Consider the following 57671-nt stretch of genomic DNA (forward strand, 5'->3'; position numbering starts at 1 on the left):
TCGAAAAGCTGGATCCTGCACTTGAAGGCACCGTTGTGGTCACCTACGGCGATGTTCCGCTGCTGACCACCGAGCTGTTGTCCGAACTCGTTGCAACGCACGATTCCGAAGGCAACGCCGTCACCGTGCTGACAGCCCTGCTTGAGGACGCCACCGGATACGGCCGCATCCTGCGCGCCGAGGACGGCACGGTCACCGGCATCCGCGAGCACAAGGATGCCAGCGACGAAGAACGCGCAATCCGCGAAGTGAACTCCGGCATCTACGCATTTGATGCAGAGGTCCTGCGTTCGGCACTGGCCGAGGTCACCACCGAGAACGCGCAGGGCGAGATGTACCTCACCGATGTGCTGGGCATTGCCCGGTCCAACGGTGGCCGCGTCGCGGCCGTCGTCACCGAGGACGCCTGGCAGGTCGAGGGCGCCAACGACCGCGTCCAACTTGCCGCGCTCGGCAAGGAAATGAACCGCCGCACCCTGGAAAAGTGGATGCGCGCCGGGGTCAGCATCATCGATCCGGACACGACCTGGATCGACGTGGAAGTAGCACTCTCCAACGACGTGACCATCAAGCCGGGAACCCAGCTGCATGGCAGCACCGCCATCGGCACCGATGCGGTCGTCGGCCCGGACACCACCCTGACCAACACCCAGGTCGGACGCGGTGCCAAGATCGTCCGCTCGGACGTCACCGATTCGATCATCGCCGAGGGCTCGTCGGTCGGCCCCTTCGCCTACCTGCGCCCGAAGACCAACCTTGGCCCCGACGCCAAGATCGGCGCCTTCTACGAAACCAAGAACATCGTGGTTGGCCGCGGCTCCAAGCTCTCGCACCTGGGCTACGCCGGGGATGCCGAAATCGGCGAATACACCAACATTGGCTGTGGCAACATCACCGCCAACTACGACGGCGTCAACAAGCACCGCACCGTCATTGGGTCGCACGTTCGCACCGCCTCGAACACCGTGTTCGTCGCCCCCGTGAGCATCGGGGACGGCGCCTACACGGGTGCCGGTGCCATCGTGCGCAAAAACGTTCCGGCGGGGGCCCTTGCTCTTTCCGTGGCTCCGCAAAAAAATACCGAGGGCTGGACGATTTCCAAGCGTCCCGGTTCCCCGGCTGCGGAGGCCGCATTCAAGTCCGCACTGGATTCCGGCGTGACCGCGGAATCCGCGGACCAGGTCAAGTAACCCTCCACATCATTCCCGATCCCCGTCTGAGCGAGAAAGCGATCCCATGAGCGAACTGAGCCATAACGTCGATAAGAAGCTGGTGCTGGCTTCCGGGCGTGCCCACCCCGAGCTGGCCGAAGAGGTGGCAGCGGCCCTTGGGACCGAGCTGCTTCCGATGAGCGCCTACGACTTCGCCAACGGCGAGATCTACGTCCGCTCGGGCGAGTCCGTGCGAGGCAAGGATGTCTTTGTCATCCAGGCGCACCCGGCACCGCTGAACAACTGGCTCATGGAGCAGCTGATCATGGTTGATTCCATGAAGCGTGCCTCGTCCAGGCGCGTCACCGTGGTGGCCCCGTTCTACCCGTACGCGCGCCAAGACAAGAAGGGACGGGGCCGCGAGCCGATCTCGGCCCGACTGGTTGCCGACATGTTCAAGGTCGCAGGCGCCGACCGCATCATGAGCGTTGACCTGCACACCGCGCAGATCCAGGGCTTCTTCGACGGCCCGGTCGACCACCTCTTCGCCATCCCGTTGCTGGCCGACTACATCCGCAAGGTCGTCGGCGACGATCCGGTCACCGTGGTTTCCCCCGACACCGGCCGCGTCCGCGTGGCCGAGCAGTGGGCAGAACGCCTCGGCGGCGCGCCGCTGGCCTTCGTGCACAAGTCCCGCGACCTGACCGTCCCGAACCAGGCCGTATCCAAGACCGTTGTCGGCCAGGTAGAGGGACGCACCTGCGTCTTGATCGACGACATGATCGACACCGGCGGAACCATCGCCGGCGCCGTGAAGGTGCTCAAGGACGCCGGTGCCAAGGACGTCATCATCGCCGCCACGCACGCGGTGTTCTCCGACCCCGCAGCGCAGCGCCTTTCCGAGTCCGGCGCCCGCGAGGTCGTGGTGACCAACACCCTCCCGATTCCGGAGTCCAAGCGCTTCGACACCTTGACCGTGCTTTCGATTGCCCCGCTGCTGGCCCGTGCCATCAAGGAAGTATTCGAGGACGGCTCGGTCACCAGCCTCTTCGACGGCGACGCGTAGGAACCCGTTCCCCGGGACACCAGCCTGATGCCGGGCCCTGCTAAAATATCTACTTGTGCCCAGGCGAGGGAACTCCATGAAAATGGGGGTCCGTTATCGACGAGGCTAGAAACGCACTACGCGTCCTTCTCCTTAGTAGGAATCGGATGATGATGCTTCTAGGCCCGAGCGGGGCAGGAACCAATTAATCATCTTCCTCAAGGAGAACACCATGAGCAACATCATCACGCTTGACGGCGAACTGCGCACCGACTTCGGCAAGGGCGCCGCACGCCAGGCCCGCCGCGCCGGCAAGATCCCTGCAGTGATCTACGGCCACGGCACCGACCCGGTCCGCGTCCTGCTGCCGGCCGCCGCCACCACCCTTGCAGTCCGTGGCTCCAACGCCCTGCTGAACATCTCGGTTGACGGCGACGACACCATCACCCTGGTGAAGGACATCCAGCGCCACGCACTGCGCCAGACCGTCGACCACCTTGACCTCCTGATCGTCAAGAAGGGCGAAAAGGTCATCGTTGAGGTTTCCGTCCAGGTTCAGGGCGAACTCACCGCCGGCTCCACCCTTTCCCTGGACCACGCCGTCATCGCCGTTGAGGCCGAGGCAGTTGCCCTTCCTGAGCACGTTGTCGCCAACGTCTCCGGCCTGGCCGCAGGTACCCAGATCCTGGCCTCGGACCTGGTTCTCCCGGAGGGCACCGCACTTGCCATCGACGGCAGCGTCGTCGTTGCAACGATCGATGCCGCTGTTTCGGAGACCGAAGAGGAATCGGCAGCTTCCGCCGAGTAATTTCTTGAATTTGGTTGTCGCATGACTAGCGAAACCTGGCTCGTAGCCGGGCTCGGAAACCCCGGGCCCGGCTACGCGCATAACAGGCACAATGTTGGCCAGATGGTCGTGGACGAACTTGCTTCCCGCATCGGGGGAAAGTTCAAGACCCACGCCTCCCGGGCGCAGATCCTCGAGGGACGCATGGGCATCGGGGGGCCCAGACTCGTTCTGGCAAAGCCGATGACCTACATGAATCTATCGGGCGGTCCCGTCGCCAATCTGGCAAAGTTCTTTGGCATCGATCCCCTGCACGTCATTGCCGTGCACGACGAAATCGACATCCCCTTCGACACCGTCAAGCTCAAGCTCGGCGGCGGCGAAGGCGGCCACAACGGGCTGCGCGACATTTCCAAGGCCCTGGGCACCAAGGACTACCTGCGCGTGCGGGTGGGCGTCGGACGGCCCCCCGGCCGCATGGAAACCGCGGATTACGTGCTGAAGGACTTCTCGAAGGACGAAAAGAAGTCGTTGCCCTTCCTGACCGACGCGGCGGCCGACGCCGTGGAGGCACTGGTGCATCACGGGCTGGAGACGGCGCAGCGCAAGTTCCATCTCGCGTAGGGGCGCTTGAGGTTTCCCGCCGAAACTGGCCGCCGATGCGTTGCGTCGGCGGGTGGTTCCGCACGGGTTGCGTGATTTGTTCAACAATCGTGCGCCTCGTAGAATGGTCAAGTGCCAGTTTGGCCCCAAAGCCAGGGGCCGGTAGCGGGCGGCTGCCGAGACCTGGCCACCCCCATTCCGCTACCGGCCCCTTTTTTGTGCCAATTTACGGGCCGAATCCACATTGGTAAGGGTCGACTTATGTGCCGCGGCGGCCGGAACGTGGGAGAATTAGCGAAGTAAATGATGCCGTAATCACGATTCGTCCAAAGGGATATGCCGCATGCTCTGCGGCTCAGGCCCTTTGCGGCGTGGATGGCATGAAACGAACTTCGGAGGTTCACAAAGTGTCCAGTGCATTGCCCACGACGCAAGATACCCTTCCCAAGCGCCTGGATGACGTCGAGGTCGCACTGTTGCGGGCAGACTTCCCCATCTTGGGTCGCAACGTCAACGGAGCGCCGCTGACCTATTTGGATTCCGGGGCCACATCGCAAAAGCCCAGCTGCGTCTACGAGGCCGAGCAGCACTTCTACGAGAACTTCAATTCGGCCGTCCACCGCGGCGCGCACTCCCTGGCCGTCGAGGCCACCGACATCTTCGAACAGGCCCGTACCGACGTCGCCGCGTTCATCGGCGCCAAGGACAACGAGGTTGTGTGGACCTCGAACGCCACCGAGGCGCTGAACCTCATCGCGTACTCCTTCGGCAATGCCAGCGTCGGCCTCGGGGGAGAGGCGGCACGACGTTTCGCGCTCGGGGCGGGGGACGAAATCGTCGTCACCGAACTCGAGCACCACGCCAACCTGATTCCCTGGCAGGAATTGGCGCTGCGCACCGGAGCGACCCTCAAGTACATTCCCGTCGACGAATCCGGCGCCCTGCGCATGGACATCGCCAGCTCGACCATCACCCCGGCCACCAGGATCGTGGCCTTCACGCACGTGTCCAACGTGCTCGGCACGGTCACGGACGTGGCAGCGCTGGTGGCACTGGCCCGCAACGTCGGCGCGCTGACGGTCCTTGACGGCTGCCAGTCGGTCCCGCACCTGCCCGTGGACGTCAAGGCGCTCGACGTCGACTTCATGGCGTTCTCCGGGCACAAGATGCTCGGCCCCACCGGCATCGGCGGACTTTACGGCCGCGCCGAGCTGCTCGACGCCATGCCGCCCTTCCTGACGGGCGGATCCATGATCACCTCCGTGACCATGGAGAAGGCCGAATACCTGCCCGCCCCGATGCGCTTCGAGGCCGGCACCCAACGGATCTCGCAGGCCCACGCCCTGGCCACCGCCGTCTCCTACCTGCGCGAAGTGGGCATGGACCGCATCGCGGCCTGGGAAGAACACCTGGGGGAGCGCATGCTCACCGGGCTGGCGGGGATGCCCGGAGTGCGCGTGCTGGGCCCGGCCCAGGGTGCCGCGCGCATCGGCACCGCACCCTTTGTGGTCGAGGGCGTGCACCCGCACGACGTGGGCCAGTTCCTGGACTCGCGCGGCATTGCGGTGCGCGTGGGCCACCATTGCGCCCAACCGCTGCACCGGGCACTGGGCGTTGTCTCCAGCACCCGGGCAAGCACCTACCTGTACAACACCACCAGCGACGTCGACAACCTGCTCAATGCGGTGTCGGACGTGCGCGGATACTTCGGAGTCGGCAAGTGAACGATCTGGACCAGCTGTACCAACAAATCATCCTGGACCACGCCAAGGCCCGGCACGGCGCCGGGCTGCTGGAGGCGCCGGAAGGCGTGGTGCACGGCGAATCGATGCAACACAACCCGGTGTGCGGGGACCACATCCAGCTGCGCGTCCAGCTTGAGGGAAGCATCGTGAAGAACGTTTCCTGGGAGGGCGACGGCTGCTCGATCTCCATGGCCTCCGCCTCGGTGCTCAGCGAACTGGCCACCGGGATCGAACGCGAGGAATTCATGGCAATCCTGGACGAATTCCGCGAGCTGATGCGCTCGCGCGGCGCCCGCGCCGGCGACGAAGAGATCCTGGGCGACGGGGCGGCCTTTGCCGGCGTCTCCAAGTTCCCCGCCCGGGTCAAGTGCGCCATGCTCTCCTGGGTGGCCGCCGAGGCCGCCCTGCTGGCCGCCAACGCCTAGGTCGCACACCCTTAGGCAGAAAGAGCCGGTTTGGCTTGCGCCGGGAATCCCGGGGGCAAGCCAAACCGGCTTTTCTTGTATGCGGTGAACCCGCTAGCCGTTGTTTTCCGGCTTCTGGAAGATGTCCGGGATCCCGTCCTTGTTCTCGTCCAGGGCGGCGCGTTCGTTGACCAGGCGGTAGCGGCGGTCGCGCGGACGCAGCCAGATCGTGCCGAGGACCGCGGCGAGCAGGGAACCGGTCAGGATCGCGACCTTCGCATGGTCGTAGTGCGGCGAGGCCAGCCCGAAGGAGAGCTCGGAGACCAGCAGGGACACGGTGAACCCGATGCCGCCCAGCAACGTCACGCCCAGCAGGTCGCCCCACTTGGTGTCCGGATCAAGGTTCGCCTTCGAGGTGCGGGTGACCAGCCAGGTGGCTCCCATGATGCCGATGGGCTTGCCGAAGACCAGGCCGAAGACGATGCCCCAGAGCACCGGGTCGCCCAGGGCCGAGGCGAAGCCCTCGGCGCCGCCGACGGCCACGCCGGCGGAGAAGAACGCGAAGACCGGAACGCAGAAGCCGCTGGAAAGCGGGCGGAAACGGTGCTCGAGCTGCTCGGCCAGGCCGGGCCTGTCGATTTCGTCCTTGTTCTTGCGCAGCACCGGGACGCAGAAGCCCAGCACCACGCCGGCGATGGTCGAGTGGATGCCCGAGCCGAAGACCAGCGCCCAGGCGGCGATGCCCAACGGCAGCAGGATGACCCAGGGGGCCCAAAGGTTCGCGGCAAAGAACTTCGGCCACTTGTGGGTCACGTACGCGTAGAGGCCGATGGGGGCCAGCGCCATCAGCAGGTAGGGCGGGTTCAGGTCTTCGGTGAAGACGAAGGCAATGATCACGATGGCAATCAGGTCATCGACCACCGCAAGGGTCAGCAGGAAAATACGCAGCGGGGAGGGCAGGTTCGAGCCGATGACGGCCAGCACAGCAACGGCAAAGGCGATGTCGGTGGCCGTGGGGATGGCCCAGCCGCGCAGGGTCTCCCCGCCGGTGGAGGCGTTTAGGGCGACGAAGATCAGCGCCGGGACCACCACGCCGCCAAAGGCCGCGGTCACCGGGACGATGGCGCGTTTCATGTCGCGCAGGTCCCCGGCCACGAATTCCTTCTTCAGCTCCAGGCCGACCAGGAAGAAGAACACCGCCAGCAGCCCGTCGGCGGCCCAGTGGCCCAGGGACAGGTTCAGGTCGATGCCGAAGACCGCGAAACCGAGGTGAAAGTCGCGAAGGGCGAAGTAGCTGTCGGCGGCAGGGGAGTTGGCCCAGATCAGCGCGATGACGGCGCCAACGATCAGGACGAGTCCGCCAACGGTCTCCTTGCGCAGGATCTCCCCGATGCGCAGGTACTCGGTGTAGCTACCGGGGCCGAACACCGTCTTGGGTTTCGGCGTGGGTGTGGGGGCTTGGCTCATGGTCATCTTCAATTCTTTTCGGGGACGCTGAAGTTATCGCCGACCAGACTTCCCGGCACACCAGAGACAACCCTAACGCCTCAACGTGTCCCGATGCACATCCCGCGGGCATGTGACGCAGTCGGCAACCGTTCGGCCGCCCCGCCCAAAAGACCAAGGACCGGCACGTGGCACGCCGTTGCGGGCATGCACGTGCCGGTCCTTTCACGAGGCCGGGTGCCCGCCGCAACCACGGCGGGCCAAGCATCGGTATTTAGCCGCGTTCGATCCAGGAGGACACCTTGGCGCCCTGCAGCGAGAGCGCCTTGGAGATGAACGGCTCGGCGGCCGAGGCGATCTTTCCGCCCACGAACGGGATGGACGAGGAAACCGTGGCCTCCACGCCCAGTGCGGAGCCCGCGTCGGTGGCCTTCAACGACTCGGTGCCGGCGACCGAAACCGGAAGCGAACCGACGGTGACCTTCAAGGTGGCCTCGCGCGAGCCGTCGGCGGCCGGGGCGGACCAGGACTCGACCTGGGTGACCTCCACGGACTGGCCCACGAACTTGCGGGCGATTTCCGGGGCGCGGTCGGTGGGCAGTGAGCGGACGGTGGTCAGGGTGAAGGCCGCGGCGGTGTCGCCGGAAACCTCGAAGCTCTTCAGCTCCCCGCCGACCAAGCCGGTCAGGTGCTCGGCGAAGTCGCGGTCGGCAAGCGTCGCGATGACGGCGTCGGGGGCGTGTGTCAGGTCGGTGGTGGCGTTAAGGGCCATGGGGGCGAAACTCCGTAAATTAGATTGGCCGAACCAATAGTCGATACAACACCACCAGCGTACCGGGCATGGGCCCGCGCGGCGGTACGCTTGAATGGCGCACCCCGGGACCCGCCATGGATCTCGGGTACTTGTGTTGTGCGCGTACCAGTCTTCGGAAAGGACCCCAGCCGATGGCGCTTCACGGCCTGCGCACCGCACTGCGAACCGACACCTCCTTTTCCCGCGTAAGATCCAATGCCGCGACCGCATACGCGGCCCGCGCCAACGAGCTGGAGATCGCCGCGCCGGCCGGGATGCGCGCCGTCATCACCGCCGAAACCGTCGAGGCGCTGCGCTCCAAGGTCGCCGACGGGCTGGTGCTGGCGGTGACGGCCACCGGACGCGAAACCGAGGAACTGGTCGCCGCACTGCTCAGCTACCTCCCGGAGGATGCCGTGGCGGAGTTCCCCTCCTGGGAAACGCTGCCCCACGAGCGCCTTTCCCCGCGTTCGGACACCGTGGGCCGGCGCCTGGACGTGCTACGCCGGCTGGAGACCGGGGACCGGGGCCTGCAGGTCATCGTGGCTCCGGTCCGCGCGGTCATCCAGCCCCTGGTGGCCGGGCTGGGCAAGCTGGAGCCGGTGGACCTGTCGGTGGGGGACGAGTACGAGTTCTCCGCCGTGGTCAGGGCGCTGGCCGATGCCGCCTACGCGCGGGTGGACATGGTCACCCACCGTGGCGAGTTCGCCGTGCGCGGCGGCATCCTCGATGTCTTCCCGCCCACCCTGAACCACCCGGTGCGCATCGACTTCTTCGGCGACGAGATCGATGCCATGCGCTACTTCTCCATCGCCGACCAGCGCTCCCTGGAGCACGAACCGCCCACCCGCATCCAGGCCCCGCCCTGCCGCGAGCTGCTGATCACTCCCTCGGTGATGTCGCGGGCCGCGAAGCTGCAGTCGCAGATGCCCGCCGCGCGCGACATGCTCGCCAAGATCGCCGGCGGCATGGCCGTGGAGGGCATGGAATCCCTCGCCCCGCTGCTGGTCGATTCCATGGTGCCGCTGCTCTCGGCGCTGCCGGCCGAATCCATCGCCCTGGTCATGGAGCCGGAGCGGGTCCGTGCCCGCGCCCACGACCTGGAGGCCACCAACGCCGAGTTCCTGGCCGCGGCCTGGGCCACCGCCTCCGACGGCGGGGCCGCGCCCCTTGACCTGTCCCAGGCCCAGGCGCAGGCCGCCGCGGCCGAGCTGGAGGCCGGGAACTTCACCTCCCTGGCCACCACCCGCACCGACGCGCAGAATGCCAACGTGTCCTGGTGGTCGGTGACCTCGCTGGGCGCCGACGCCGAGCTGCTGCCCGAAGCCGACTCGATCCGCATCAACGCCCGCGAGCCGCGCGGCTACCAGGGCGACGTCGCCGAGATGCTTGGGTTCATTTCCGAGCGCATCAAGGATGACTGGTCCATCGTGGTCGCCACCGACGGCCCCGGCCCCGCCCAGCGCCTGGCCGAGCTCTTCCACGACGCAGACATCCCCACCCACCGCATCGCTTCGCTCGACGACGCGCCCACGCCCGGGCTCATCGAGATCACCACGGCGCAGGCCGGGCGCGGCTTTGCGCTCGATTCCCTGAAGCTCGGATTCCTCACCGAGGCGGACCTGCTGGGCCGCTCCAGCGCCTACGCCCCGACCGGGGCCAAGAGGCTGGCGGCCAAGCGGCGCAACGCCGTGGACCCGCTCACGCTCACCGAGGGCGACTTCGTGGTCCACGAGCAGCACGGCATCGCCAAATTCGTGGAGCTGATCGCCCGCAAGGTCGCCGGCGGGGCCGACGCCAAGCGCGAATACCTGGTCCTGGAGTACGCGCCGGCCAAGCGCGGGGCGCCGGGGGACAAGCTCTTCGTGCCCACCGACCAGCTGGACCAGGTCACCCGCTACGTGGGAGGCGAGGCCCCAAGCCTGTCCAAGATGGGCGGCTCGGACTGGTCAAGCACCAAGTCCAAGGCGCGCAAGGCCGTCAAGGAGATCGCCGGGGACCTGATCCGGCTCTACTCCGCCCGGATGGCCAGCCGCGGCCACGCCTTCGCCACCGACACCCCCTGGCAGTCGGAGCTGGAGGAGGCCTTCGCCTACGTGGAGACCCCCGACCAGCTGACCACCATCAACGAGGTCAAGGCCGACATGGAGCGCGAGATCCCGATGGACCGGCTGGTCTCCGGCGACGTGGGCTTCGGCAAGACGGAGATCGCGGTGCGCGCCGCGTTCAAGGCCGTGCAGGACTCCAAGCAGGTCGCCGTGCTGGTGCCCACCACGCTGCTGGCCTCCCAGCACCAGCAGACCTTCACCGAACGCTACTCCGGATTCCCGGTGCGCGTGAAGACGCTCTCGCGCTTCCAGAGCGCCAAGGAGTCCAAGGACATCATCGAGGGGCTGAAGAACGGCACCGTCGACGTGGTCATCGGCACCCACCGGCTGCTCTCGGACACCGTCCAGTTCCGCGACCTGGGGTTGGTGATCGTCGACGAGGAGCAGCGCTTCGGCGTCGAGCACAAGGAACAGCTCAAGAAGATGCGCACCAACGTGGACGTGCTCTCCATGTCCGCGACCCCGATCCCGCGCACCCTGGAGATGTCGCTGACCGGCATCCGCGAGACCTCCACGCTGGCCACCCCGCCGGAGGAGCGCCACCCGGTGCTCACCTACGTGGGACCGCGCACCGACAAGCAGATCTCCGCGGCCATCCGCCGCGAGCTGATGCGCGACGGGCAGGTCTTCTTTGTGCACAACCGCGTCTCCTCCATCGACAAGGTCGCCTCCGAGCTGCGCGAACTGGTCCCCGAGGCCCGCGTCGAGGTGGCCCACGGAAAGATGAGCGAGTCCCGGCTGGAGAAGATCATCCAGGACTTCTGGGAGAAGAAGTTCGATGTTTTGGTCTCCACCACCATCATCGAGACCGGCCTGGACATCTCCAACGCCAACACGCTGATCGTGGACCGGGCCGACAACTACGGCCTGTCCCAGCTGCACCAGCTGCGCGGGCGCGTGGGGCGCGGCCGCGAGCGCGCCTACGCCTACTTCCTGTGGAACGCTGAAAAGCCGCTGGGCGAGGTCGCCCTGGAGCGGCTCAAGGCCGTCGCCGCGCACAACGAACTGGGCTCGGGCTACCAGCTGGCCATGAAGGACCTGGAGATCCGCGGCGCCGGCAACCTGCTCGGCGGCGAGCAGTCCGGGCACATCGCCGGGGTCGGCTTCGACTTGTACCTGCGCCTGGTGGGCGAGGCCGTGGCGGACTTCAAGGGCGAGGCGGACGAGAAGACCGCGGAGATGAAGATCGAGCTGCCGGTCAACGCGCACCTGCCGCACGACTACGTGCCCGGCGAGCGGCTGCGACTGGAGGCCTACCGGAAGATCGCCGCGGCCACCGATTTCGCGGCGCTCGAAGAGGTCCATGCGGAGCTGGTGGACCGCTACGGGCAGCCGCCGGCGCCGGTGGTGAACCTGCTGGAGGTCGCGCGAATCCGCATCCGGGCCCGGGCGCTGGGACTGACCGACGTGGCGATGATGGGCAACATGATCAAGTTCGCCCCTGCGGCCATCGCCGATTTGCCGGACTCGCGGCAGCTGCGCCTGGCCCGGATGTACAAGGGCGCGGCGGACAAGCCGGCGCTGAACGCCATTGCCATCCCCAAGCCGCAGACCTCGGCGATCGGCGGACGCGACCTGGTGGACGAGCAGATCCTGGAGTGGGTCTCCGGGGTGCTGGGCAACATCTTCGAGGTCGAGGCGCCGCGCGCCAGGGTGTAGCCGGGAACTACGCGGCGGGGTGGTTCTCGCCGTGGTGGATCAGCACCGGGCACTTGGCGTGGGCGGCCAGCGAACTGGACACCGAACCCAGCAGCAGTCCCTTGAAACCGCCGCGTCCGCGCGTGCCCAACACCAGCAGGGCGGCGTCCTTGGAGACCTCGATCAGGTTGGGTGCCGCCGGCCCCATGACCACCTTGCGCTCCAGGCCGGCGGGAACGTCCTCGCCGAAGGCCTCGGCGATGGATTTTTCCAGCGCGTCGCGGGCGTCCTGCTCGGGTGCCCAGTCGGGGGTGTAGTCCTCCAGCGCGATGCGCGGCAGCCACGAGGAGAAGGCCACCAGGCCGTGGCCCAGGGAGGCCGCCAGGGTGGCGGCGTAGCGAAGGGCGCTGATGGATTGGGGGGAACCGTCGATGCCGACGACGACGGTGCTGCGCTGGGTGTTTTCCATGGTGAAGCGCTCATTTCTTCAGACAGGACGGCTGGTCCAACGACAGTCTTGCGGTTGCGTTGGACTTCATCCTACACGCGGTGCCCCGCCGTTTTCTACGGATCGTAGAAGTATCGGCAGGCGCCGGGCACGCGCCGGGCGTTTCCCGGCCCGGAACCGGCCCGCGCCCGGCATGCAAAAGGGAGGCGGGCACCGCCGGCAACCAGGTCCGCACGGGGGTGCGGATTGCGGATGCTGCGCGGTGCCCGCCTCCCCATTGGTGGGAGACGCCGGAAACTAGTCCTGCTTCGAGGCCGTCTTCGCCGGGTTGCGGTCCGACATGCCCAGGATGTGCTGCGGGATGCCGAAGGCCAGAATGGCCAGCACGAAGCAGGCAATGCCCGGGATCCAGGCGTTGTCCAGCGACCAGTACGAGAGCGAGTAGATGGCTCCGACGAAGAGGACGAAGAACACCACGAAAGCGATGACGTTCCCGGCCAGTCGGCCCTGGCCCGAGTGGGCTACATTCTTGCCGTTCGAGTACACAGCGAATCTCCTAAAAATGATCTGGTTTCAATGCGCGTGCGGGATACGAGATCAGTAGCCCTCGGCGCCTTGTTCACCCTCCACAATAGCAACTCCGGAGCTGGATCCGAGACGCGTGGCCCCGGCGGCGACCATCGCGAGCGCGGTTTGAAGCGAACGCACCCCGCCGGAGGCCTTCACGCCCATCTCCGGGCCCACGGTGGCACGCATCAGCGCGACGTCCTCGAGCGTCGCCCCGCCGCCGGCAAAACCGGTGGAGGTCTTCACGAAGTCGGCCCCGGCACGCACCGAGGCGCGGCAGGCCAGCACCTTCTCGTCGTCGGTGAGCAGCGCGGTTTCGATGATGACCTTCAGGATCGCTCCGCCGGCGTGCACCGCCTGCGCGACCGCGGAGATGTCGGCCACCAGGGCCTCCTCGTCCCCGGCCTTGGCGGCGGCGATGTTGATGACCATGTCGACCTCGTTGGCGCCGTCGGCCACCACGGTGTTCGCCTCGAAGACCTTCGATGCCGTCGGGGTGGCGCCGAACGGGAAGCCGATGACCGAGCAGGTGAGCACGCCGGAGTCCGCCAGCGCGGCGCTCACGGTGGCCACCCAGATCGGGTTCACGCAGACGGAGAAGAACTTGTACTTCACGGCCTCGGCGCAAATGCGGGCCACGTCGGAGGCCGCGGCGTCGGGGTTCAGGATGGTGTGGTCGATGTACGAGGCGATGTTCTTGGTGCTCATGGCGTGTTCTGTGGCTCCTGGTCGTGATGCGGTTGAAAAGGCGGTGGGGGGTCGATGCGCGCAGCCGGCGGCTGGGCCGCCGGCGGTGCCTAGCGGTCCAGCAGGCCGGCGAGTTCCTGCTTGATGGCCTCGAGCCGCGCGGTGCCGGCGGCGCGGGCCGCGGGCAGCCCGCCGGGTCCGGCGACCGGCGCGATGACCTCGAGGTAGCACTTGAGCTTGGGTTCGGTGCCCGAGGGACGCACGATCACCCGGGTGTCGGCCGCCGTGGCGAAGAGCAGCCCGTCGGTGGGCGGCAGGTTCGCCCCCAGGGACAGGTCCTCGAACCCGGTGACGGCCTCCCCGCCCAGGGTCGCTGGCGGGGCGACACGCAGCGATTCCATCATGGTGTCCAGCAATCCCAGGTCCGCCACCCGCACCGAGAGCTGGTCGGTCTGGTGCAGCCCGTGCGCCAGCGCCAGGGAATCGAGCACCTCCGGCAGCGAGGAGCCGGCGGCCTTCAGCTCCGCGGCGTAGTCGGCCAGCACCAGGGCGGCGGAGAGCCCATCCTTGTCGCGCACCAGGGAAGGTGCCACGCAATAGCCCAGCGCCTCCTCGTAGCCGAAGGCCAGGAAGGGCACCCGGGAGATCCACTTGAAGCCGGTCAGCGTGTTCTCATGGGCCAAATGGTGCGCCGCGGCGATGCGTGCGAGCATCCGCGAGGACACGATGGAGTTGGCCAGCACCGCGCCGTCGGCGGCGTTTGCGGCCGCGCGGTCGCCCAGCAGCCAGCCGAGCTCGTCCCCGCGCAGCATCCGCCAGCCGGTGTCCGGGAACTTCACCGCCGCGGCACAGCGGTCGGCGTCCGGGTCGTTGGCGATGACCAGGTCGGCGTCGGTCTCGGTGGCCAGCGCGAGCGCCAGGTCCAGGGCTCCGGGCTCCTCCGGGTTGGGGAAGGAGACGGTGGGGAAATCCGGGTCCGGTTCGGCCTGCTCGGCAACCAGGCGCACCCGCGAGAACCCGGCGCGGCCCAGCGCCTGGGCCATGGTGTGCCCGCCGACCCCGTGCATCGGGGTGAGCACGATCCGCAGGTTCTCCCGCGCCGCGGTGATCCGGTCCCCGCCGGTCCCGCCGGCTTCCGGGACGAGTCCGGCGATGGCGTCCAGGTACCCGGCCTCCACGTCCCCGGGCAGCACGGTCCAGCCCCCCGCGGCCAGGGCGATGTCCGCCATGGGTTCGTCGTGATCGATCTGCGCTGCGATCTGCGCATCGACGGGGCTGGTGATCTGGGCGCCCTGCCCCCAGCCGTCCTGCGCGCGCCCGCCCAGGTAGACCTTGTAGCCGTTGTCGGCCGGAGGGTTGTGGCTCGCGGTGACCATGATCCCGGCCTCGGCGGCGCGCTCGCGCACGGCCCAGGCCAGCACCGGGGTGGGCAGGGCCGAGGGCAGCAGCTGCACCTCGATCCCGGCGGCGGTGAGCACCGCGGCGGACTCGCGCGCGAAGACGTCGGAGTTGTGGCGGGCGTCAAAGCCGATGACAGCCCGCGGGGTGTAGGCGCCGTCGGCCGCGGCGAGGAGGAAGCGTCCGATGCCGGCGGCGGTGCGCCGCACCACCATGGAGTTCATGCGGTTCGGGCCCGGGCCCAGCTCGGCGCGCAGCCCCGCGGTGCCGAACGCCAGGTTCGCGGCGAAGCGGTCGGCCAGCTCGGCGGCGGCGGGCCCGTCCCCGGCACCGGCGGCGTCGCACAGTACGCGCAGCGCCGCCGCGGTCACCGGGTCCGGGTCCTGGGCGGCCCAGGCCGCGGCGGTCTCAAGCAGGGCGGCGTCGATCTGGTGGGTGCTCATCTGCTGTGGTGGGTCCTTTGGCTGGGCCGGGCTGCCGGTAGGTGGCAAGGTTGCCGGGATCGGGTGCGGGTGCGGGTGCGGTGCCCGGGGGCACACCGGGCGGGGGCGGGAAGCTAGAGCTTGGCGACGATGTCGGCCAGCAGCGCGGAAATCCGCGGGCCGGCGGCCTGGCCCGCCTCGATGACCTCGGCGTGGCTGAGCGGGGTTTCGGAGATGCCTGCGGCCAGGTTGGTCACCAGCGAGATCCCGAAGACCTCCATGCCCGCGTGGCGTGCGGCGATGGCCTCCAGCGCGGTGGACATGCCCACCAGGTCCGCGCCGATCACCTTGGCGTAGCGCACCTCGGCGGGCGTCTCGTAGTGCGGGCCGGTGAACTGCGCGTACACGCCCTCGTCCAGCGACGGGTCCACCTCGCGGGCCAGGGTGCGGATGCGCGAGGAGTACAGGTCGGTGAGGTCCACGAACGTCGCCCCCTCCAGCGGTGAGGTGCCGGTGAGGTTGAGGTGGTCGGAGATCAGCACCGGGGTGCCCGGGGCCCAGTCGGGGTTCAGCCCGCCGCAGCCGTTGGTCAGCACCAGGGTCTTGGCCCCGGCTGCGGCGGCGGTGCGCACCCCGTGGACCACGGCGCGCACGCCCTTGCCCTCGTAGAAGTGGGAGCGGGCGCCGAGCACCAGCACGCGCTTGCCGCCCTTGGTGAGCACCGAGGAAATCGTGCCGACGTGCCCCGGCACCGCGGCGGCGTGGAAGCCGGGCAATTCGGTGGCGTCGATGCGGTGGGTGGTTTCGCCGATGAGGTTCGCCGCCTCGCCCCAGCCGGAGCCCAGGACCAGCGCGATGTCGTGGTGGGGGACGCCGGTGAGTTCGGCGATCTTGGCGGCGGCGGCGGTGGCCAGGTCAAAGGGAGCAGAGTTGTTGTCGATCACGGGGTTAAACCTACCGGCGGAACCCCGCCTTGTCAGGTGGCGTGCCGCCGGCCGCCCGGGTCCAGTGCACCGGTCGGCCGTCCGGATCTCGATTGCCCGCAAGTCCGCGGCCCTGCTGCGGCACGCCTCCGCCGCCACGGCGCGGTGCCCGGTCCGCGTGTGCGGTGTGCACTTGGCTGTCAGGTAGGGAAGAATGGGTGATCGTGAGTGCACAACGCGATATCAATTCCCCCAGGCTTGTAATTCTCGGCGGTGGCCCCGGTGGCTACGAGGCCGCGATGGTAGGTGCCCAGCTCGGCGCGCAGGTGACCATCGTCGAACGCGCGGGCATGGGCGGCTCGGCGGTGTTGACCGACGTCGTCCCGTCCAAGACGCTGGTGGCCACGGCCGACGCCATGCGCCGGGTCTTCGGCGCCCGCGAGTTCGGCGTCGAGGTCGGGGACGCCGGCACCGAGGCGGTGGCCGACCTCTCGGTCATGAACGCGCGCCTGCTGGAGCTGGCCCGGGACCAGTCCTCGGACATCCACATGGGCCTCGAGCGCGTGGGCGTGCGCGTGGTCATCGGCGAGGGCCGGCTGCTTGACGCCTCCACCGTGGAGGTCGCCCGCGCCGACGGCAGCACCGAGACCATCCCGGCCGACGCCCTGCTGATTTCCGTCGGGGCGCACCCGCGCGAACTGCCCACCGCGGTTCCCGACGGCGAACGCATCTTCAACTGGACGCAGGTCTACAACCTGAAGGAAGTCCCCGAGCACCTGATCGTCATCGGTTCCGGTGTCACCGGTGCCGAGTTTGCCTCCGCCTACAACCTGCTGGGCACCAAGGTCACCCTGGTCTCCTCGCGCGACCGCGTGCTGCCGGGCGAGGACGCCGACGCCGCCGAGGTCCTCGAGGAGGCCTTCAAGAAGAACGGCGTCAACGTGGTGGCCAAGTCCCGCGCCGAGGCCGTCGAGCGCGTGGGCGACACGGTCAAGGTGACCCTGGGCGACGGGCAGGTCATCGAGGGCAGCCACTGCCTGGTGGCCGTCGGCTCGATCCCCAACACCGCCGGCATCGGCCTGGAGGAGGCGGGCATCAAGCTCAGCGAATCCGGCCACATCCAGGTCGACGGCGTCTCGCGCACCACCGCCACCAACGTGTACGCCGCCGGCGACTGCACCGGCGTCTTTGCGCTGGCCTCGGTCTCGGCCATGCAGGGGCGCATTGCCATGGCGCACCTGTTGGGCGACTCGGTGAAGCCGCTGAAGCTCACCGAGGTCTCCTCCAACATCTTCACCTCGCCGGAGATCGCCACGGTCGGCGTCACCGAGCGCATGGTCGAGGAAGGCAAGTACCAGGCCGACATCATCAAGCTGGATTTGGCCACCAATGCGCGCGCCAAGATGATGAACGTGAACCAGGGCTTCGTGAAGATCATTTCGCGCCGCGGCTCCGGAACCATCATCGGCGGCGTCGTGGTTGCGCCGCGCGCCTCCGAGCTGATCTTCCCCATCGCCCTGGCGGTGCACAACAAGCTGCACGTCGATGACATGGCCGAAACGTTCTCGGTCTACCCCTCGCTCTCGGGGTCCATTTCCGAGGCGGCGCGCCGCCTGCACGTCCACCTCTAGGCCCGGTGCGCGCACACTTCGGCGCCCGGTAAACCGCATGGCAAGCGGCCGCCATCCCCGCCCGGGGGTGGCGGCCGCTTGCATTGCTGGCGCCGGAATGTCGGAGGGCCCGGCGGACTACCTGTGTGGCACCCCGTTTTCGAGTGAGAACTACCTGAATTGCGGCGTCCCGGGGGGAGTACCCTGTTTGCACATGCGTTATTTGGGGGCGGGGAACCATGGCAGGGGAGCGCGCAAGATTCGGGTCGCTTGACGGGTTGCGTGGAGTGGCTGCGGCCGTGGTGGTCGTCTTCCACCTCGCGGTGTCGGATGACCGCGCAGGTGCGATATACAAGCTGACCCAGACGGGTCCGCTGTCCACTTTTGAGACCGTCATGAACTACTCGCCGCTGCGGATCCTGTGGGCGGGCTCCGAAGCGGTGGTGGTCTTCTACGTGCTCAGTGGCTTCGTCCTGGCCCTTCCCTTTGCCCGGGGTGCCGCGGTGCCGTGGAAGTACTTCTACCCCCGCCGCCTGATCCGGCTCTATGTCCCGTCGATCGCGAGCCTGGTTTTTGCCTACCTGACGACGCTGACAATCCGCCGGGCGGAGATCCCGAACGGGAGCCCATGGCTCAACGGGCACGCTACGGCCCCCAACGGGCCGCTGCAGGTGCTCCTGGGCTCATCTCTGATGACCGGCTGGGGAGGGCTGAACACCTCGCTCTGGTCGCTGCGCTACGAGGTCCTTTTTTCGCTGCTGCTCCCGCTCTTCCTCTGGGTGGCCTTCACCTGGAAAAGGCTGTTGTGGCTGAAGGTCGCGGCGGTCCCGCTGTTTTGCATGTTGTGGCCTCTGGCCGGGTTCTTCTACCCGGACCTGGTGTACCTGAGCGTCTTCCTGCTCGGCGTGCTCATGGCCTACAACATCGAGGCCCTGCGCGCCCGCGCGGCAAGGATACGGGGCTGGGGGTGGACGCTGATCTGCGTCGCCTCGATGCTGCTGTTGTGCTATTCCTGGTTGGTGGCCGGCATCGACCCGGAATCCCGGTGGCGGCTGTCCTGGATCGGCTTCGCGGCCATCGGTGCGACGCTGCTGGTTTTTGCCGTCGCCTTTTGGCAGCCCTGCGTCAAGGTGTTCGGCTCACGCCCGATACGCTGGCTCGGCAGGATCTCCTTCAGCCTCTACCTGACCCAGGAGCCGGTGGTCGTGGCACTGGCCTTCGCGACACATGGAATCGTTCCGCTGTGGGTGCAGATCCCCGTGGGATTTGCGCTCTCAATAGTCGTCGCGTGGCTGTTCTTCCTGGTCATCGAGCGGCCGTCGCATCGCCTTTCCAGGAACTTCGCCCGTGCACGCCAGCTGCGCGAGGCCGGTACGCCTACCGTGCCCGAGTCCGTTGAGCGCGCTGCCCTGAGGCCCACGAACAATTAGCCCGCCCGCACCGGGTCGACCACAACGAAAAAACCGGGGGATCGCGCCGGCAAGGCGCCGGGGATCGCTGTGCCGTGTATTACAGTTGTCCAAATACTGGAAGGACTGTCCAATACGTGGACGTCCATCATAAACTTGTCGCTTAGTAACCTTAGGCACCCACCAAGAGAATCACGAGCCATGTCCAACAAGACCACGGTCGTTGCACCGAAAGAGAACACACGCGGACGCGTGCTGTTTGCCAGCCTCATCGGCACCACCATTGAATTCTTTGACTTCTACGCCTATGCCACGGCATCGGTGCTGGTTTTCCCGACGCTCTTCTTCCCGAACGCGTCCAACGTCAACGCGATCCTGTCCTCGTTCGCGATCTTCGGCGTCGCCTTCGTGGCCCGCCCGGTGGGCTCGGTGCTCTTCGGGCACTTCGGCGACAAGATCGGCCGCAAGGGCACCCTGGTGGCCTCGCTGCTGATGATGGGCATCGCGACCTTCCTGATCGGGTTCCTGCCCCCGGCGCAGGGCAACTTCGTGGTCCTGGCACCGCTGATGCTGGTGCTGCTGCGCTTCGCCCAGGGCCTGGCCCTGGGTGGCGAGTGGTCGGGTGCCGCGTTGCTGGCCACCGAGAACGCCCCGGCCAACAAGCGCGCCATCTACGGCACGTTCCCGCAGCTGGGTGCGCCCATCGGCTTCATCATCGCCAACCTGATGTTCGTGGGCCTGCAGCTGGGCCTGACCCCGGAACAGTTCATGTCCTGGGGCTGGCGCGTGCCGTTCGTCCTCTCGGCCGTGATGGTCGCCGTGGGCCTCTGGGTCCGCCTGAAGCTGGTCGAGTCCGTGGCCTTCACGAAGGTCGTGGAGCAGGACAAGGTCGCCAAGTCCCCGTTCAAGACCACCATGAAGTACCACTGGCGCCCGGTGCTTGCCGGCACGTTCATCATGTTGGCCACCTACGTGCTCTTCTACCTGATGACCGCCTTCACGCTGACCTACGGCACCGCCCCGGCCACCGTGGAAGCGGCCCGCGCGGCCGCCGAGGCCAAGGGCAAGACCTTCGACGCCGCGGCGGAAGCCGCGTTCGCCCCGGGCCTGGGCATCGCACGCCCCGAGTTCCTCACGATGCTCATCATCGGCGTGGTCTTCTTCGGCATCTTCACCATGGTCTCCGGGCCGCTGGCCGAGAAGTTCGGCCGCCGCAAGTTCCTGATCTACGTGACCAGCGGAATCCTTCTCTTCGGCCTGTCCTGGACGCTGATGTTCGGCCCCGGCAAGGGCGCCGCCATGGTCGGCCTGGTCGTCGGCTTCACGCTGATGGGCGCAACGTTCGGCCCGATGGCCGCCTACCTGCCCGAGCTCTTCCCGTCCAACGTGCGCTACACCGGCTCGGCCGTGGCCTACAACCTGTCCTCGGTCATCGGTGCGGCCCCCGCATCGTTCGTGGCCATCGCCCTGTGGCAGTTCGGCGGAGGAAACACCGTCTGGGTCGGCGCCTACCTGGCGCTCGGCGCGGTGCTCACGCTCATCGCCCTGTACCTGACAAAGGACACCAAGGACGTCGACTACGAGAACAACGTCGCCTAACTGAAATGCCGCCCCGGGACCGCCTTTGGCCGGTCCCGGGTCCGGACACCAGGCGCTCGCTACCCTCCGGGGGTTGCGGGCGCCTGGTGCGTTAACGCCCTTTCGCGCCGAGTGTCGAGTGCCGCGTGCCGCGTCCCGAATGTCCTGGGCGCTATTCGCCGACCTGGCCGTCGATGCGTTCGCGCAGCAGGTCCGCATGCCCGTTGTGCCGGGAGTACTCCTCGATCAGGTGCGTCAGGATCCAGCGCACCGAGACCGTCCCGTGGTGTCCGGCCGCCACCGCTCGCTCGAGCGAAGCGTAGCCCAGGGCGGCATCGGAAAAGGCGATCTCATCCCTCCACGCGGCCATGGATTCCGCCACGAGCGCGGCGTCGGGCTCCGGGAAGTCGAAGTCGGTGTCGTCCCCGTCCCCGCGCCAGTAGAGCGGCGGGGCAGGGTCTCCGGCCAGGGCCGAGCGGACCCAGAACCGTTCCACGTCGCTGAGGTGGCGCACCAGCCCCAGCAGGGAGAGCCCGGAAGGCGGCACGGCACGGGTGCCCAGCGCCGCTGCGCCAAGCCCTGCGCACTTCAGTGCGAGGGTGCGGCGCTGGTAGTCCAGGAAGCCCATGAGGGTCTCCCGCTCGCTGCCGCACGGCGGCGGATCGGTGCGCGGGTCCGCCGTGGCCTGCGCAAAGGTTTCAGGTGCCATGGCCACCAGCCTAGACGACCCCGCGGCAGGTCCCGGGGGAGGGGGGATCCGCGACTGCCCGGCAACGCGAAGGGCGGCGCCGTCCTTCGCAAGGAAGTCCGGCGCCGCCCAGGCGGTGCGGTGGTGGTGCGGCGCTACTCTCCGATGGAGGCCAGCACGGTCCCGGCCGACACGGTGTCGCCTGGCACGGCGCTGAGCCCGGAAACCACGCCGTCGCAGTGCGCGGTCAGCGGCTGTTCCATCTTCATGGCCTCCAGGACCAGGATCAGGTCGCCCTCGGAGACGGCGTCCCCGTCGGCCACGGCGACCTTGACGATGGTTCCCTGCATGGGGGAGACCAGGTCGGCACCCGAGTTGCCGGCGGTCGCCGCGCCCCGGGAGCCCGAAGCGCGCTTCTTCTTGCGCGCCTTGCCGTTGCCGGCGGTGGACATGGTGCCCAGGGACGCGGGCAGCACGACCTCCAGGCGCTTGCCGCCGACCTCGACGGTGATGGCGTTGCGTCCGCCGTCCTCGGACGGGGTGCCGGCGGTGGCCGGGTCCCAGGCCGGGATCTCGTTGGCGAACTCGGTCTCGATCCAGCGGGTGTGGATGGAGAACGGGCCGGAAGCCGGGACGAACGCCTCATCGGCCATGACGGCACGGTGGAACGGCAGCACCGTGGGCATGCCCTCGATCTGGAATTCCGCCAGCGCGCGGCGGGCCCGGGCGGCGGCCTGGGCGCGGGTGGAACCGGTGACGATGAGCTTGGCGATCATCGAATCGAAGTTCCCCGAGACGGTTTCCCCGGCCTCGACGCCCGAGTCGATGCGCACGCCCGGCCCGGTGGGCAGGGTCATGGAGGTGATGGTGCCCGGGGCGGGCATGAAGCCGCGCCCGGCGTCCTCGCCGTTGATGCGGAACTCGAAGGAGTGGCCGCGGGGCTCGGGGTCGGTGTAGCCCAGCGCCTCGCCGCGGGCCAGCCGGAACTGCTCGGCCACCAGGTCGATGCCCGTGACCTCCTCGGAGATCGTGTGCTCGACCTGCAGGCGGGTGTTGACCTCCAGGAAGGAGATGACCCCGTCCTGGCCCACGAGGAACTCGCAGGTGCCGGCGCCCACGTAGCCGGCCTCGCGCATGATGGCCTTGGACGCCTCGTAGAGGCGGGTGTTCTGCTCATCGGTCAGGAACGGCGCGGGGGCCTCCTCGACGAGCTTCTGGTTGCGGCGCTGCAGCGAGCAGTCGCGGGTGGAAACCACCACGACGTTGCCGTGCACGTCGGCCAGGCACTGGGTCTCCACGTGGCGCGGGGCGTCCAGGAAGCGTTCGACGAAGCATTCGCCGCGGCCGAAGGCGGCAACGGCCTCGCGGACCGCGGATTCGTAGAGCTCGGGGATTTCCTCGCGGCTGCGCACGACCTTGATGCCGCGCCCGCCGCCGCCGTAGGCGGCCTTGACGGCCAGCGGCAGCCCGTGCGCATCGGCGAAGGCCAGGACCTCGTCGGTGGACTGCACCGGGTCCTTGGTGCCGGGCACCAGCGGGGCGCCGACCTTCTCGGCCAGGTGGCGGGCCTGGACCTTGTCGCCCAGCTGCTCGATGGCGGCCGGGGGAGGGCCGATCCAGGTCAGTCCGGCATCGATCACGGCCTGGGCGAACCCGGCGTTCTCGGCCAGGAACCCGTAGCCGGGGTGCACGGCGTCGGCGCCGGAGCGCTTGGCTACCTCGAGGATCTTCCCGATGTCCAGGTACGACTCCGCTGCGGTGGAACCGCCCAGCGAGTAGGCCTCGTCGGCCAGCCTCGAATGCAGTGCATCGCGGTCGGGTTCGGCGTAGACGGCAACCGATCCAATGCCCTCATCGCGGGCTGCGCGGATGATGCGTACGGCGATTTCTCCGCGATTGGCGATGAGAACCTTCGTCAACTGACTCATGGCAGGGGGTATCTCCTTAAATATGCTCTTTCGGAGCCTACCTGCGTTTGTGGGATGTGCACCCACAAAACCCCCGGTGTCGGGATCAAGTCGCGATTTCTTTGTGGGGTTCCTACAAAGTGCGGGCGGCTAGGCCCATACGTCCGAGATGGACAGGCCGGTCTCGGCCAGCAGCTCGCGCAGCGTGGAGACGTTCAGCCCGATGACGTTCTGCGGGTTGCCCTCGATGCCGCGGATGAACGCGGCCCCCCGTCCGTCGATGGTGAACCCGCCGGCGCACGGCAGCGGCTCCCCGGTGGCCACGTACGCGGCGATCTCCGCGGCGGAGAGCTTCTCGAACTCCACGGTCGTGGAGGAGACCGCGCCGATGGTCGCCCCGGACCCGCCGTCCCCGTCTTCCTCGGAGCGGTTGTCGATGAGCCAGTGCCCGGTGTGCAGGATCCCGGACTTCCCGCTCATGGCCTCCCAGCGCTCCGTGGCGACCTCGGCGGTGTACGGCTTGCCGTAGGCCACTGACTCGAATTCGAAGACCGAGTCGCAGCCCAGCACCACTGCGCCGTCGGCCTCGTCCGACGCCGCGACGTCCTCGGCCTTGGACTTGGCCAGCAGCAGGGCGGTGTCGGCCGGGCCCAGCTCGCCGAAGCGCTCCACGGCCCGGGCCAGGACCTCGTCCTCGTCCACGGTGGAGACCTGGACGGCGAAGTCGATGCCGGCGTCGGTGAGCACCTTGGCCCGGCCCGGGGAAGCGGAGGCCAGCACCAGCAAGGGCAGGTCCTCGGGGTGCTCGACCTCCCCGCGCGGATCGGCGGCGGCGGAGGAGGTGGTGTCGAAAGTGTTCGCGTTCTGGCTCATGCATCAACCGTATCCCGCGCGGGCGGCGCCTGGGTGCCGGGTTCCGCGTCGGCGCCCTCCGCCGTCGCGGGGGTGCGCGCGGCGATCTTCGAGCCCTCCACGTCCACGTCGGGCAGGATCCGCTCCAGCCAGCGCGGGATGTACCAGGCCCGGTGCCCCAGCAGGTGCATGAGCGCCGGGGTCAGCGTCATGCGCACGATGAACGCATCGAAGAGCACGCCGATGGCCAGCGCGAACCCGATGGCCCGGATCATGGTCAGGTGCGAGAACACGAACCCGGCGAACACCGCGGTCATGATCAGCGCCGCGGCGGTGACCACCGGGGCGGCGTGGGCGAAGCCCGAGCGCACCGCGGCGCGCGCCGGCTGCCCGTGGGCGAAGGACTCGCGCATGCCGGCGACCAGGAACACCTGGTAGTCCATGGCCAGCCCGAAGAGGATTCCGGTGAGCAGGATCGGCAGGAAGCTCATGATGGGCCCCGGCACGTTCACGTCGAAGAAGCCGCCCAGCCAGCCGAACTGGTACACCGCGACCGTCGCGCCGAACGCGGCGGCCAGCGAGAGCAGGAAGCCGGCGGTGGCCAGCAGCGGCACGACGACGGAGCGGAAGACCAGCAGCAGCAGGATCAGCGAGAGCCCGACGACGATAAAGATGTACGGCGGCAGCGCCTCGGCGAGCTTCTCGGAGACATCCACCTGCGCGGCCACCTGCCCGGTGACCGCGATGTGCGCCCCGGTGGCTTCCTCGATGCCCGGCGCGGCGTCGCGCAGCGTGTGCACCAGCGCCTCGGTCTCGGCGCTGGCAGGCCCCTCGGCCGGGATCACCTGGATCGCCCCGAGGTTGCGTGCCTCGTTCACCGCCACCGGGATCGCCGCGACCACTCCGGGGATCCCGCGCACGGCGTCGGCCACGTCCAGGTTCGCGGCGTCCGCGCCCCGGGCATCCAGCCCGGCGGGCAGGTCCGCGAGCACCAGCAGCGGGCCGTTGTACCCGGCCCCGAACGCGTCAGACATCTGCTCGTACGCCTTGTAGGCGCCCGAGTCCGCCGGTTCGGCGCTGCCGTCGGGCAGCGCGGTGCGCAATTGCAGCGCGGGCAGCGCGACGACGGCCAGCAGGACGATGGACGCGATCGCGGCGATCCACGGGCGGCGGGTCACCACCGCGCCCCAGCCGCGGTTTCCCGCGTCGTTGGCCGGTGCCACGCTGCCCGCGTCGGCGTCGGCGTCGGCGTCGGCTTCTGCGGCCCCGGCACGTGCCCAGGCCCGCCTGGAGACCAGCTTCGTTCCGATGATCCCCAGCAGCGCCGGGGTCAGGGTGATCGCGATCAGCACCGCGACCAGTACCGTGAACGCGGCCGAGGCGCCCAGCACGGTGAGGAACGGCAGCCCCGGGACCGCCAGCGCGGACAGGGCGATGACCACGGTCAGCCCGGCGAACACCACCGCGTTGCCGCTGGTGCCCGTGGCCCGGGCGATGGATTCGCCCAGCGGCACTCCTTCGAGCAGCTGGCGGCGGTGCCGGTGCACGATGAACAGCGAGTAGTCGATGCCCACCGCCAGGCCCAGCATCAGCGCCAGGGCAGGGGTGATGGAGGCCATCTCGATCACGGAGGACAGCGCGAGCGTCCCGCCCACCCCGGCGCCCACGCCGAGCACCGCCATCAGCAGCGGCAGCCCGGCGGCCACCAGGGTGCCGAGCATGATCAGCAGCACCGCCGCGGCCACGGCCAGGCCGATGATCTCCGCGGCCCCGAAGATGGAGGAGAGGTCCTGGATGATCTCCTTGGAGAAGAGCACCTCGACGCCCGCGGCCTCGGGCCCGGCGGCAATGGACTGGATGTCGGAGCGCTGCGCGGTGCTCAGCGAGTCGGTCGCACCCTGGAAGGTCACGTGGGCCACGGCGGTGGAGCCGTCCGCGGAGACAAAGCGCATCCCCTCCGAGGCCCCGGCCCGGCGCTCGGCGAAGGCCAGCTCGGCACGGCCGGCGGCCAGGTCCCTGGCGCCCTGCTCCAGCTTCTCCTCGGCCGCGGGCAGGGCCGCCGTCTTCTCGTCGACGGTCTTTTGCCCGGCGACAAGCTTGGCCTGGTTCTCCTCGATCTCCGCCTGGCCCGCGGCCAGCTTCGCGGCGTTGGCATCGAGCTCGGCCTGCCCGGCGCGCAATTGCGCCCGGCCCTCGGAGACCTTCGCCTCGGCGGCCTGGATCTTGGCTCGGTTGGCGGCCAGTTCCCTGGCCCCGGCGTCCAGCTTCGCCTTGGCGGCGGGCAGCTTCGCGGCCCCGGCCTCCAGCTCGGCTTCCTTGGCCGCCAGGGTCTTTTCCCCGGCGGCAGCCTCCTTCGCTCCGGCATCGAGCCGTGCCTTGGCCGCGTCCAGTGCCTTGAGTCCCTCGAGGCCTTGGATGACCTGGGCCAGCGTGGCTTCGAGGGAGTCCTTCTGCGTGAGAAGCCCGGCCTTCTGATCTTTCAGGACCTTGAGCGCTCCGTCCAATGTGGCGATCCGCTGCTCGGCGGCTTGCTTGTCCTCGTCGGTGTCGGCATTCTTCAGCGCCGTCCTTGCGGCTTCGAGCTGCTGCTGCGTTGCGGAGATTCCGGCGTCGAGCTTCTTGATTCCGGCCTCCAGCTCCGCCAGCCCCGCGGTGGCCTGCTGTTTGCCCGCGGCAAGCTGCTGGTCCACCGCGGCGCGGGACTGGCCGCCCAGGATCTTCTTCAGGCCTGCGTCGTACTGCGCCCGCCCGGCGGCTAGTTCCGTGGCTGCGGCCTCGAGCTTCGCCCGCCCGGCGTCCAGCGCCTTGCGGCCCTCGGTGATCTTCGCGGCCCCGGCCCGGTATTCGCGGTTGCCCGCGTCCCACGTGGCCTGGCCCGCGGCGAGTTTCGCCTGTCCGTCCTCCAGCGCGGCGGCACCGGTGGCAAGTTCCCCGGCCGCTGCATCCAGCTTCGCCTGCCCGGCGGACAACTGCTCGCGGCCTTCGGCGATCTGCTTCTTGGCATCGCCCAGTTGCACGCGCCCGGAGTCGAGCTCCGCCTGCGCGTCGGTGAGCGCGGCCCTGCCCTCGGCCAGCTGCTTCTTCCCGTCGGCCAGTTGCCGTGCGGCATCCTCGAGCTTGGCCTGCCCCTCGGAGAGCTGTGGCCTGGCCTTATCGAGCTGGGCCTGGAGCTCGAAGGGCTTGGCCACCTCGGTGATCGGGGACTGGGACGCGAGCTCTTCCAGCGAGGACTCGATGGCCGCGTGCTGCGCCGCCGAAAGCGCGGTCCCGTCCGCGGAGCGGAAGACGATGGAGCCGGTGCCACCGGCCAGCTCCGGCATTTCGACCTTCATCCGGTCCAGCGTGCGCTGGGTCTCGGTGCCGGGGATGGTGAAGGTGTTCGACAGCTTGCCCATGAAGGCGCCGGCGCACAGCCCGATGGCCAGCAGCAGCACCGCCCAGATGGCGACGACGGCCCAGCGTCGGCGGTAGGCCAGTGCGCCGAGGCGGTAAAGGAAGGAAGCCATGGTGTCCTAGGCCTTTCGGGGGTGCGGTGCGCGCTGCTGGAGGGAGGGGAAGCCGTCGCGCAATTGGGCGACGGCCTCGGCGAGGGTGGCGCGCAGCAACTGCGTGCGCCGCGGATCACTCGCGTCGGGACTCTCGCCCAGTTCGCGGGACCAGGCGGCGAAGGCGGCCTTGCCGGCGCCGATGACGCTGTGGGCAAAGACGGAGGCGGCCAGTGCGGTGCCGTGCGGGGCGCGTGCGGTGACGATCTCGGTGAGCGCCTCGGCGCAGTCGTTCCAGGCCTCGAGCTGCATGCGGGCCATTTGCGGGTGCGCGGAGGCATGCAGGTACAGGTTGGCAATGGGCTCCAGCAGGGCCGGGTCGACGAGGGATTCCACCGTTGTCACCGCGGCGGAGAGCAGGTCGATCGCCGGATCCAACTCATCGAGCACCGCCACCGCGTTCTCCAGCAGCAGCCTGGTCGGCTCGTTCAGGGCGGCCTCGATCGAGGGGAAGTAGTTGAAGAAGGTGCGCCGGGAGATGCCTGCGGCCTCGGCCACGGATTCCGCGGTCAGCGCCGCGTAGCCTGCCGTTTCCAGTTGGGCGAGGGCGGCATGCACGATGGCGGTCCGGGTGGCGGCCTTGTTTTTTTCGCGCCGCGAGGGCGGCTGCTCGGGGGAGTCGATCACTCTTTCTACACTACGTGCAAACTTGCATGCCGTGCAATTTGTTGACGACGGGAACCAACGCCAAAGGGCGGGCCGCTTCCTGCCGAGGGATGCACTGCATCCCCGGCGGAAACGACCCGCCCCGTGTTGGTGTGACTACCGCAACGCGGCCTGGCTAGCCGACGGGCGTCGGCGTCGACTCCCGCGCCTCGGCCTCGGGGGAGTCCGCTGCAGACTTGAACTCGTCGTTGAACGGGTCGCCGTGGCGCGGTGCGTTGTACAGCGCCTCGTCCAGGATGCCCTCGCGCTTGGCGACGATGGCCGGAATCAGTGCCTGTCCGGCGACGTTGACCGCGGTGCGGCCCATGTCCAGGATCGGGTCGACGGCCAGGATCAGTCCGACGCCTTCCAGCGGCAGGCCCATGGTGGACAGCGTCAAGGTCAGCATCACCACGGCGCCGGTGGTTCCGGCGGTGGCGGCCGAGCCCAGCACCGAGACCATGGCGATCAGCAGGTAGTCGGTCAGTCCCAGGTCGATGCCGTAGAACTGGGCGACGAAGATGGCGGAGATCGCCGGGTAGATGGCGGCGCAGCCGTCCATCTTGGTGGTGGCGCCCAGCGGCACGGCGAAGGAGGCGTAGCCCGAGGGCACGCCGAGGTTGCGCTCGGTAACGCGCTGGGTCAGCGGAAGGGTGCCGATGGAGGAGCGGGAGACGAAGGCCAGCTGCACTGCCGGCCAGACGCCGGAGAAGTACTGCTTGATGCTCAGGCCGTGGGCGCGCACCAGCGCCGGGTAAAGGCCGAAGATCACCAGCGCCAGGCCGATGTAGATCGCGAGGGTGAATTTGCCCAGTGCGCCGATGGTGTCCCAGCCGTAGGTGGCCACGGCGTTGCCGATCAAGCCCACGGTGCCAAGCGGTGCCAGACGGATGATCCACCAGAGGACCTTTTGGATCACGGCCAGGGTGGCGGCGGAGAAGTCCAGGAAGGGGCGGGCGGCGTCGCCCACCTTGAGTGCCGCGATGCCCACGGTGATCGCGATGACCAGCACCTGGAGGACGTTGAAGCTCAGTGCGGTGCTGATGTCCCCGCTTTCGGAGACCTTGTTTGTGGCACCCAGGCCCAGGAAGTTCGAGGGGATGATCCCGATCAGGAACGCCCACCAGTCACCGGTGCGTCCGTCGTATTCGGGAGGGGCGCTTTGTCCGGTTCCGGCTCCCGGGCGCAGCACGGTGCCCAGCACCATGCCGATGACCACGGAGATCGCCGAGGTGATGGCAAACCACAGGATCGTCTGCCAGGCCAGGCGCGCCGCGTTGGTGACCTTGGCCAGGTTGGCGATCGAGGCAACGACGGCGAAGAAGATCAACGGGATGACCGCCGCCTTGAGCAGCGAGATGTAGCTGTTGCCGAGGGTTTCCAGTGTGACGCCCAGACCGGTCTTGGTGTCTGCGGTGTGGCCTGTGTACTTGGCCAGCAGGCCAAGGCCAAGGCCCAGGGCCAGGGCGACGATGATTTGGGGGCCGAAGGCGGTGGCCCAGGCCGGGATGCGCCTCTTGGGCGTGGTGTTGGAGGTAGTCACGCTACGAAGCTAGGCGGTGCTCCATAGCAAAGGATAGCCAGCATTGAGGAATGTTACGCAAAATCCGCCCGGAATGCTTTATTGGGCAATTTTTGTGACGCGTTACATATGCGCCCGCCCCGGTGTTAAGATGAGCTTTCAACCAATGGTTATTTATGTTATTGGTTTGCATCCGAAGCGCTGAACTCCGGGCGCCCAGGTCGGCACAAATGGGGAAGGGGTCTGGGTGCATTGAAGTGGGGAAAGTTCGATGACACGCTGCCACGCCCACGCATTGACCTATTGCTCGACCACGCTGTCGCTTCCTCCGTCGTCATCGCCAGGGCGCCGCGCGGCTCGGGCAAGCGCACTGCAATTCGCGGCTGGCTGTCCCGGCGCGATCCCCGCGCCAGCAGCTGGACCTGGATCGAGTGCTCGGACTCGACCGAGCCCTTGGGCGAGGTGCTGGCCCGGACCTATGTGGGGGCCCAGGACCCTGATTCCCACCTCGTCGTGCTTGTTGGCTACTCGCGAAGGAACGACGAGGAGCTCCTTCAGGTGGTGCAGCGAACTGCGCGCCGGCATCCACAACGTCGGATGCTCATCGTGACGCGCGACTACCTGGAGTTGGAACGCCGGCGCACGCTGCTGCCCATCGATGTCTCGGTGCTACCGCCCCACGAATTCCGTTTCACCGCCGAGGAAGCCGCCGCATACCTCCAGGGGACCGTGCTCGCGGAATTTTCCGGGCAACTGGCCAACGACCTGTGCGGCACACCGCAAATGCTGCGCATGGCCAAGCTCCGTGCCGAAACCATGCAGGGCCCCCGCATGCCGGACATCGCGGCGAGACCCGGGAAACCGGTGTCGCCCGTGGGTGCGTCGTCGCCCACGACGCTGGAACTTGACCCGGAGGCCATGGCTTTTTTGGCTTCGGTCCGCGCAGCCGTCGACCGCGACGTGAAATTGATGCTGGAAGGCGAAGACCTGGAGCCCGGACAGCTGGACTTCCTGGCAGTGGTCTCCGTGCCCACCACGGTGCCCGCGCCCTTGCTGCCGCTGCTGGCCGCCGGGAACGCGGAACCGTGGCTTTCTGATCTGGAAGGCCGCGGCCTGGTGTATCGCTCGTCGCGGAATCCCGACGAGGAATACTGCCTGCACCCGGTGCTGCGCCGGGTGCTCAAGCGCGTCTACCTGGAACCGGATCCAGAGCGGTTGGGCGGCCTGCACCGGATCTGCGCCCGCTATGAGACGACCCGGGGGTCCGCGTTCCGCGCCCTGCGCCACGCGCTGGAGGCGCGCGACTACCAATTGGCCTCCGATGTCCTGCGGATGCATGCCGACGAGTACCTTGACGGCGAACTGGGAACACGCGGTTCGGTCCTGCTCGATGACCTGCCCCTGACGGTCCTGGCCCGCTTCCCGCTGCTGGCCATCTGCCTGGCGATCGCCTACAGTTCCACCGGAAAATTCAAGCTCAAGACCCTGGAATTGCTGGCCCTTGCCGCCGCCGGAGCACGCACCGTGGGTCGAAAGGCCGCTCCCTCGGACCGGCTGATCATGGTCACGGTCGAATCCGTGGCGCTGAGGTTGAGTGGCATCAGCGAGGCATCGGTGCGCTCGGCCCGCGGCGCCATGGCGTTGTACCGGGAGATGTCCCCCGCGCAGCGTGACGGGATTGGTCCCTTCGAGGGGCCACTGCTCATCCAGCTTGCCCTTTGCCTGCACGCCGGCGGGGTCGACGATGAGGCCCTCATTGTGGCGGAGCAGGGCGTATCGGCCGACCAACGCCACAATCGTGTCGAGAACGACCACTACGCGGACACGGTTCAGGCCTACCTGTATGCCCTCAACGGAGACGTCCACAAGGCCGCCGGGATCCTTGCGGAATCGTTGCCGGAGCACTGGTCAAACCCCGCCGCCAACCACTATTTCGCCACCCCCTACAGGGCGGCCGCCTTTCTGTGTGCGATGGAAGGACAGCGTTTCGACGACGCCGCACGCTGGGTGGAGTTGTTGCGGATCGACCAGCACAACAACGAGTTCTGGCCGTACATCCGGTTGGCCGAGGCGCGCCTCGCCGTGGTCCTGGGGGAGACGACCGCCTCGCCGGTCCGGATGCAGGGCTACCTGGTGCGAGAGCGCGAACAGCCGGTGGTGCAGAAGGCCGGCAGGCAAATGCTGGTCACGGCGTCGAGCCTGCTGAACCTTGCTGCGGGGGATGCCTCCCAGGCTTTCAAGGCCGCGACGAAGTCGGCGGACGAGACCTCCCGCTTGATCTTGCAGGCGGGGGTGAGGCTGGCCCAGGGCGATGCCGCCGAGGTATTGAGGCTGTGCACGGCGTTGGGCGTGCCCGTGCAGCCGCGAGCGCGCTTCGAGCAGGCGGTGCTGGTATTGGCGGCAACGCTGCAGCAAGGCAACCTGCCGGCGGTTGGCGGTGCGCTTCGCATGGTGGCCGCGCTTGGCGAGGAATACGGCCTTGGCCTGGCCCTGAACCTGCTGCCCGCCCCGGACCTGGAACGGATCCTGACCGTGGCCAGGGAGTTGCGGATCAAGCTCAAGGTCGACCCCAACACCGTCTCGAATATTCCCGGCGGACTGGGGCGCGCGGTGCTTAGCTCGAGGGAGCTGGCGGTGTTGGGTGAATTGGTGTCCACCGGAAGCGCGGCGCTGATTGCCGACCGGCAGTTTGTCTCGGTCAACACCGTCAAGAGTCAGTTGCGCAGCATCTACCGGAAGCTTGGCGTATCCGACCGGGCGTCTGCGCTGGACGTCGCGCGCGTGCAGGGACTGGTTCCGAGCAGGGACATCGAGACCATCGAATAGGTGGTGTTCGACCCGCACATGCCCCGAGGAGCCGGCTTCGCGCGCATCGCGCCGCCTTACGGGGATTGGGCTTCCACCAAACTAGACTCGGAAAAATCCCGTTGGCACTGATGCAGCCCCCAAGCAATGCATCCATGCCGCGCTGCGAACCCCCGGCGATAATCGCTTTTGTGCGTGAAGTGGAGTTTCTCGGTTTCCCAAGTTGTGGTCGCTTCGACGCAATTCGCAGTAACAAGACCTACTATGGCAGGTGATCCGTTGCCATATCAGGGATGTAGCCCGGATTCACCCTTGCGTTCACCCTCATTCAAACACAGATGGATAAAAGCGTACGGGACGCCGCTGGCAGCCTGGCAAGCAAGCCCATTCAAAAGCCGAATTCCGCTGGCATGCCTGGTGCGGGTGCCTCGCCGGCCCCGGGGGTCGGGTGCCCCCAGGCAGCCCGGCACCCGGTCCCAACAAGGCCCCGCAGATTGGCGTTGAACTAGCCCAGCAGTGCCCGGCGCAGGGTATCGAGACCCACCGATCCAACGCCCAGGGCCTGGGTGTGGAACTCCTTCAGGTCGAATTCGGTCCCGGCGCGGGTTTCCCGCTCGGCGCGGATCTGCTCCCACAGTCGTTGCCCGACCTTGTACGCCGGCGCCTGGCCGGGCCAGCCGAGGTAGCGGGTGAACTCGAACTCCAGCTGGCCGGCGGAAATGTCCAGGTTCTTTTTCAGGAACGCGAAGCCGCTCTCGCTGTCCCAGGTCCCCGAACCCCATGCCTCGGGAATCTCCAGCTCCAGGTGCACGCCAATGTCGAAGACGACGCGGGCGGCGCGCATGCGCTGGGCATCGAGCATGCCCAGGTAGTCGCCCGGATCGGCCAGGAATCCCAGGTCGAGCATCAGCCGTTCGGCGTACAGCGCCCAGCCCTCGCCGTGCCCGGAGACCCAGCAGGCGTGGCGGCGCCAGTCGTTGAGGGTGTCGCGGGCCAACACCGCGGTGGCCACCTGCAGGTGGTGGCCCGGAACGCCCTCGTGGTAAACGGTGGTCAGCTCGGACCACGTGGTGAACTGGTCCTCGCCCTCGGGCACCGACCACCACATGCGGCCCGGTCGGCTGAAGTCCTCGGAGGGCCCGGTGTAGTAGATGCCGCCTTCCTGGGTGGGTGCGATCATGCACTGGATCCGGTCCATCGGGGCCGGGATCTCAAAGTGGGTTCCGGCCAGCGCGACGATGGCGGCGTCGGACTTCTCCTGCATCCACCGTTGCAGGGCGTCGGTGCCGGGGAGCTTCCGGCTCTCATCCCGGTTCAGGATTTCCTTGGCGTCCGCGATGGTGGCACCGGCGGAAATCTGTTCGGAGACCCGCTCCTGTTCGGCGATGATGTCCGCCAGCTCCTTCACGCCCCACGCGTAGGTTTCTTCCAGGTCCACCGCGGCACCCAGGAAGCGGCGGGACATCAGTGCGTAGTAGTCCCGTCCCACGGCGTCCTTTTCCGGGGCCAGCGGCAGCAGCTCGTCCTCGAGCACCTTGGCCAGGGAAAGGTAGGCCGCATTGGCCGCGGCGGCCCCGGAGCCCAGCCGTTCGGCGAGTTCGGGGGCCACCTTGGCGCCCGCAGCGGCAAGGCCGTCGAAGAAGCCGCCGTCCTTGGCGTACTCGCGCCCCTGGGTGATGACGATCTTGACCTGCCGGGCAGCGGCCACCAGGCCGCGGGCTGCCGAATCGCGCAGCGAGTCGATGTATCCGTCCATGGCGGCGGGCAGGTTGTGCATCCTCTCGGCCACGAAGGCGTAGTCGGCGGAGGTCTCCTGCGGCATCAAGTCGAAGATGGCGCGCAGCTCCTGGGCCGGGGAGGCGATGTTGTTCAGCTCGGTCCGGCGGGTCTCCGCGATCTCGATTTCCAGCCCCAGGCGTTCGTTCATGGCGTCGAGCGTGGTCGCATCGATCTCGTCCACCGGCGTCAGCGGTTCGAGTTTCGCCAATGCCTCGCGTGCGGCGGCGGTCAGTGCCGCGACGCCCGCGGGCGAGTGGTCGGAGTACGCGGCCTCGCTGCCCGGCAGGCCAAGCTCGGTGGCGAACTCCGGGACGAGTTCGAGCAGGCGGGCGAAGTACTCGTTGGCGACGGCGTCGATGGCGCTGGGTGTGCGCGGGGAAGTGATCTCAGTCATGGTTCCAACCCTAGTCGACGTGAAATGGATGTTGAAGGAAATCCGGTGGTGAAACCCCGTCCACGGCATGGAGGGGAATCGGCGGCCCGGGGCCCGAAGCGGGCCATGGGGAGAACTCACCATGGAAGGGGATTGTCCATTCGTTGTATGCTGGGGGGCGTTCGACCATTCCACGGTGGGGCAAAGCAGCCCTCGAATCCGGCCGATTCGTCAATACACAGCAAGGATTGACCGCACATGGCAAAGCCCAGTCGAGCCCGGTGGACCGCACCGTTGAAGGGCACCGCCTTCAAGGCCGTGGTTGTTCCGGTCGTGGCCGCACTTGCCGTGGCCGGTGCCATCATCCACCCGGGATTCGAAACCGCGGACGTGGAATTGAACGACGGCGGCGTCTGGGTCACCAACCAGGCCGAGGGCAAGATCGGGCACATCAACTACCAGTCGCGCGTCATCGACGGCGGCGTGGTCACGCCGCTGCCGCGCTACGACCTGGCCCAGCATGCCGAACAGGTCTTCGTGCGCAACCTCGAGCAGGCGTCGCTGACCACCATCGACCCGGCAATGGTCCAATTCGCGGGCGACAACAACCTGCCCGCCAACTCATCCTTCTCGTTTGGCGCCTCCGTCGTGGCGGTCACCGACGACGAGCACGGCACGGTGCAGGCCGCCCGGGTGGAGAACATCTCCGAATTCTCCGGCGACGGAGCCCAGCCGATCATCGAGTCCAACGGCGAGGTGGACGCCGTGGTCGGCGTCGATGACACCGTGTGGACCGTGGACTACCAGTCCGGGGTGCTCGCCGGCCACACCATCGACGGCGAGGGTGCCGCGCAGCCGGTCAGCGAGATCGTGATCGAGGAGCTGGGCGCACTGGCCGAGCCGCAGCTGAGCGCCGTCGGGGCGACCGGCGTGGTGTTCGACGCGGCCTCCGGCGACATCTACACCTCCACCGGTCGGCACGCCACCGTGGAGAACCCTGCCAACGCCAGGATCCAGGCCCCCGGGCCGGAGACCGGGAATGTGGCCGTCGCCCTGGACAACGCGCTGGCCACGGTGTCGCTGGACGGGCGGAACGTGAACTACGAGCAGGTTCAGACCGCCGGAACCCCCGTCGAACCGGTGAGGGTCGGCAGCTGCACCTACGCCGCCTGGCAGACCAGTGCCCAGTACCTGCGCCAGTGCGACGACCCCGCGCAGAACCAGAACATGCCCATTCCCGAGATGCCCCAGGGATCCGAGCTGAAGTTCCGGGTCAACCGCAACGTGGTGGTGCTCAACGACATCTCCACCGGCCAGGTCTGGCTCATGAACGAGGGCATGGAGATCGTCAGCAACTGGAGCGACCTGGAACCGCCCAAGGGCGAGGGGGAGGCGAAGGAAGAGGAGACCAAGGAGATCACCGACGCCATCGAGCTGCCCAACCGCACCGAGAAAAACGAAAAGCCCATCGCCGAGGACGACACCTTCGGGGTGCGCCCCGGGCGCACCACCCTGCTGCCGGTGCTCTACAACGACGTGGACCCCGACGGCGACCTGCTGGTGGCCGAGGTGGAGGGCGGCGGGCCGTCCATCGGCAAGCTGCAGCCGGTGCACGACGGGACCGGTTTCCAGGTCGTGGTGCCCGAGGACGCCTCCGGCGCGGCACGATTCAGCTACACCGCCTCCGACGGGCGCGGCGGCACCGACACCGCGTCCGTCAGCCTCAAGGTCGTCGGGACGGACACCAACGAGGCCCCGGAGCAGCGGCGCACCACCATCCTGCAGGTCCGCCAGGGCGAATCGGCCAGCCGCAACCTGCTGACCGACTGGACGGATGCCGAAGGGGACGACCTGCGTCTGCTCGGCGGCACCAGCGAGGGAGACGACGTCATCCGGGTCCGCCCCGACGGGACCCTCACCTTCCAGGACGACGGCAAGCGCATCGGCCAGAAGGAAGTCACGGTCCAGGTCTCCGACGGCCGCGAGAGCACCAAGGGCCGCGTGCTCGTCGAGGTGCTCGCCGACACCGCCGTCAAGCCGGTCACCGCCACCGACCACGTGGTAGCCCGCGTGGGGGAGGCAACGACCTTCGAACCCTTGCTCAACGACATCGACCCCTCCGGGGCCGGGCTGCGCCTGGCCGGCGTGGACGACGTCACCGGGCTGGAGCTGAAGACCAACACGGAGACCGGCAGCGTGACCGTCACCGGTGAACGCGCCGGGACCTTCTACGCCGAATACCTGGCCACCAACGGACCGGCCAGTGCGCCGGGGCTGGTGCGCATCGACGTGGAGCAGGCCGAGCCGACCGATGCGGCGCCGGTGGCGGTGCGCGACATGGCGCTGCTGCCCTCCGGGCAGGACGTGCTGGTCGACGTGCTGGGCAACGACTCCGACCCGGCCGGCGGCGTGCTGGTGGTCACCGGCGCCCAGAACAACCCGGAGGCCCCGTTCTCCACCAGCGTCGAACGCAATTCGCTGGTGCGCATCACCGACGTGCGCGGGCTGACCGACCCGACCACCATCGGCTACACCATCTCCAACGGCGCGACGCAGGCCACCGGCGAGATCCGCGTCGTGCCGATCCCCGCCCCGCCGCGCCTCGACCCGCCGCAGGCCAACCCGGACACGGTGTCCGTGCGCGCCGGCGACGTGGCGACCGTGAAGGTGCTGGAGAACGACATCCACCCCAACGGCGGCAAGCTGGCCCTGCAGCCGGAGCTGGAGGAGACCGGCGACCTGGGCGAGGGCTCGCTGATCTCCGTCGCCGACTCCGCCGTGCGCTTCCGCGCCGGGGACTTCGACGGCAAGCCCCGCCAGGTCTCCGCGGTGTACACCGTGGCCGGGCCCGACGGCCAGGAGGCCAGCGCGAGCGTGACCTTCGACGTCCTGCCCGCCGCCGACGCCAACGACCTGGAGAAGAACACCCCGCCGAACCCGGTGCCGGTCCAGGGCAGGGTCTTCGCCGGCAGCAGCACCAGCGTGCAGGTGCCGCTGGAGGCCATCGACCCCGACGGGGACTCGGTGTCCCTGGTCCAGTTCGGTTCCTCCCCGCGCCTGGGCACCGCCAAGATCCGCGGCTCGGCCATCGACTACACCGCCAACAAGGATGCCTCGGGCACCGACGAATTCAGCTACATCGTCGAGGACCGGCTCGGCGCGCGGTCCACCGCCACCGTGAAGATCGGCATCGCCCCGCTGGCCGAGGCCAACAACCCGCCGGTGGCCGTGAACGACTTCATCACCGTGCGCCCCGAACGCCCCGTGGCCGTGGACGTGATGGACAACGACACCGACCCGGACGGCGACGCCCTGGCGGTGCTGTCCGAGGTCGGTTCCGAGTCCTCGGTCCAGGCCGAGGTCGTCGACGGGCGCGTGGTGCTCACCTCCCCGCCGGAAACCGGCACGATCTCGGTGCGCTACCGGATCAGCGACGGCCGCGGCGGCACCGCGAGCGCCACCCTGACGGTGAAGTCGGATCCCGAGGCGCGCCTGCTGGCCCCGATCGCCCGCGACGACCGCGTCTCGCTCGAGGAAGTCATCGAGGACGACGAGGTCACCGTAGACATCCTGCGCAACGACGAGGACCCCGACGGCAGCACCGCGGACCTGGACGTCAGCCTGCCCGACGCGCCGGCGGGCGTGCGCATGGGAGATGCGGGCCTCACCGTCCGGATCGGCGCCGAGCCCCAGGTCATCGCCTACACGCTCACCGACCCGGACGGGCTGGCCTCCAACGCGTTCGTGCACGTGCCGGGCACCGGCGGGGCGCGCCCGATCCTGCGCAGCGGCCTGGCCCTCGAGGTCGAGGCCGGCCAGGTGCTGCCGCTGAAGCTGAAGGACCTGGTGCTCGTGCGCGATGGCCGCAGCCCCCGTTTGACCACCGAGGACGCCGTCAGCTCGATGCCGGCCAACGACGGCGACCTGGTCGTTTCCGCCACCGAGCTCTCCTTCCGGGCGCCGGTGGACTTCTCCGGCCCGGCCGCGGTGACCTTCGAGGTCACCGACGGTTCCGGTCCCGACGACTCCAAGGGCCTGGCCTCCACGCTGACCGTGCCGATCAACGTCGACCCGGCCCCGGGCAACGACCCGAACGACCAGCGCGAGGGCCAGGGGCCCGAAGGCGACCCCGAGGAAGAGGAAGAGCAGCCCGATCCGGAAAACTTCCCGCCGACCCTCCAGGCGAACACGCTGTCCGTGGGCCAGGGCGGGGAACCTGCCGTGATGGACCTGCGCATGGCCGCGAACGACCCGAACGAGGAGGACCTGCCCAAGCTCTCCTTCACCCTCGGCGCCGTGGACATCCAGGGCGTGGAGGCCGAAATCGTCGACGGGCACACGCTGAGCGTGCGAGCGGCGGCGGACACCCCCAAGGGCACCCGCGGCAGCGTCGGCGTCTCGGTGAGCGACGGGGTCAACCCGCCGACCACCGCCGCCATGGGCATCACCGTCACCGGCTCCACCCGGGAGCTGCCGGTCGCCGTCGCGGACAACGTGGCCGACGCGGCGCAGGGCCGCACCGAGTCCGTCGCGGTGCTCGCCAACGACCACAACCCCTACGCCGACCAGGGGCCGCTGCGCCTGATCAACGCGCGCCCGCTGGAGCGCGCCCACGGCACCGCAACGGTGAGCGGGGACAAGGTCGCGGTCACCCCGAGCGAGAACTTCGTGGGCACCATGCGGGTGGAATACACCATCGGAGACGTCACCGAAGACGTCTCGCGCAACGTCATCGGCACCGTGACGCTGAACGTCAAGGGCGCCCCGAACGCACCCTCGCTGCCCCGCGTGGAATCCACCGGCGACCAAAAGGCCGTGTTGGCCTGGGCGCCGCCGGCGAACAACGGCTCGCCGATCACCCACTACACGGTCTCCGGCGGCGGGCACGTGCAAAAGTGCACGACGACCACCTGCACCATCACGGGCTTGACCAACGACACCGTCTACAACTTCACGGTCACCGCGACCAACGCCGTGGGCGAATCGCCGGCCTCCCCGGCCTCCGCCGACGTCCGCCCGGACGTGGAACCGGAACAGCCCGGCGCCCCCACCGGGAAGGACGGGGACCAGCAGGCCACCTTCAGCTGGAAGGCGCCGGTGAGCCGCGGTTCGGCGATCCAGGGCTACACCCTGGAGATCTCCCCGGCCCCGGCCAACGGCGTCACCCAGGTCTCCGGGATCACCGGCACCTCCTACACCTGGAAGGGGCTGAAGAACGGCACCGCCTACCAGGCCCGGGTGCGCGCGGTGAACAAGGCCGCCAGGCCCTCGCAGTTCAGCGCCTACTCCGCCTCCATCACCCCGGCCGGCAAGCCCTTCACCCCGCACGCACCCACCGCGGTGCGTCAGGAATCGGCGATCGACGGCGGCGTCGTGGACGTGTCCTGGCAGGCCCCGGGCGCCAACGGCGCCGCCCTGAGCGGCTACACCGTGCGGGTCTACGAAGCCGCGACGCTGGTCAAGACAGTCTCCGGCATCCCGGCCAGCCGGCAGCGGCAGGCCGTCACCGGGCTTGGGACTTCGAAGTCCTACAGCTTCACGGTGCAGGCCACCAACCGCGTCGGTGCCTCCGAGCAGAGCCCGCGCTCCACCGCGGTCACCCCGTACGGGCGCCCGAAGGCCGTCGGCGCGCTCGCCGCGAAGGCCACCGGCACCAACCGCATGGTCAGGCTCGACTTCACGGCGCCCGGGGCGAACGGCTCGCCGATCACCGGCTACCAGTACTCCACCGACGGCGGGGCCTGGCAGTCCTTCGGCGGCCCGGGCGGCACCATCGACACCGGAGCCAACGGCCAGGCACACACCTGGCGGGTGCGCGCCCTGAACGCGGCCGGCCCGGCCGCGCCGAGCCCGGCCAGCAACCAGACCAGCGCCTACGGCCCGCTGCGCGACAACGCGCAGATATCCGCCACGCACGGGGACCACTGGATCAAGTTCACCTGGAACGCCGCCGCCGGCGAGGCCAACGGGCGCACGGTCACCCGCACGGTGACCATCAACGGCAACAAGACCGCCAACGACGGGGCACAGCGCCTGGAGAACCTCGGCTACTCGACCTCCCGGACGCTGAAGATCGTCGCCCGCGACACCGAGGGCCAAACCAAATCCTGGTCGAAGACCGAGCAGACGAACCCGAAGCCGGCGCGCTCGGTGCAGCTGAGCCGCGGCCCGAACTACAACGGGTATCCCAACTCGACCTGCTCCCCGGACTGCTACAAGTACCACGTGGAGCTGTACGACTTCGACCCCGGGTCCCACACCTACGTGAGCACGTGCTACCACTCCGGCGGGAACTTCGCCTCCCACCCCGTGACGTTCAACGTCGGGTCCAACGGCCGGGCCTCGGCGGACCTGCCCTGCGTGGTGGAACCCGGATACAAGTCGCCCTACTACGCCACGGTCGATGGCGTGAAATCGAACACGACCGGATTCTGACGCCGTAACCGGTGCGAGAACTTACGACGAGAAACAGGAGTCACATTCAATGACGATGACCAACGAGCAGGCCGGCTGGTTCGCCGACACCTTCGCCAAGCTGGTGGCCAACGTGGGCATCTCCGTGCTCGGCAAGGACGAAGTGGTGCGCATGGTGCTCACCGCCCTGCTGGCCGAGGGACACGTGCTGCTGGAGGACGCCCCCGGGACGGGCAAGACGATGCTGGCCCGGTCGCTCTCGGCCACCGTCCAGGGGACCAACTCGCGCATCCAGTTCACCCCCGACCTGCTGCCCTCGGACGTCACCGGCATCACCATCTACGACCAGAAGACCCAGGGGTTCGAGTTCCACCGCGGTCCGATCTTCGCCAACCTGGTGCTGGCCGACGAGATCAACCGTGCCTCCCCGAAGACCCAGTCGGCACTGCTGGAGGTCATGGAGGAGGGACGGGTGACGGTCGACGGGACCACCTACCCGCAGCAGCGCCCGTTCATGGTCATCGCCACGCAGAACCCGATCGAGCAGGCCGGCACCTACCGGCTGCCCGAAGCGCAGCTGGACCGCTTCCTGATCAAGACCTCCATCGGCTACCCGGACCGCGCCGCGACCGTCGAACTGCTCGCCGGCAGCTCGCAGCGTGACCGCTCGACCTCGGTGAGCGCCATCATCACCACCGAGGCCGTCGCCGACATGGCCGACCTGGCCGCCACCACCCACGTGGACCGGGGCGTGCTCGAATACGTGGCGCAACTCTGCGAGGCCACCCGCGACGCGTCCGAGACCCGGTTGGGTGTCTCGGTGCGCGGGGCGCTGGCGATGGTGCGCGCCGCAAAGATCTGGGCTGCCACCGAAGGCCGGAACTATGTGCTGCCCGATGACATCAAGGCGCTGGCCGCCGCGGTGTGGACGCACCGCCTGGTGCTGGACCCGGAAGCCGAATTCACCGGGGCCAGTGCCGAAGCCGTGATCGCCGACGCGCTGCGCACCGTGCCGGCACCGACCGGCCACGGCGGCACCGGCTCCGGCAACGGCACCAACGGCACCAGCGGCACCAGCGGCACCAGCGCCGCCAGCCTCGACTCCAGCGGGAATGGCGCCGGCAGCAACGTCGGCAACGGCGCCAGCGGTACCCGCAGCGGCCTCCGCGGCAGACGCGACATCAGCGGGAATGGCACCAGCGGCAACGGCACCGCCGCCCCTACCGATGAGCCGGCGCCCTCCGACGTCGACGAGGCAGAGGCCGACGAAGCCACCGTGCTGCGCCGGGACGTGGGCGGGGCATGAGCCGACGCTCCACCCGCGCCGAAAACCGCGCCTCCACGCGCGCCGGAAACCGCGCCGCCGCCCGTGCCGCGACCCGCGCCACCGCGCGGGCACTGAAGGCCACCGCGGACAAATCGGCGGGCATGCTCGCCGAGGCCACGGCGCTGCTGCGCGAGGCGCTGGAGCCGCTGCTGCGCCGCGCCCGCACGCTGTTCGCCACGTACCTGGCCCCGGCCGGACGCGTCGTCTCGCCGCTGGGCTTCGTCGTCGCCGGGACCGCGGTGCTGCTCTGGCTGCTCGGCGTCGCGTTCGGGTGGCAGGAGGCCCTGCTCGGGGCGTTCATGGCGTCCCTGCTGCTGCTGGTGGCGCTGGGCTTCATCGTCGGGCGTTCCGATTTCCGCGTCGGCCTGGAGCTGAACCGGACCCGGGTGGCGGTGGGGGACCGCGCGGTCGGCGCCCTTGAAGTGGCCAACCCCACGGCGCGGACCTCGTTCGCGGCGCAGATGGAACTGTCGGTGGGCGCGGCCGTCGCCAGCTTCCGGGTGCCGCGGCTGGCACCCGGCGCCGAGCACGAGGACCTGTTCACCATCCCCACCCGGCGCCGCGCGGTCCTGGCCGTCGGCCCGGTGCGTTCGGTGCGCCAGGACCCCTTCGGGCTGCTGCGCCGCCAGGTCCGTTGGACCGGTAGTTACGAGCTGTTCGTGCACCCCAGGACCACGGCCCTGCACGGCTCCTCGGCCGGGTTCATCCGCGACCTGGAGGGCATGACCACCCGCGACCTGTCCAACTCGGACGTGTCCTTCCACGCGCTGCGCGGCTACGTCGCGGGAGACGACCGCCGGCACATCCACTGGAAGTCCTCGGCGCGCACCGGCGAACTGATGGTGCGCCAGTTCGAGGAGACCCGGCGCTCGCACCTGGCCATCGCGCTGTCGGCGAACCTCGGCGAATACGGGGACCCGGCCACGGGGCCCGACGACTTCGAGCTGGCCGTCTCCGCCGCGGCCTCCATCGGCCTGCAGGCCGTCACCGACCAACGCAAGCTCTCCGTGCTGGCGCAGACCGGCACGGTGCGCACCGACACCGGCCGGAACATGCTCGATTCGCTGACCCGGCTGCAGGCGCGCACGCTGCCCCGCCGCGACGTCGCCGACCTGGTCCGCGGCACCATCGAGACGGTGCCCGGCGCCTCGGTGGTCTTCATCCTCACCGGTGCCGGCACCACCGCCCGCCAATTGCGCGAGGCGTCCATGCACGTGCCCTTCGGGGTGCGCGCCATCGCCATCCGCTGCGGGCACGGGCTGCGCGCCGCCCGCGCCGACATCGGCGAATTGACGGTGCTGACCCTGGGCAGCCTCGAGGAGCTCGGGCTGTTGCTGCGCAGGGCCGCGGCATGAGCGCCGTGAGCGCCAAGCTGCCGATGTGGCGCTACGCGCTGGATGCCGGCTGCCTGGGCCTTGCCCTGTTCCTCGGCGCGCTGGGCCTGGCCGATGCCTACGGAACCAGCGCCCACTACCTGCTGTGCTGCCTCGGCGGCATCATCGCCGGGCTTTCGCTGGCCTGGGCGCACGTGTACTTCCGGCTGCAGGCCTGGAAGACCATGGCGCTGTTCGCCGGGCTCTACCTGCTGCTGGGCACCCCGCTGGCCACCCCGCGCGAGGCCCTCTACGGGGTGCTGCCGACGTTCGAGTCGCTGCGGGTGCTGCTGTCCGGGGTGGTGTTCTCCTGGAAGGACATGCTCACCGTCGCCCCTCCGGTGGGCGCCTACGGCGGGGTGCTGATCGTCGCGTTCCTGGCCACGGCGCTCACCGGGCTGCTGGCGGGACTCACCGCGTGGCGGCTGCGCGCGCCGTACTGGACTCTGCTGCCGCTGCTGGCCATGTTCGTCGTCGGGATCGCCTTCGGCACCCGGGACGTGCCGCTGCCGATGCTGCGCGGCGGGGCGTTCATGGCGGTGCTGGTCGGCTGGCTCGCCTGGCGGCGCCACATCGGCAGCATCGTTGCCGACGGCTTCCGCTCGCTGAACCACACCGAGGCGGACGTGCGTTCGGTGCGCGACGGATTGGTCAGGCGGGTGGCCCTCGGGGCCGTGGTGTTGCTCGGCGCCAGCGGCATCACCGCCGCGGCCGCCGACCTGATCACCCCGCCGATCCCGCGGCAGGTGCTGCGCGATGCCGTCGAACCCCCGGTTGACCTCTACACCTACCCCAGCCCGCTGACCAACTTCCGCAAATACACCAAGACCATGGCCGAGCGGACCCTGCTCACCGTCACCGGCCTGCCCGAGGGCGAACGCGTGCGGCTGGCTGCGCTGGATTCCTACAACGGGATGGTGTTCAACGTGGACCCGAAGTCCGGGGGCAACTTCGCCCCGGTGGGCGATTCCGCCGACATCCGCACCTCCGGCTCCCAGGCGCAGCGCGCCGGCGGGGAACTGGGGATCCGCATCGGAGACTACGCCGGGGTGTGGCTGCCCGGCGGCGGCCGGCTCACCGGTGTGGGCGTGGACGAGGAAGGACGCGAGCAGCTGGCCCGCTCGCTGTTCTATTCCGACGAGGCGGAGACCGCGCTGAGCTCCATCGGGCTGCAAAACGGGGACAGCTACACCGCGCGGGTGCAATTCCCCGTGCGGGCCGCCGACGCGGAACTGGAAAACGCGGACTTCGCGCAGCTGCGCATGCCGGAACTGGCCAACGTGCCGCCGGTGGCCGCGGCGAAGTCCGTGGAATACGTCGGCTCCGCGCGCACCGCGTTGGAGCGGGCGCGCAGCCTGGAAACCGCGCTGAAGACGGGCGGGTTCTTCTCCAGCGGCGCCGAGGGGCAGGTGCCCTCGCTCTCCGGGCACGGGGCCGGGCGCATCACCGGCCTGCTCGACGCCGAAGACCCGATCGGCGACGACGAGCAGTACGCGGTCGCGATGGCGTTGATGGCCCGCGAACAAGGCATGCCCGCCCGCGTCGTCATGGGCTTCTACCCGGAAAAATACGATCCTGCCGCGGCGGTGGAGCTGAAGGGCTCCGACGCGCACGCCTGGGTCGAGATCGCCTTCGAGTCCATCGGCTGGGTCACCTTCGACCCGACCCCGGACGACGACGAGCAGCCCACGCCGCCGGAGCAGGAACCGCGGGCGGTGCCGCAGCCGCAGGTGCTCCAACCGCCCCCGCCCGAACAGCAGGACGCCGAGCTGCCGCCGGAGACCGCACCGGAACCGCAGGAGGTCCAGGAGGAGGAACCCGGCTTCTGGGAAACCTGGGGCGCGCTGGTCATCGGCGTGGCCATCGGCTTCGGTTCGCTGCTGCTGCTCGCCTCCCCGTTCCTGCTCATCCTGGGACTCAAGGCCCGCCGCCGGCGGCGCCGTGCCTCGGCCGGCAGCCCCGGTGCGCGCATCAGCGGCGGCTGGCAGGAAGTGCTCAGCCAGGGCACCGACTACGGGATCATCGCCCGCGGCGGGGCCACCCGCCGGGAGCACGCCGGCGCCCTGGCGGCCGGCTTCCCCACGCTGGGCACACTCCCGCTGGATCTGGCCGCGCGCGCCGACAAGGCCACGTTCTCCACCGGCCCCCTCGACCCCGACGAGGCCGCCGGCTACTGGCGGGACGTGGACGGGCAGGCGGCGAAGATGGGCGCGGCGGCAAGTTTCTGGCGCCGCCAGCGAGCCAGGTTCTCCCCGCGCTCGCTGCTGCACGAGTGGCTGGCCGCGCTGTCGGCGCGCGGGGCGCAGGCCGCACCCGGGCGGCTGGGCGGGCCGCTGGGCGGGCCGCTGGGCGCGAAACTTCCGTGGCGCCGTCCTGGTGGAGGCGCCCGCACCCTCGGTAAGGTAAACGCAATGGAAACCAAGGAGTAACCGGTGGACGGAACGATGAACACGGTCGATGCCTCGGCGGGAAAACGACTGGGCGCGTGGCTGCTGGACACCGCCCCGCCCGTGGTCCTGTCCGGCATCTTCCTCTTGGTGCTCTCTCCGCTGCTGCTCCGGCCGGCGACCACGCCGGGGGTCTTGGTGCAGGCCGCGCTGGCCGGCACGCTCTTCGCGCTGCCCATCCTCGGGTACACGGGGTTCCTCTGGTGGTGGGAGGCAACCACGGGAAAGACCGTCGGGAACCTGTTGCTGAAGCTGCGCACCACCACCGTGGACGGATCGGTGCCCGGATGGGGCCCGGTGATCCGACGCCGGCTGCTCATCATCCTGGCGGGCGTCGTGCCCGTCGCCGGGCCGGTGCTGGTGGTCCTCTCCAACCTTTTCGACCCCCACGGCAAGCGCCAGGGGTGGCATGACAAGGTCGCCGGCACGCTGGTGCTGGACATCGAGGCCGGACGCGACCCGCTGGCCACCGGAGGGCCGGCCGCCGCGGAATCCTTCGCCCCCGCCGGGGACCCCGTCGCCGCGCATGCCCAGGGCATGACCGAGCATGGTGCCCCGGGCCGAGGCGCTCCCGCCCAGGCTTCCCCGCACGGCGGCGGGGTCATCACCTCGGTGCCCGGCGCGTCGCGCGCGCCGAGTGCGCCGCAACGCGGCCCCGCGCAAGAACCGGAAGCCCCACCGGAACCGGCTCCCGGGGCCGCTTCCGCCCCCGGGCCCGAGGCGCACCCGGACGATGCCTTCACGCACACCCGACTGCGCGTGGACCTGCCGACCGTCGCCCGCCTGGTCTTCGACGACGGGCAGGTCCACGAGCTGGCGCACAGCCTGCTGATCGGCCGGAACCCGTCCGCCGTGTCCGACGAAGACGTCCCGGAGCTGCTGAGGCTCGGCGACGGCGGCCGTTCGGTGTCCAAGACCCACCTGCTGGTCCAACCCAGCAGCTCGGGCATCTGGGTGACCGACCGCAACTCCACCAACGGCTCGCGGGTGGTGGACGCCGCGGGCACCGAACGGGAGCTGCTTCCGGGCCAGCCGACGCCCGCCGGCGCGGGGGACACCGTCTACCTCGGTGAACGCCACTTCACGGTGGAGCTCGCGTGAACCGGGACGGACCGGGCGGCCGCGCGGGCATCCGACACGGCCAGGGAACCGACCGCGGGCTCAAGCGCCAGCTGAACGAGGATTCGCTGTTCGTCGCCGACGCGCTCTTTGCCGTCGCCGACGGCATGGGCGGCCACGAGGCCGGCGAGGTGGCCAGCCGCCTCTGCGTTGAGACGCTCGCCGCCGGCTACCGCAAGGCCGCCGGCCGGCTGGACGCCGAGGCGATCCACGTGCTGCTGCGCGCGGCCGACGAGGCCATTGCCGCCGGCGCGCCCCGCGGGGCCGGCACCACCATCAGCGGCGCCGCCGTCATCGAGCGGGACTCCGGCCTGCATTGGCTGGTGTTCAACGTCGGGGACTCGCGCACCTACCGGCTGTCCGACGGCCTGCTGGAGCAGGTCACCGTCGATCATTCCGAGGTGCAGCAACTGGTCGAACGCGGCGTCATCGGCGTCGATCAGATGGCCGCCCATCCGCGCCGCCACGTCATCACCCGGGCCCTGGGTGCCGGCGGCGACGGCCGCGCGGACTTCTGGCTGCTGCCCATCCGGCCCGGCGACCGCCTGCTGATCTGCTCCGACGGGCTGAGCACCGAGCTCTCCGACGCGTCGTTGCGCGACACCATGACCCGGTTCCCCGATCCGCAGCAGGCCGCCGACGAGCTCATCGCCGCGGCCCTGGGCCGCGGCGGCCGCGACAACATCTCGGTGATCATCGCCGATGCCATGGGCCTGGAGGCCGACGAGATGCTTGACACCGTGCCGCGCCCGATCAGGCCGGCCATGCAGACCAAAACCCAGCCGACCGCCGTTGCCGGCGGCGCAACGGCTCCCATGGAGGAAAAATCATGAACGCCCTGCGATACCTTCCCGGTGACTGGTTCGCCCTCGTCAGCCCCCAACACGTCGTCCTGTTGCCCGGCGACACCACTGTCACGGAGGTGTCCTCGCTCTGGGAGCAGATGGACGATGCGGCCACCGTGGAGTCGTTGCTGACCGGCATCCTCGGCGCGGCACAGATGAGGATCAGCTCGATGCCGCCCTTCGCGATCGTGACGCGCGATGCCGCACCGCACGTGGTGGTGCGCGGGCAGGTCTCCGTCGCATCGACCAACGGGTCCGAGCAGGCCCGCGGCCGCGACGTGGCCACCTGGCTGGAGCGCCGCTTCGCTGTCGCCGACGGGTGGGACGTGGGCGTCGGGGCGGACAACGACGGCCACTGGCTGCCCATCGCCGAAGGCATCGTCCGCGTGTCCGGGCTGCGCCACGGAGCCGACCCCGAAGGGGCAGCGGCCCAGGCCCAGGCCCCGGACGCAACCGCCGCCGATGCCAAATCCGGGACCAAATCCGAGACCCAGACCGGTACGGCCACCGCGCTCACGGCGGCCGGTGCAACCCCGGCCTCGGGCACGGAGCCCGCGGCGGCCCCGGCCACCGGCACGGAACTCGACGCTTCGGGTCCGGACGCCGCGACGGAAAAGGCCGAAGCCGCCGAAGCCGCGGACGAGGGAACCGCGTCGGAAGCGAATACCGAACCGGCCGCGGAAAGCCACGATGCCACCGAGGCAGCCACCGAGGGGGACACCGAGGAAACCGCCGGGCAGCCGGCGGAGGGCAACACGGATGACGAACCGGTTCGCGGCGGCGATTCGGTGGACCTGACACAGGTGTCGCTGGCCAGCGAGCTGCTGGGCCGCCGCGAGGACACCTTCGACGGCCACGTGGCACCAGATGCTTCGGGCGGATCCGCCGAACCCTTCGAGGACGATGTCGATGACTCCGACACCATCCTGACCCCGCGGGTGCCGAAGCCACCCTTGCCGTACGCCGCGCCCGCCCCTGCTGCAGCGCAGGCCCAGGGTCCCGGCATGATCGGTGCGATGCCGTGGATGCGCAAGGCCGCCACGGAACCGCCGCCCGTCCCGCCGAAGCCGGCCGCCCCCGAAGCGCTGGAGGCCGAGGACCTCGACGGAAACACCATCCTGCGCAGCGACCTGCCCGCGGCCAAGCCCGCCAACCCCGCCGACGCGAAACCCTCCGCCGAGATGCCCGACGCGCAGCCCGCCGCCGGGCTCGACGAGGGGTTGACCCTGACCGGCCGCAACACCACCGCCGGCCCGCGCGAATTCGTCCTGGCCCGCAGCTGCCGCAACGGGCACCCCAACCCGCCGACCGCCGCGACCTGCAAGAAGTGCGGGGCCACGCTGAGCGGCGAGGCGCACCAGGTGCCGCGCCCGCCGCTCGGGAAAATGATCATCGCCGACGGACCCGACGGACGCGAAACAGTGCACGAGCTGACCCGCTCGGTGGTGTTGGGCCGCCAGCCATCGTCCCACTCGCTGCCCGTGGACCTGCACCCGCAGCTGGTGCAGGTGCAAAGCCCGAGCGGCGACATCTCGCGGAACCACCTGCAGGTGCGCATCGAGGGCTGGCACGTCGAACTCGTCGACATGGGTGCCACCAACGGTTCCATCCTGCTGCGCGCGGGCAATTCCCCGCGCCGGCTGGCCAGGAACGAGGCGGTGATGTTGCTCGACGGCGATGTCGCGGACTTGGGCGACGGGGTCAGCCTGCGCTTCGAGGAACTGCCGTGAGCGCGGGCCGCCCGCCGGCGCCCGCCCCGCATATCGAGGGTTTCACCTTCCTGAGCCCCCTGGGCTCCGGCGGGTTCTCCGACGTGTACCTGTACCAGCAGGCGCGTCCGCACCGCAAGGTCGCGGTCAAGGTGCTGCTGGCCGACGTCACCCTGCAGGACGCGCGCCGCCGCTTCGAGGACGAGGCGAACCTCATGGCGCAGCTATCGGGCCACCCGTACATCGTCACCATCTACCAGGCCGAGATCACCGCGGACGGCCGCTCCTACCTGGCGATGGAATACTGTTCGCGCCCGGGGCTGGACGCGCGCTACCGGCGCGGGCGGCTCGGGGTGGACGAGGCGCTGACCCTGGGGATCCAGCTCGGTTCGGCGGTCGAGACGGCGCACCGCGCGGGGATCATCCACCGCGACATCAAGCCGGCCAACGTGCTGACCACCGACTACAACCGGCCCGCGCTGACCGACTTCGGCATCTCCGGCACTTCGGGCACCGCGGCGGGGGGACTCTCGATCCCGTGGTCGGCCCCGGAGGCCTTCGAGGGCGGGAACCCGCACGGGGTCCGCATGGATGTGTACTCGCTGGGCGCGACCATCTACACCGCGCTGGCCGGGCACTCGCCGTTCGTGCGGCGCGGCGGCGAGAACTCGCAGGCCCAGTTGATCGACCGCATCACCAACTCGCCGCTTGAACCCCTGTCACGGCCCGACGTTCCGGCGTCGCTGAACCAGGCCCTGGCGGTGTCGATGGCGAAGTCGCCGACCTCCCGCTTCGGTTCGGCTGCCGAACTGGCCCGGGCATTCCAGCGCATCCAGGAGGAACTCGGGCTGGCGGTCACCCCCTTCGAGGTGTTGGGGGACCCGGCGGGCGATGGAGGACCCGTCGATGCCGGCGGCGAGGCCACCCGGGTGCGCAGCGTGCTCTCCATCGACAGCGCGCAGGTGCGTGCCGCCCCGCGCATCTTCACCACCCCGGGGCAGCGCCCGGACGCGGACTCCGCAGCCCACCCGGCCCGGGATTCCGCCCAGCAGGCCGCCCAGCAGGCCGCCCGGCTCACCGCCCCGGGTTCCATCGGGCAGCCGGCAGCGGACGCATCCGGCGCACCCCGGGCCGTGCCACGCCCGGACCAGGGCCTGGGCGGACTCGATGCCCCGGAACAGGATGCGGAGCCTTCGCCGCGCGGCCTCCCGAAGGCCCTGCTGGCCGCCGGCATCGGGCTGGTGCTGGTCGTTGGCGGCGCCGTCTGGGCCAGCCTGTCCACCCGGGAGGACCCCAAGGTGCAGAACGGCCCACCCATTGCATCGGCCGCCACCGACCCGGCCGATCCGTTCATCGGCGGCAGCGTGCCGCCGGTGCAGGACTTCGAGCACCGCATCGCGGGGGACAAGGTCACCTTCACCTGGGTGAACCCGAAGCCGGTCGAGGGGGACTTCTATCGCTGGGCCGCCATCACCGCCACCAGCACCGGCACGGTGGAGCAGACCGCGAAGACCAGCGCCACGGCCGGGCGCCGCGCCGCGGGGCCCACCTGCATCGAGGTCAAGCTGGTGCGCGCCACCGGTGCGGTGTCCGCCCCGGCCCGCTACTGCACGGAGGATACCGATGGCTGACCACGTGCATGTTGAATATTGCGGGGAGTGGTTCGACGTGGCCGAGGACCGGGTGTTCACCATCGGCCGCGAGGGCGACCTCGCCGTGGACGACAACCCCTACCTGCACCGCAACTTCCTCACCGTGGCGCGGCACGACGGAATCTGGTGGCTGTCCAACACCGGCAGCCGGCTGACCGCGACGGTTGCCGACCGGACCGGCGGGCTGCAGGCCTGGCTCTCACCCGGATCGCGGCTGCCGCTGGTGTTCGCGCGGACCTCGGTGGTGTTCACCGCGGGGCCAACCACCTACGAGCTCTCGCTGCACGTGGCCCAGCCGGCGTTCCGGCAGGAGTTGACGGAGGACGACCCGGACGGGGCCACGACCATCGGGCCCGTGCTGCTCACCGAGTCGCAGCGCGCGCTCGTCGTCGCCCTGGCCGAGCCGATGCTGCGCCGCGACGGGACCGGCCTGAGCGCCATCCCCTCCAGCGCCGAGGCGGCGGCGCGGCTGGGCTGGAAGATCACGAAGTTCAACCGCAAGCTCGACAACGTGTGCGACAAGCTCGACAAGGCCGGGATCGCCGGGTTGCGCGGCGGCATCGGCCGGCTGGCGTCCAACCGCAAGGCGCGACTGGTGGAACACGCGGTCAGCTCCCACCTGGTCACCCGGGCGGACCTGGCGATGCTGGAGGGCACCGTCGCCGACGACGAGTAGGCGACGGGGACGCCGGGGACGCGTAGGCGCCCGGCTAGTGCCGCCCGACCTTCCAGGGCAGCGGGGAGGCGCTCAGTGCCCGGCGCCGGCGGAGTTTGCCGCGGCGCAGCTCGGTGCCCGTCGGAGCCGTTGCGGCGGTGTCCTGGTCCTGCGCGGCCAACGCGGAAACGACCGCGGTGAGCGCGGCGACCTCCTCGGCCGTGGGATTCCCGCGGGTGATGGACAGCGCCGTCGCGGGGGCGTGCGCGAAGGCCTGGGTGCCCTGTTGGCCGGTCACAGCGGGATGTTCCCGTGCTTCTTGGCCGGCAGTGCGGCGTGCTTGTCGCGCGTGGCGCGCAGCCCGCGCACGATCTGCAGGCGGGTGTCGGAGGGGGCGATGACGGCGTCGACGTAGCCAAGTTCCGCGGCCTGGTACGGGTTGAGCAGCTCGGCCTCGTAGCCCTCGATGATGGCGGTGCGGCGGGCCTCCACGTCCCCGCCCTCGGCGGCCACTGCCGCCAGTTCGCGACGGTAGAGGATGTTCACGGCGCCCTGGGCGCCCATGACGCCGATCTGCGCCGTCGGCCAGGCCAGGTTGATGTCCGCGCCGAGCTTCTTGGAGCCCATCACGATGTACGCTCCGCCGTAGGCCTTGCGGGTGATGACCGTCAGCTTCGGCACGGTGGCCTCGGCGTAGGCGTAGAGCAGCTTGGCGCCGCGGCGGATGATGCCCTGGAATTCCTGGTCCTTGCCCGGCAGGAAGCCCGGCACGTCGACCAGGGTGAGGATCGGGATGTTGAAGGCGTCGCAATTCCGCACGAAGCGTGCGGCCTTTTCGCTTGCGGCGATGTCCAGGGTGCCGGCGAACTGCATCGGCTGGTTGGCGACGATGCCGATGGTGGCGCCCTCGACGCGGGCGTAGCCGATCATCACGTTGGGTGCGTAGAGCGACTGCATCTCCAGGAAGATGCCGTCGTCGACTATGTGCTCGATGACCTTGCGCATGTCGTAGGGCTGGTTGGCCGAGTCCGGGATCAGCGCGTCCAGCTCGAGGTCGGCGGCGGTGAGCTCGAGCTCCTCGTCGAACTCCACTGCCGGTGCCTCGGAGATGTTGTTCGAGGGCAGGAATTCGAGCAGTTCCTTGCAGAACTCGATGGCGTCGGATTCGTCGGTTGCCAGGTAGGTGGCGGTGCCGGTGGTGGCGTTGTGCTGGCGTGCCCCGCCCAGGGTCTCCATGTCGACCTCTTCGCCGGTGACGGTCTTGATCACGTCGGGGCCGGTGATGAACATGTGGCTGGTCTTGTCCACCATGATCACGTAGTCGGTCAGCGCGGGGGAGTACGCGGCGCCGCCGGCGCTCGGGCCCATGATCAGCGAGATCTGCGGGACGACGCCGGAGGCGTGGACGTTGTTGCGGAAGATGTCGGCGAACATCGCCAGCGAGGCGACGCCCTCCTGGATGCGCGCGCCTCCGCCGTCGAGGATGCCGACGACGGGGCAGCCGTTGCGCAGCGCGAATTCCTGCACCTTGACGATCTTCTCGCCGTTGACCTGGGAGAGGGAGCCACCGTACACGGTGAAGTCCTGCGAGTAGACGGCCACCTGGCGTCCGTCCACGGTGCCGTAGCCGGAGACCAGGCCGTCGCCCAGCGGGCGCTTCTTGTCCATGCCGAAGGCCGAGGTGCGGTGCACGGCCAGGGCATCGAACTCAACGAAGGAGCCTTCGTCCATCAGCATCTCGATGCGCTCGCGGGCGGTGTGCTTGCCCCGTGCGTGCTGCTTCTCGTTGGCCTCGGCACCCGACGGGGCCTGGGCGAGGGCTTCGCGGCGACGGAATTCGGCGATCTTGCCTGCCGTGGTCGACAGGTCGATCGAATCCGTGGCGTCGGCGATGCGGCTCTGGGTCATCCCATGGCTCCCTTGAAGTAGATAAATAGTAGGAAAGGCACAACAACAATGCCACCTTGGCCAGTCTAGTGAGGCTCTGGATCGAATTGTGTGTAGGAAAGCTACAAAATCGTGTCGTGTTGGGGGCCAAGTCGTCCATAAAACAAGTTACTGGCGAGTAGCTTTAGTGGCGGGGCTTCACGTAATGTGGCTCACATGACTGAATCCATCCGCGACGCCATCGCCGCCAACGCCAAGCCCCTGCTGGGCAAGACCATTCTCATGAGCGGAGGCAGCCGCGGCATCGGCCTGGCCATCGCGCTGCGTGCCGCGGCCGACGGGGCCAACGTGGCGCTCATGGCCAAGACCGCCACCGAGCAGGCGAACCTCGCCGGGACCGTGTTCACCGCTGCCGCGGAAATCACCGCCGCCGGCGGCCAGGGGCTGGCCATCGTGGGGGACGTGCGCAACGACGAGGACGTGCTGGGGGCCGTCGCCCGGACGGTGGAACGCTTCGGCGGGATCGACGTGGTGGTCAACAACGCCTCGGCCATCGACCTGTCAAAGACCGACGACGTGTCGATGAAGAAGTACGACCTGATGATGGACATCAACGTCCGCGGCACCTTCCTGCTCTCCAAGGCCGCGCTGCCGCACCTGCGTGAAAGCGCCAACGGGCACATCCTCACGCTCTCCCCGCCGCTGAACCTGGACCCGAAGTGGGCGGGCATGCACCTGGCCTACACCATGGCCAAGTATGGGATGAGCATGACGACCCTGGGCCTGGCCGAGGAACTGCGCGGATCCGGCATCGGGGTGAACTCGCTGTGGCCGGCCACGCTGATCGACACCGCGGCGATCCGCAACATGCCCGGGGGCGAGCGGCTGGTCAAGGCCGCGCGCTCGGCGCGGATCGTCGCCGACGCCGCCCACGCGATCCTCACCTCGGACGCGCGCAGCTGCAGCGGAAACTTCTTCACCGACGAGGTGGTTCTGGCCGCCGCCGGGACCACCGACTTCTCCGGCTATTCCATGGGTGCCGCCGAATCGGACTTGGTCCCGGACATTTTCCTGTGAACCCCTTTCCCGCCGATTGCCGCGGGGCGGGCGGTGGCGATGCCGGTGCCGGTGCACGAAGTGCCCGGGGCAGGGGCGGGAGGGGCGCGGGAATCGTTAGTCTTGGGGGATGAGCATTGAACCGAACCCCGGGCAGACCTCCACACCCGACGCCTCCGTGGCCGGATCCGCGGCCGCGCGCGCGCCGCTGGACGCCGCAGCGCTGCGCCGCGTGATGGCGGACCTGGGTGCCGGCGAGCTGTGGATCAGTGAACGGACCGGGTCGACGAACGACGACCTGGCCGCGCGCGCCCAGGAGGCGCCGCTGCGCAACCTGAGCGTGGAAACCACCGAACACCAGGAGGCCGGGCACGGGCGGCTGGGGCGCGGCTGGCAGACGCCGGCGCGCAGCGCGCTGGCCACCAGCATCTATTTCCGCCCGGCCCCCGGATTCGACCAGTCGGGGCTGGCCTGGCTCTCGATGCTCTGCGCCACCGCCATGGTGCAGACGCTGCGCGAGGACGCGGGGCTGGCGGCCGGCCTGAAATGGCCCAACGACGTGGTCGCAGGCGGCAAGAAGGTCTGCGGCGTACTGGCGCAATTGGTCATGACGGCCCAGGGGCCGGTGGTCGTCGTCGGCGCCGGGCTCAACGTGGGTCTGACGGCCGACGAGCTCCCGGTGGACACCGCCGCGAGCCTGGCGACGCTGGGGGCGGGCACGCTTGACCGCACCGCGCTGCTTGGAGGTTACCTGCGTCGGGTGGTGCACCTGTTCCGGATCTTTGAGCGGGCAGGCGGCAGCGCGGCCGCCCGGGCCGGGTACGCGCCGCTGGCTACGGAGGCTGGACCCGGCGCCGATGCGCCCGCGCCGGCAACGCTGCGCGAGCTGGTGCGTTCGGTCATGGTGACGATCGGACACGAGGTCGACGCACACCTGCCCAACGGCACGGTGCTGCGCGGCACCGCCATCGACCTGGATGCCGAGGGCTCGCTGAGCGTGCGCGAGGCCGGCGGAAAGGTTCACAGCGTCCTGGCCGGGGACGTCTACCACCTGCGGCGCAGCGACGGGTCCTACGCCTAGCAAACCGTCGCGGGGATCCCCGGCGGGAGGACGCGGCCCCGGGTGCTTCCCGCGGGCGGGGCGGCGGGGCACGCCGCAGCGGGCGGGGGAAACGGGCTCCCTGGCTCGCACATCACACAGGGATCTGCGGCCGCCGCACCCAAATCGTGGGTGCACTGGCTCTACCATTGAAGGAGCAAGACCGGCACGCACAACCGGTGTGTGGGTTGAAGGAGCCGGGACGTGAAGTTGATTTTGGAGAAGCGCGAGCGGGTCATCGTCAAGACCCGGGCGCACCGACGGGTGCTGCGCGGCCCGTTCCTTCGCTTCCTGCTCCTGCTGGCGGGCGGTTGCTACGCGCTGGGCCTGCTGCTGCGCACGGACCTTCCCCCGTGGGTGGACGAGGGCCGGCCGCTGTTGGCGGCGTTGTTGGCCGTGGTCTTCGGCGTCCTGCTGGTCATCTGGTGCCTGCGGCCCTGGATTCGCTGGGCCAACAGCTACATCTACCTGACCACCGAGCGCATCGTGACCAGGCGCGGCCGCCGGGCCGCCGGGCAACATTCCATCGGGTTGTACGCAATCCACGATATTGTTGCGGTGGTAAGGCCCAACGCGCCGGAGACCGCCCCCGGGACGCTGTCCGTCGTGTTGGCCGAGCAACGCTTCAACATCCCGCACGTTCCCGCCGTGGCGCGCATGCGGGATTACTGCATCGGGGCCATCACGGCCCTGCCGAACTTCCCACGGGTTGATGGTGTAAACATGGAAGAACGCGTTGACGGGGATCCGCCACCGCGGCCAACCAATGATCCGCACCAGCAGCACCCAGAGCAGCAACAAAGAGAATGGACTGAGCATGAGTGAGCGGTCGCCGGCGACGGGAACCCAACCCGTCGCGCCCACCGCTGCCCGCGACGCGGCACGTGCCCAGCGCCACCCCTCCGACACCGCGGACGCCCCGGCCCCCGAGGCCAACGGCGCGTTGCACCAGGAACCGGCGCAGGCCGTCGAACTCGAGCCCGCGCTCGCGGACCCGCTGGCGGACCTGGTCGAGGCCATGAAGCGCCCCGAACAGGCCGACCGGACCACCCCGGGGCCCGCACTCGACGCGGTCCGCGACCTGGAGCGGCGCCTGCTCGGCGCCGAACGCACCCTGCGCCGGCGCGAAATGGCCGCCGGGGCAGGGGTCTCGCTGCTCTCCGCCCGCAAGATCTGGCGCGCCCTGGGCTTCCCGAACCTGGGCGACGAG

39 protein-coding genes and 1 pseudogene (2 of these 40 cut by a window edge) are annotated in these 57671 nt (G+C 69.2%); 24 read left to right on the forward strand and 16 right to left on the reverse strand.

Features of this window, described 5'->3' with window-relative positions; translation table 11 throughout:
• From glmU to sufU, 6 genes are all read left to right on the forward strand, one after another.
• Nucleotides 1-1190, forward strand: the 3' portion of a protein-coding gene (gene glmU, locus ACIPVK_RS05695; protein WP_407610993.1) for a bifunctional UDP-N-acetylglucosamine diphosphorylase/glucosamine-1-phosphate N-acetyltransferase GlmU. It extends 283 nt beyond the left edge of the window; 1190 of the gene's 1473 nt are visible here — the last part of the coding sequence; its start codon lies beyond the left edge, outside the window; it ends in the stop codon at nucleotides 1188-1190.
• 46 nt (nucleotides 1191-1236) lie between these two features.
• Nucleotides 1237-2217, forward strand: coding sequence for a ribose-phosphate diphosphokinase (locus ACIPVK_RS05700; RefSeq protein WP_407610994.1), 981 nt, complete (start codon nucleotides 1237-1239; stop codon nucleotides 2215-2217).
• A 211-nt stretch (nucleotides 2218-2428) separates the two neighbouring features.
• The gene (locus ACIPVK_RS05705; protein WP_407610995.1) at nucleotides 2429-3004 is read left to right on the forward strand and encodes a 50S ribosomal protein L25/general stress protein Ctc; all 576 of its coding nucleotides are present in this window, start codon (nucleotides 2429-2431) and stop codon (nucleotides 3002-3004) included.
• Between the two features lie 21 nt (nucleotides 3005-3025).
• Nucleotides 3026-3607 carry an aminoacyl-tRNA hydrolase gene (gene pth / locus ACIPVK_RS05710; protein ID WP_407610996.1) on the forward strand — a complete coding sequence of 194 codons (582 nt, stop codon included), beginning with the start codon at nucleotides 3026-3028 and terminating at the stop codon, nucleotides 3605-3607.
• A 359-nt stretch (nucleotides 3608-3966) separates the two neighbouring features.
• Complete coding sequence (locus tag ACIPVK_RS05715) at nucleotides 3967-5310, forward strand: aminotransferase class V-fold PLP-dependent enzyme (protein ID WP_407610997.1); 1344 nt, start codon at nucleotides 3967-3969, stop codon at nucleotides 5308-5310.
• Nucleotides 5307-5756 (forward strand): Fe-S cluster assembly sulfur transfer protein SufU, encoded by a 450-nt coding sequence (gene sufU / locus ACIPVK_RS05720; RefSeq protein WP_407610998.1) that lies wholly within the window; start codon nucleotides 5307-5309, stop codon nucleotides 5754-5756. The genes ACIPVK_RS05715 and sufU overlap by 4 nt, the downstream gene beginning before the upstream one ends.
• Before the next feature lie 93 nt (nucleotides 5757-5849).
• Here the strand turns inward: sufU and nhaA are convergent, their stop codons facing one another.
• Entirely contained in the window at nucleotides 5850-7202 is a 1353-nt protein-coding gene (gene nhaA, locus ACIPVK_RS05725; RefSeq protein WP_407610999.1) for a Na+/H+ antiporter NhaA, read from the reverse strand.
• A gap of 253 nt (nucleotides 7203-7455) precedes the next feature.
• On the reverse strand, nucleotides 7456-7953 hold the full coding sequence (locus tag ACIPVK_RS05730; protein WP_407611000.1) for a DUF2505 domain-containing protein: 498 nt from the start codon (nucleotides 7951-7953) through the stop codon (nucleotides 7456-7458).
• Nucleotides 7954-8126: 173 nt separating this feature from the next.
• Here ACIPVK_RS05730 and mfd point away from each other — a divergent pair, with 173 nt between their 5' ends.
• The gene (mfd, locus tag ACIPVK_RS05735; protein ID WP_407611001.1) at nucleotides 8127-11741 is read left to right on the forward strand and encodes a transcription-repair coupling factor; all 3615 of its coding nucleotides are present in this window, start codon (nucleotides 8127-8129) and stop codon (nucleotides 11739-11741) included.
• A gap of 7 nt (nucleotides 11742-11748) precedes the next feature.
• Here mfd and ACIPVK_RS05740 read toward each other — a convergent pair whose 3' ends face one another.
• From ACIPVK_RS05740 to ACIPVK_RS05760, 5 genes are all read right to left on the reverse strand, one after another.
• Complete coding sequence (locus ACIPVK_RS05740; RefSeq protein ID WP_407611002.1) at nucleotides 11749-12189, reverse strand: universal stress protein; 441 nt, start codon at nucleotides 12187-12189, stop codon at nucleotides 11749-11751.
• Nucleotides 12190-12465: 276 nt separating this feature from the next.
• A complete protein-coding gene (locus ACIPVK_RS05745) occupies nucleotides 12466-12714 on the reverse strand; it encodes a hypothetical protein (protein ID WP_407611003.1) in 249 nt (82 codons plus the stop codon).
• A 51-nt stretch (nucleotides 12715-12765) separates the two neighbouring features.
• Nucleotides 12766-13443 (reverse strand): deoxyribose-phosphate aldolase, encoded by a 678-nt coding sequence (deoC, locus tag ACIPVK_RS05750; RefSeq protein WP_407611004.1) that lies wholly within the window; start codon nucleotides 13441-13443, stop codon nucleotides 12766-12768.
• 89 nt (nucleotides 13444-13532) lie between these two features.
• On the reverse strand, nucleotides 13533-15263 hold the full coding sequence (locus tag ACIPVK_RS05755) for a phospho-sugar mutase (RefSeq protein ID WP_407611005.1): 1731 nt from the start codon (nucleotides 15261-15263) through the stop codon (nucleotides 13533-13535).
• Between the two features lie 113 nt (nucleotides 15264-15376).
• A complete protein-coding gene (locus tag ACIPVK_RS05760) occupies nucleotides 15377-16186 on the reverse strand; it encodes a purine-nucleoside phosphorylase (protein ID WP_407611006.1) in 810 nt (269 codons plus the stop codon).
• Nucleotides 16187-16389: 203 nt separating this feature from the next.
• Here ACIPVK_RS05760 and ACIPVK_RS05765 point away from each other — a divergent pair, with 203 nt between their 5' ends.
• From ACIPVK_RS05765 to ACIPVK_RS05775, 3 genes are all read left to right on the forward strand, one after another.
• Complete coding sequence (locus ACIPVK_RS05765) at nucleotides 16390-17796, forward strand: NAD(P)H-quinone dehydrogenase (RefSeq protein WP_407611007.1); 1407 nt, start codon at nucleotides 16390-16392, stop codon at nucleotides 17794-17796.
• A gap of 218 nt (nucleotides 17797-18014) precedes the next feature.
• Entirely contained in the window at nucleotides 18015-19205 is a 1191-nt protein-coding gene (locus ACIPVK_RS05770) for an acyltransferase family protein (protein WP_407611008.1), read from the forward strand.
• 180 nt (nucleotides 19206-19385) lie between these two features.
• Nucleotides 19386-20783 (forward strand): MFS transporter, encoded by a 1398-nt coding sequence (locus ACIPVK_RS05775; RefSeq protein ID WP_407611009.1) that lies wholly within the window; start codon nucleotides 19386-19388, stop codon nucleotides 20781-20783.
• A 151-nt stretch (nucleotides 20784-20934) separates the two neighbouring features.
• Here the strand turns inward: ACIPVK_RS05775 and ACIPVK_RS05780 are convergent, their stop codons facing one another.
• The 6 genes from ACIPVK_RS05780 to ACIPVK_RS05805 form a co-directional block, all read right to left on the reverse strand.
• The gene (locus ACIPVK_RS05780; protein WP_407611010.1) at nucleotides 20935-21471 is read right to left on the reverse strand and encodes a DinB family protein; all 537 of its coding nucleotides are present in this window, start codon (nucleotides 21469-21471) and stop codon (nucleotides 20935-20937) included.
• A gap of 134 nt (nucleotides 21472-21605) precedes the next feature.
• On the reverse strand, nucleotides 21606-23378 hold the full coding sequence (locus tag ACIPVK_RS05785) for an acetyl/propionyl/methylcrotonyl-CoA carboxylase subunit alpha (RefSeq protein ID WP_407611011.1): 1773 nt from the start codon (nucleotides 23376-23378) through the stop codon (nucleotides 21606-21608).
• A gap of 129 nt (nucleotides 23379-23507) precedes the next feature.
• A complete protein-coding gene (locus ACIPVK_RS05790) occupies nucleotides 23508-24149 on the reverse strand; it encodes a Maf family protein (protein WP_407611043.1) in 642 nt (213 codons plus the stop codon).
• A gap of 77 nt (nucleotides 24150-24226) precedes the next feature.
• Nucleotides 24227-27715, reverse strand: a complete 3489-nt coding sequence (locus tag ACIPVK_RS05795) for an MMPL family transporter (protein WP_407611012.1) — start codon at nucleotides 27713-27715, stop codon at nucleotides 24227-24229.
• A gap of 6 nt (nucleotides 27716-27721) precedes the next feature.
• Nucleotides 27722-28381, reverse strand: coding sequence for a TetR/AcrR family transcriptional regulator (locus ACIPVK_RS05800; RefSeq protein ID WP_407611013.1), 660 nt, complete (start codon nucleotides 28379-28381; stop codon nucleotides 27722-27724).
• Between the two features lie 154 nt (nucleotides 28382-28535).
• The gene (locus ACIPVK_RS05805) at nucleotides 28536-29942 is read right to left on the reverse strand and encodes a dicarboxylate/amino acid:cation symporter (protein WP_407611014.1); all 1407 of its coding nucleotides are present in this window, start codon (nucleotides 29940-29942) and stop codon (nucleotides 28536-28538) included.
• Nucleotides 29943-30173: 231 nt separating this feature from the next.
• On the opposite strand from ACIPVK_RS05805, the gene ACIPVK_RS05810 reads away from it, so the two are divergent.
• Nucleotides 30174-32747 carry a LuxR C-terminal-related transcriptional regulator gene (locus tag ACIPVK_RS05810; RefSeq protein ID WP_407611015.1) on the forward strand — a complete coding sequence of 858 codons (2574 nt, stop codon included), beginning with the start codon at nucleotides 30174-30176 and terminating at the stop codon, nucleotides 32745-32747.
• Nucleotides 32748-33231: 484 nt separating this feature from the next.
• Here the strand turns inward: ACIPVK_RS05810 and ACIPVK_RS05815 are convergent, their stop codons facing one another.
• Complete coding sequence (locus ACIPVK_RS05815; protein WP_407611016.1) at nucleotides 33232-34899, reverse strand: DUF885 domain-containing protein; 1668 nt, start codon at nucleotides 34897-34899, stop codon at nucleotides 33232-33234.
• Between the two features lie 237 nt (nucleotides 34900-35136).
• Here ACIPVK_RS05815 and ACIPVK_RS05820 point away from each other — a divergent pair, with 237 nt between their 5' ends.
• The 9 genes and pseudogenes from ACIPVK_RS05820 to ACIPVK_RS05860 all read left to right on the forward strand — a co-directional run bounded on the left by ACIPVK_RS05820 (nucleotide 35137) and on the right by ACIPVK_RS05860 (nucleotide 52440).
• Nucleotides 35137-41313: an Ig-like domain-containing protein gene (locus tag ACIPVK_RS05820; protein WP_407611017.1), complete on the forward strand. Its 6177-nt coding sequence runs from the start codon at nucleotides 35137-35139 to the stop codon at nucleotides 41311-41313.
• A 49-nt stretch (nucleotides 41314-41362) separates the two neighbouring features.
• Nucleotides 41363-42313: pseudogene (locus ACIPVK_RS05825) on the forward strand (AAA family ATPase); the annotation flags it as partial.
• Nucleotides 42314-42594: 281 nt separating this feature from the next.
• Nucleotides 42595-43974, forward strand: coding sequence for a DUF58 domain-containing protein (locus ACIPVK_RS05830; protein WP_407611018.1), 1380 nt, complete (start codon nucleotides 42595-42597; stop codon nucleotides 43972-43974).
• Nucleotides 43971-46421, forward strand: coding sequence for a transglutaminase family protein (locus ACIPVK_RS05835; RefSeq protein WP_407611019.1), 2451 nt, complete (start codon nucleotides 43971-43973; stop codon nucleotides 46419-46421). The genes ACIPVK_RS05830 and ACIPVK_RS05835 overlap by 4 nt, the downstream gene beginning before the upstream one ends.
• 3 nt (nucleotides 46422-46424) lie before the next feature.
• Nucleotides 46425-47540, forward strand: coding sequence for an RDD family protein (locus tag ACIPVK_RS05840; RefSeq protein ID WP_407611020.1), 1116 nt, complete (start codon nucleotides 46425-46427; stop codon nucleotides 47538-47540).
• Complete coding sequence (locus ACIPVK_RS05845; protein WP_407611021.1) at nucleotides 47537-48391, forward strand: PP2C family protein-serine/threonine phosphatase; 855 nt, start codon at nucleotides 47537-47539, stop codon at nucleotides 48389-48391. The genes ACIPVK_RS05840 and ACIPVK_RS05845 overlap by 4 nt, the downstream gene beginning before the upstream one ends.
• Nucleotides 48388-50133 carry an FHA domain-containing protein gene (locus tag ACIPVK_RS05850; protein ID WP_407611022.1) on the forward strand — a complete coding sequence of 582 codons (1746 nt, stop codon included), beginning with the start codon at nucleotides 48388-48390 and terminating at the stop codon, nucleotides 50131-50133. The genes ACIPVK_RS05845 and ACIPVK_RS05850 overlap by 4 nt, the downstream gene beginning before the upstream one ends.
• Nucleotides 50130-51743, forward strand: a complete 1614-nt coding sequence (locus ACIPVK_RS05855) for a protein kinase domain-containing protein (protein WP_407611023.1) — start codon at nucleotides 50130-50132, stop codon at nucleotides 51741-51743. Before ACIPVK_RS05850 ends, ACIPVK_RS05855 begins: the two co-directional genes overlap by 4 nt.
• Nucleotides 51736-52440, forward strand: a complete 705-nt coding sequence (locus tag ACIPVK_RS05860; RefSeq protein WP_407611024.1) for a hypothetical protein — start codon at nucleotides 51736-51738, stop codon at nucleotides 52438-52440. The genes ACIPVK_RS05855 and ACIPVK_RS05860 overlap by 8 nt, the downstream gene beginning before the upstream one ends.
• A gap of 34 nt (nucleotides 52441-52474) precedes the next feature.
• On the opposite strand, the gene ACIPVK_RS05865 is transcribed toward ACIPVK_RS05860, so the two are convergent.
• Nucleotides 52475-52717, reverse strand: a complete 243-nt coding sequence (locus ACIPVK_RS05865) for an acyl-CoA carboxylase subunit epsilon (RefSeq protein ID WP_407611025.1) — start codon at nucleotides 52715-52717, stop codon at nucleotides 52475-52477.
• A complete protein-coding gene (locus ACIPVK_RS05870) occupies nucleotides 52714-54327 on the reverse strand; it encodes an acyl-CoA carboxylase subunit beta (protein ID WP_407611026.1) in 1614 nt (537 codons plus the stop codon). Before ACIPVK_RS05870 ends, ACIPVK_RS05865 begins: the two co-directional genes overlap by 4 nt.
• Before the next feature lie 195 nt (nucleotides 54328-54522).
• Between ACIPVK_RS05870 and ACIPVK_RS05875 the strand changes: the two genes are divergently transcribed.
• From ACIPVK_RS05875 to ACIPVK_RS05890, 4 genes are all read left to right on the forward strand, one after another.
• Entirely contained in the window at nucleotides 54523-55383 is an 861-nt protein-coding gene (locus tag ACIPVK_RS05875) for an SDR family oxidoreductase (RefSeq protein WP_407611027.1), read from the forward strand.
• A gap of 109 nt (nucleotides 55384-55492) precedes the next feature.
• Entirely contained in the window at nucleotides 55493-56443 is a 951-nt protein-coding gene (locus ACIPVK_RS05880) for a biotin--[acetyl-CoA-carboxylase] ligase (protein ID WP_407611028.1), read from the forward strand.
• Nucleotides 56444-56665: 222 nt separating this feature from the next.
• The gene (locus tag ACIPVK_RS05885) at nucleotides 56666-57286 is read left to right on the forward strand and encodes a hypothetical protein (protein ID WP_407611029.1); all 621 of its coding nucleotides are present in this window, start codon (nucleotides 56666-56668) and stop codon (nucleotides 57284-57286) included.
• Nucleotides 57279-57671 carry the start of an adenylate/guanylate cyclase domain-containing protein gene (locus tag ACIPVK_RS05890; RefSeq protein ID WP_407611030.1) on the forward strand. The gene runs 885 nt beyond the window's last position, so only the first 393 of its 1278 coding nucleotides appear in the window; its start codon is at nucleotides 57279-57281; its stop codon lies off the right edge, out of view. Before ACIPVK_RS05885 ends, ACIPVK_RS05890 begins: the two co-directional genes overlap by 8 nt.

The organism is Paeniglutamicibacter sp. MACA_103 (assembly GCF_045798555.1).
Lineage (GTDB): Bacteria > Actinomycetota > Actinomycetes > Actinomycetales > Micrococcaceae > Paeniglutamicibacter.

What these genes read in the sequence shown, in the direction of transcription:
- ACIPVK_RS05860 (WP_407611024.1), top strand. Translation starts at nt 51,736, where the DNA reads ATGGCTGACCACGTGCATGTTGAATATTGCGGGGAGTGGTTCGACGTG.
- deoC (WP_407611004.1), bottom strand. Translation starts at nt 13,443, where the DNA reads ATGAGCACCAAGAACATCGCCTCGTACATCGACCACACCATCCTGAAC.
- ACIPVK_RS05830 (WP_407611018.1), top strand. Translation starts at nt 42,595, where the DNA reads ATGAGCCGACGCTCCACCCGCGCCGAAAACCGCGCCTCCACGCGCGCC.
- ACIPVK_RS05795 (WP_407611012.1), bottom strand. Translation starts at nt 27,715, where the DNA reads ATGGCTTCCTTCCTTTACCGCCTCGGCGCACTGGCCTACCGCCGACGC.
- ACIPVK_RS05705 (WP_407610995.1), top strand. Translation starts at nt 2,429, where the DNA reads ATGAGCAACATCATCACGCTTGACGGCGAACTGCGCACCGACTTCGGC.
- nhaA (WP_407610999.1), bottom strand. Translation starts at nt 7,202, where the DNA reads ATGAGCCAAGCCCCCACACCCACGCCGAAACCCAAGACGGTGTTCGGC.
- ACIPVK_RS05730 (WP_407611000.1), bottom strand. Translation starts at nt 7,953, where the DNA reads ATGGCCCTTAACGCCACCACCGACCTGACACACGCCCCCGACGCCGTC.
- ACIPVK_RS05700 (WP_407610994.1), top strand. Translation starts at nt 1,237, where the DNA reads ATGAGCGAACTGAGCCATAACGTCGATAAGAAGCTGGTGCTGGCTTCC.
- ACIPVK_RS05775 (WP_407611009.1), top strand. Translation starts at nt 19,386, where the DNA reads ATGTCCAACAAGACCACGGTCGTTGCACCGAAAGAGAACACACGCGGA.
- pth (WP_407610996.1), top strand. Translation starts at nt 3,026, where the DNA reads ATGACTAGCGAAACCTGGCTCGTAGCCGGGCTCGGAAACCCCGGGCCC.
- ACIPVK_RS05755 (WP_407611005.1), bottom strand. Translation starts at nt 15,263, where the DNA reads ATGAGCACCCACCAGATCGACGCCGCCCTGCTTGAGACCGCCGCGGCC.
- ACIPVK_RS05785 (WP_407611011.1), bottom strand. Translation starts at nt 23,378, where the DNA reads ATGAGTCAGTTGACGAAGGTTCTCATCGCCAATCGCGGAGAAATCGCC.
- ACIPVK_RS05815 (WP_407611016.1), bottom strand. Translation starts at nt 34,899, where the DNA reads ATGACTGAGATCACTTCCCCGCGCACACCCAGCGCCATCGACGCCGTC.
- ACIPVK_RS05875 (WP_407611027.1), top strand. Translation starts at nt 54,523, where the DNA reads ATGACTGAATCCATCCGCGACGCCATCGCCGCCAACGCCAAGCCCCTG.
- mfd (WP_407611001.1), top strand. Translation starts at nt 8,127, where the DNA reads ATGGCGCTTCACGGCCTGCGCACCGCACTGCGAACCGACACCTCCTTT.
- ACIPVK_RS05780 (WP_407611010.1), bottom strand. Translation starts at nt 21,471, where the DNA reads ATGGCACCTGAAACCTTTGCGCAGGCCACGGCGGACCCGCGCACCGAT.
- ACIPVK_RS05820 (WP_407611017.1), top strand. Translation starts at nt 35,137, where the DNA reads ATGGCAAAGCCCAGTCGAGCCCGGTGGACCGCACCGTTGAAGGGCACC.
- ACIPVK_RS05870 (WP_407611026.1), bottom strand. Translation starts at nt 54,327, where the DNA reads ATGACCCAGAGCCGCATCGCCGACGCCACGGATTCGATCGACCTGTCG.
- ACIPVK_RS05880 (WP_407611028.1), top strand. Translation starts at nt 55,493, where the DNA reads ATGAGCATTGAACCGAACCCCGGGCAGACCTCCACACCCGACGCCTCC.
- ACIPVK_RS05740 (WP_407611002.1), bottom strand. Translation starts at nt 12,189, where the DNA reads ATGGAAAACACCCAGCGCAGCACCGTCGTCGTCGGCATCGACGGTTCC.
- ACIPVK_RS05850 (WP_407611022.1), top strand. Translation starts at nt 48,388, where the DNA reads ATGAACGCCCTGCGATACCTTCCCGGTGACTGGTTCGCCCTCGTCAGC.
- ACIPVK_RS05715 (WP_407610997.1), top strand. Translation starts at nt 3,967, where the DNA reads ATGAAACGAACTTCGGAGGTTCACAAAGTGTCCAGTGCATTGCCCACG.
- ACIPVK_RS05835 (WP_407611019.1), top strand. Translation starts at nt 43,971, where the DNA reads ATGAGCGCCGTGAGCGCCAAGCTGCCGATGTGGCGCTACGCGCTGGAT.
- ACIPVK_RS05770 (WP_407611008.1), top strand. Translation starts at nt 18,015, where the DNA reads ATGGCAGGGGAGCGCGCAAGATTCGGGTCGCTTGACGGGTTGCGTGGA.